The 54,569-nt window shown below is 69.3% G+C and carries 62 protein-coding genes (2 of these 62 cut by a window edge); 41 read left to right on the top strand and 21 right to left on the bottom strand.

The window, feature by feature from the left end:
- Positions 1 to 488: the 5' portion of a hypothetical protein gene (locus ACZ6O0_RS29310; protein ID WP_465768213.1), read on the bottom strand. Its footprint begins 91 nt before the window's first position; only the first 488 of its 579 coding nucleotides appear in the window; its start codon is at positions 486 to 488; its stop codon lies beyond the left edge, outside the window.
- Positions 489 to 630: 142 nt separating this feature from the next.
- Here ACZ6O0_RS29310 and ACZ6O0_RS29305 point away from each other — a divergent pair, with 142 nt between their 5' ends.
- Both ACZ6O0_RS29305 and ACZ6O0_RS29300 read left to right on the top strand, forming a co-directional pair.
- Positions 631 to 999 (top strand): BlaI/MecI/CopY family transcriptional regulator, encoded by a 369-nt coding sequence (locus ACZ6O0_RS29305; protein ID WP_465768212.1) that lies wholly within the window; start codon positions 631 to 633, stop codon positions 997 to 999.
- 4 nt (positions 1,000 to 1,003) lie between these two features.
- Positions 1,004 to 1,423, top strand: a complete 420-nt coding sequence (locus ACZ6O0_RS29300) for a cupin domain-containing protein (protein ID WP_465768211.1) — start codon at positions 1,004 to 1,006, stop codon at positions 1,421 to 1,423.
- A 22-nt stretch (positions 1,424 to 1,445) separates the two neighbouring features.
- Here ACZ6O0_RS29300 and ACZ6O0_RS29295 read toward each other — a convergent pair whose 3' ends face one another.
- The 3 genes from ACZ6O0_RS29295 to ACZ6O0_RS29285 form a co-directional block, all read right to left on the bottom strand.
- Positions 1,446 to 2,141, bottom strand: coding sequence for a hypothetical protein (locus ACZ6O0_RS29295; protein WP_465768210.1), 696 nt, complete (start codon positions 2,139 to 2,141; stop codon positions 1,446 to 1,448).
- A gap of 126 nt (positions 2,142 to 2,267) precedes the next feature.
- Entirely contained in the window at positions 2,268 to 3,098 is an 831-nt protein-coding gene (locus ACZ6O0_RS29290) for an LLM class F420-dependent oxidoreductase (RefSeq protein ID WP_465768209.1), read from the bottom strand.
- A gap of 106 nt (positions 3,099 to 3,204) precedes the next feature.
- The gene (locus ACZ6O0_RS29285; RefSeq protein WP_465768208.1) at positions 3,205 to 3,951 is read right to left on the bottom strand and encodes a phosphotransferase; all 747 of its coding nucleotides are present in this window, start codon (positions 3,949 to 3,951) and stop codon (positions 3,205 to 3,207) included.
- 356 nt (positions 3,952 to 4,307) lie between these two features.
- Between ACZ6O0_RS29285 and ald the strand changes: the two genes are divergently transcribed.
- From ald to ACZ6O0_RS29245, 8 genes are all read left to right on the top strand, one after another.
- Positions 4,308 to 5,423: an alanine dehydrogenase gene (gene ald, locus ACZ6O0_RS29280; RefSeq protein WP_465768207.1), complete on the top strand. Its 1,116-nt coding sequence runs from the start codon at positions 4,308 to 4,310 to the stop codon at positions 5,421 to 5,423.
- Positions 5,420 to 6,352 (top strand): site-specific tyrosine recombinase XerD, encoded by a 933-nt coding sequence (gene xerD / locus ACZ6O0_RS29275; protein WP_465768292.1) that lies wholly within the window; start codon positions 5,420 to 5,422, stop codon positions 6,350 to 6,352. Before ald ends, xerD begins: the two co-directional genes overlap by 4 nt.
- Positions 6,353 to 6,370: 18 nt before the next feature.
- On the top strand, positions 6,371 to 6,526 hold the full coding sequence (locus ACZ6O0_RS29270; RefSeq protein WP_465768206.1) for a hypothetical protein: 156 nt from the start codon (positions 6,371 to 6,373) through the stop codon (positions 6,524 to 6,526).
- 178 nt (positions 6,527 to 6,704) lie between these two features.
- Positions 6,705 to 7,748: a ParA family protein gene (locus ACZ6O0_RS29265; RefSeq protein ID WP_465768205.1), complete on the top strand. Its 1,044-nt coding sequence runs from the start codon at positions 6,705 to 6,707 to the stop codon at positions 7,746 to 7,748.
- On the top strand, positions 7,733 to 8,098 hold the full coding sequence (locus tag ACZ6O0_RS29260) for a hypothetical protein (RefSeq protein WP_465768204.1): 366 nt from the start codon (positions 7,733 to 7,735) through the stop codon (positions 8,096 to 8,098). The genes ACZ6O0_RS29265 and ACZ6O0_RS29260 overlap by 16 nt, the downstream gene beginning before the upstream one ends.
- Before the next feature lie 2 nt (positions 8,099 to 8,100).
- Positions 8,101 to 9,072, top strand: a complete 972-nt coding sequence (locus ACZ6O0_RS29255) for a segregation and condensation protein A (protein WP_465768203.1) — start codon at positions 8,101 to 8,103, stop codon at positions 9,070 to 9,072.
- Positions 9,069 to 10,541, top strand: coding sequence for an SMC-Scp complex subunit ScpB (gene scpB, locus ACZ6O0_RS29250; RefSeq protein ID WP_465768202.1), 1,473 nt, complete (start codon positions 9,069 to 9,071; stop codon positions 10,539 to 10,541). The genes ACZ6O0_RS29255 and scpB overlap by 4 nt, the downstream gene beginning before the upstream one ends.
- Positions 10,531 to 11,265: a pseudouridine synthase gene (locus tag ACZ6O0_RS29245; RefSeq protein ID WP_465768201.1), complete on the top strand. Its 735-nt coding sequence runs from the start codon at positions 10,531 to 10,533 to the stop codon at positions 11,263 to 11,265. The genes scpB and ACZ6O0_RS29245 overlap by 11 nt, the downstream gene beginning before the upstream one ends.
- A gap of 94 nt (positions 11,266 to 11,359) precedes the next feature.
- Here ACZ6O0_RS29245 and ACZ6O0_RS29240 read toward each other — a convergent pair whose 3' ends face one another.
- Entirely contained in the window at positions 11,360 to 13,009 is a 1,650-nt protein-coding gene (locus ACZ6O0_RS29240) for an APC family permease (RefSeq protein WP_465768200.1), read from the bottom strand.
- A gap of 199 nt (positions 13,010 to 13,208) precedes the next feature.
- On the opposite strand from ACZ6O0_RS29240, the gene ACZ6O0_RS29235 reads away from it, so the two are divergent.
- Genes ACZ6O0_RS29235 through ACZ6O0_RS29225 form a run of 3 tightly spaced genes read left to right on the top strand, consistent with a single transcriptional unit; the run spans position 13,209 to position 16,347 of the window.
- Positions 13,209 to 14,303, top strand: coding sequence for a sugar ABC transporter substrate-binding protein (locus ACZ6O0_RS29235; RefSeq protein WP_465768199.1), 1,095 nt, complete (start codon positions 13,209 to 13,211; stop codon positions 14,301 to 14,303).
- Positions 14,300 to 15,076, top strand: a complete 777-nt coding sequence (locus ACZ6O0_RS29230; RefSeq protein ID WP_465768198.1) for an ATP-binding cassette domain-containing protein — start codon at positions 14,300 to 14,302, stop codon at positions 15,074 to 15,076. The genes ACZ6O0_RS29235 and ACZ6O0_RS29230 overlap by 4 nt, the downstream gene beginning before the upstream one ends.
- Positions 15,073 to 16,347: a sugar ABC transporter permease gene (locus ACZ6O0_RS29225; RefSeq protein ID WP_465768197.1), complete on the top strand. Its 1,275-nt coding sequence runs from the start codon at positions 15,073 to 15,075 to the stop codon at positions 16,345 to 16,347. Before ACZ6O0_RS29230 ends, ACZ6O0_RS29225 begins: the two co-directional genes overlap by 4 nt.
- Positions 16,348 to 16,362: 15 nt before the next feature.
- Here the strand turns inward: ACZ6O0_RS29225 and ACZ6O0_RS29220 are convergent, their stop codons facing one another.
- Genes ACZ6O0_RS29220 through ACZ6O0_RS29205 form a run of 4 tightly spaced genes read right to left on the bottom strand, consistent with a single transcriptional unit; the run spans position 16,363 to position 19,818 of the window.
- Positions 16,363 to 16,728, bottom strand: coding sequence for a response regulator transcription factor (locus ACZ6O0_RS29220; RefSeq protein ID WP_465768196.1), 366 nt, complete (start codon positions 16,726 to 16,728; stop codon positions 16,363 to 16,365).
- A gap of 59 nt (positions 16,729 to 16,787) precedes the next feature.
- Positions 16,788 to 18,167, bottom strand: a complete 1,380-nt coding sequence (locus ACZ6O0_RS29215; protein WP_465768195.1) for a sensor histidine kinase — start codon at positions 18,165 to 18,167, stop codon at positions 16,788 to 16,790.
- Entirely contained in the window at positions 18,164 to 18,832 is a 669-nt protein-coding gene (locus ACZ6O0_RS29210; RefSeq protein WP_465768194.1) for a response regulator transcription factor, read from the bottom strand. The genes ACZ6O0_RS29215 and ACZ6O0_RS29210 overlap by 4 nt, the downstream gene beginning before the upstream one ends.
- A 59-nt stretch (positions 18,833 to 18,891) precedes the next feature.
- Positions 18,892 to 19,818, bottom strand: coding sequence for a hypothetical protein (locus ACZ6O0_RS29205; RefSeq protein ID WP_465768193.1), 927 nt, complete (start codon positions 19,816 to 19,818; stop codon positions 18,892 to 18,894).
- Positions 19,819 to 19,968: 150 nt separating this feature from the next.
- Here ACZ6O0_RS29205 and pafA point away from each other — a divergent pair, with 150 nt between their 5' ends.
- The 3 genes from pafA (at position 19,969) to ACZ6O0_RS29190 (ending at position 23,922) form a co-directional block, all read left to right on the top strand.
- Positions 19,969 to 21,330, top strand: coding sequence for a Pup--protein ligase (gene pafA / locus ACZ6O0_RS29200; RefSeq protein ID WP_360368367.1), 1,362 nt, complete (start codon positions 19,969 to 19,971; stop codon positions 21,328 to 21,330).
- Between the two features lie 180 nt (positions 21,331 to 21,510).
- The gene (locus ACZ6O0_RS29195; RefSeq protein WP_465768192.1) at positions 21,511 to 22,806 is read left to right on the top strand and encodes a GNAT family N-acetyltransferase; all 1,296 of its coding nucleotides are present in this window, start codon (positions 21,511 to 21,513) and stop codon (positions 22,804 to 22,806) included.
- A gap of 144 nt (positions 22,807 to 22,950) precedes the next feature.
- Positions 22,951 to 23,922, top strand: coding sequence for an FKBP-type peptidyl-prolyl cis-trans isomerase (locus ACZ6O0_RS29190; protein WP_465768191.1), 972 nt, complete (start codon positions 22,951 to 22,953; stop codon positions 23,920 to 23,922).
- A 79-nt stretch (positions 23,923 to 24,001) separates the two neighbouring features.
- Here the strand turns inward: ACZ6O0_RS29190 and ACZ6O0_RS29185 are convergent, their stop codons facing one another.
- The 3 genes from ACZ6O0_RS29185 to ACZ6O0_RS29175 all read right to left on the bottom strand — a co-directional run bounded on the left by ACZ6O0_RS29185 (position 24,002) and on the right by ACZ6O0_RS29175 (position 26,620).
- On the bottom strand, positions 24,002 to 24,481 hold the full coding sequence (locus ACZ6O0_RS29185) for a hypothetical protein (RefSeq protein ID WP_465768190.1): 480 nt from the start codon (positions 24,479 to 24,481) through the stop codon (positions 24,002 to 24,004).
- A 76-nt stretch (positions 24,482 to 24,557) separates the two neighbouring features.
- Entirely contained in the window at positions 24,558 to 25,550 is a 993-nt protein-coding gene (locus ACZ6O0_RS29180) for a hypothetical protein (protein ID WP_465768189.1), read from the bottom strand.
- Positions 25,547 to 26,620, bottom strand: a complete 1,074-nt coding sequence (locus ACZ6O0_RS29175) for a DUF3866 family protein (protein ID WP_465768188.1) — start codon at positions 26,618 to 26,620, stop codon at positions 25,547 to 25,549. Before ACZ6O0_RS29175 ends, ACZ6O0_RS29180 begins: the two co-directional genes overlap by 4 nt.
- A gap of 87 nt (positions 26,621 to 26,707) precedes the next feature.
- Here ACZ6O0_RS29175 and ACZ6O0_RS29170 point away from each other — a divergent pair, with 87 nt between their 5' ends.
- Both ACZ6O0_RS29170 and ACZ6O0_RS29165 read left to right on the top strand, forming a co-directional pair.
- The gene (locus tag ACZ6O0_RS29170; protein WP_465768187.1) at positions 26,708 to 27,667 is read left to right on the top strand and encodes a helix-turn-helix transcriptional regulator; all 960 of its coding nucleotides are present in this window, start codon (positions 26,708 to 26,710) and stop codon (positions 27,665 to 27,667) included.
- The gene (locus ACZ6O0_RS29165; RefSeq protein WP_465768186.1) at positions 27,664 to 28,635 is read left to right on the top strand and encodes a helix-turn-helix transcriptional regulator; all 972 of its coding nucleotides are present in this window, start codon (positions 27,664 to 27,666) and stop codon (positions 28,633 to 28,635) included. Before ACZ6O0_RS29170 ends, ACZ6O0_RS29165 begins: the two co-directional genes overlap by 4 nt.
- A gap of 29 nt (positions 28,636 to 28,664) precedes the next feature.
- On the opposite strand, the gene ACZ6O0_RS29160 is transcribed toward ACZ6O0_RS29165, so the two are convergent.
- Positions 28,665 to 29,855 (bottom strand): winged helix DNA-binding domain-containing protein, encoded by a 1,191-nt coding sequence (locus ACZ6O0_RS29160; protein ID WP_465768185.1) that lies wholly within the window; start codon positions 29,853 to 29,855, stop codon positions 28,665 to 28,667.
- A 154-nt stretch (positions 29,856 to 30,009) separates the two neighbouring features.
- Here ACZ6O0_RS29160 and ACZ6O0_RS29155 point away from each other — a divergent pair, with 154 nt between their 5' ends.
- The 5 genes from ACZ6O0_RS29155 (at position 30,010) to ACZ6O0_RS29135 (ending at position 33,194) form a co-directional block, all read left to right on the top strand.
- Positions 30,010 to 30,201 carry a hypothetical protein gene (locus ACZ6O0_RS29155; protein ID WP_465768184.1) on the top strand — a complete coding sequence of 64 codons (192 nt, stop codon included), beginning with the start codon at positions 30,010 to 30,012 and terminating at the stop codon, positions 30,199 to 30,201.
- Positions 30,202 to 30,260: 59 nt separating this feature from the next.
- Entirely contained in the window at positions 30,261 to 30,554 is a 294-nt protein-coding gene (locus tag ACZ6O0_RS29150; protein ID WP_465768183.1) for a twin-arginine translocase TatA/TatE family subunit, read from the top strand.
- An 85-nt stretch (positions 30,555 to 30,639) separates the two neighbouring features.
- The gene (gene tatC, locus ACZ6O0_RS29145) at positions 30,640 to 31,395 is read left to right on the top strand and encodes a twin-arginine translocase subunit TatC (RefSeq protein WP_465768182.1); all 756 of its coding nucleotides are present in this window, start codon (positions 30,640 to 30,642) and stop codon (positions 31,393 to 31,395) included.
- Complete coding sequence (locus ACZ6O0_RS29140; protein ID WP_465768181.1) at positions 31,395 to 32,267, top strand: diacylglycerol/lipid kinase family protein; 873 nt, start codon at positions 31,395 to 31,397, stop codon at positions 32,265 to 32,267. The genes tatC and ACZ6O0_RS29140 overlap by 1 nt, the downstream gene beginning before the upstream one ends.
- A gap of 99 nt (positions 32,268 to 32,366) precedes the next feature.
- Positions 32,367 to 33,194 carry a chitosanase gene (locus ACZ6O0_RS29135; protein WP_465768180.1) on the top strand — a complete coding sequence of 276 codons (828 nt, stop codon included), beginning with the start codon at positions 32,367 to 32,369 and terminating at the stop codon, positions 33,192 to 33,194.
- 55 nt (positions 33,195 to 33,249) lie between these two features.
- On the opposite strand, the gene ACZ6O0_RS29130 is transcribed toward ACZ6O0_RS29135, so the two are convergent.
- Positions 33,250 to 33,735: a MarR family winged helix-turn-helix transcriptional regulator gene (locus ACZ6O0_RS29130; RefSeq protein ID WP_465768179.1), complete on the bottom strand. Its 486-nt coding sequence runs from the start codon at positions 33,733 to 33,735 to the stop codon at positions 33,250 to 33,252.
- Positions 33,736 to 33,822: 87 nt separating this feature from the next.
- On the opposite strand from ACZ6O0_RS29130, the gene ACZ6O0_RS29125 reads away from it, so the two are divergent.
- From ACZ6O0_RS29125 to ACZ6O0_RS29115, 3 genes are all read left to right on the top strand, one after another.
- On the top strand, positions 33,823 to 34,713 hold the full coding sequence (locus ACZ6O0_RS29125; protein ID WP_465768178.1) for an alpha/beta hydrolase: 891 nt from the start codon (positions 33,823 to 33,825) through the stop codon (positions 34,711 to 34,713).
- 89 nt (positions 34,714 to 34,802) lie between these two features.
- The gene (locus ACZ6O0_RS29120) at positions 34,803 to 37,622 is read left to right on the top strand and encodes a DEAD/DEAH box helicase (protein ID WP_465768177.1); all 2,820 of its coding nucleotides are present in this window, start codon (positions 34,803 to 34,805) and stop codon (positions 37,620 to 37,622) included.
- Positions 37,623 to 37,694: 72 nt separating this feature from the next.
- The gene (locus ACZ6O0_RS29115; protein ID WP_465768176.1) at positions 37,695 to 38,966 is read left to right on the top strand and encodes a serine hydrolase domain-containing protein; all 1,272 of its coding nucleotides are present in this window, start codon (positions 37,695 to 37,697) and stop codon (positions 38,964 to 38,966) included.
- Here ACZ6O0_RS29115 and ACZ6O0_RS29110 read toward each other — a convergent pair.
- Positions 38,963 to 39,427 carry a MarR family winged helix-turn-helix transcriptional regulator gene (locus tag ACZ6O0_RS29110; protein ID WP_465768175.1) on the bottom strand — a complete coding sequence of 155 codons (465 nt, stop codon included), beginning with the start codon at positions 39,425 to 39,427 and terminating at the stop codon, positions 38,963 to 38,965. The genes ACZ6O0_RS29115 and ACZ6O0_RS29110 overlap by 4 nt on opposite strands.
- A 61-nt stretch (positions 39,428 to 39,488) precedes the next feature.
- Here ACZ6O0_RS29110 and ACZ6O0_RS29105 point away from each other — a divergent pair, with 61 nt between their 5' ends.
- Entirely contained in the window at positions 39,489 to 39,860 is a 372-nt protein-coding gene (locus tag ACZ6O0_RS29105) for a cupin domain-containing protein (RefSeq protein WP_465768174.1), read from the top strand.
- A 1-nt stretch (position 39,861) separates the two neighbouring features.
- On the opposite strand, the gene ACZ6O0_RS29100 is transcribed toward ACZ6O0_RS29105, so the two are convergent.
- Both ACZ6O0_RS29100 and ACZ6O0_RS29095 read right to left on the bottom strand, forming a co-directional pair.
- Positions 39,862 to 41,148 carry a glycoside hydrolase domain-containing protein gene (locus tag ACZ6O0_RS29100; RefSeq protein WP_465768173.1) on the bottom strand — a complete coding sequence of 429 codons (1,287 nt, stop codon included), beginning with the start codon at positions 41,146 to 41,148 and terminating at the stop codon, positions 39,862 to 39,864.
- 29 nt (positions 41,149 to 41,177) lie between these two features.
- Positions 41,178 to 41,702 carry an SbtR family transcriptional regulator gene (locus tag ACZ6O0_RS29095; RefSeq protein ID WP_465768172.1) on the bottom strand — a complete coding sequence of 175 codons (525 nt, stop codon included), beginning with the start codon at positions 41,700 to 41,702 and terminating at the stop codon, positions 41,178 to 41,180.
- An 81-nt stretch (positions 41,703 to 41,783) separates the two neighbouring features.
- Between ACZ6O0_RS29095 and ACZ6O0_RS29090 the strand changes: the two genes are divergently transcribed.
- The 5 genes from ACZ6O0_RS29090 to ACZ6O0_RS29070 all read left to right on the top strand — a co-directional run bounded on the left by ACZ6O0_RS29090 (position 41,784) and on the right by ACZ6O0_RS29070 (position 45,253).
- Positions 41,784 to 42,179 (top strand): nuclear transport factor 2 family protein, encoded by a 396-nt coding sequence (locus tag ACZ6O0_RS29090; RefSeq protein WP_465768171.1) that lies wholly within the window; start codon positions 41,784 to 41,786, stop codon positions 42,177 to 42,179.
- A 26-nt stretch (positions 42,180 to 42,205) separates the two neighbouring features.
- Positions 42,206 to 42,679 (top strand): GyrI-like domain-containing protein, encoded by a 474-nt coding sequence (locus tag ACZ6O0_RS29085; RefSeq protein ID WP_465768170.1) that lies wholly within the window; start codon positions 42,206 to 42,208, stop codon positions 42,677 to 42,679.
- Positions 42,680 to 43,735: an ArsR/SmtB family transcription factor gene (locus ACZ6O0_RS29080; RefSeq protein WP_465768169.1), complete on the top strand. Its 1,056-nt coding sequence runs from the start codon at positions 42,680 to 42,682 to the stop codon at positions 43,733 to 43,735.
- A gap of 670 nt (positions 43,736 to 44,405) precedes the next feature.
- Entirely contained in the window at positions 44,406 to 44,735 is a 330-nt protein-coding gene (locus ACZ6O0_RS29075) for a dihydrofolate reductase family protein (protein WP_465768168.1), read from the top strand.
- Between the two features lie 50 nt (positions 44,736 to 44,785).
- A complete protein-coding gene (locus ACZ6O0_RS29070; RefSeq protein WP_465768167.1) occupies positions 44,786 to 45,253 on the top strand; it encodes a cupin domain-containing protein in 468 nt (155 codons plus the stop codon).
- Positions 45,254 to 45,350: 97 nt separating this feature from the next.
- On the opposite strand, the gene ACZ6O0_RS29065 is transcribed toward ACZ6O0_RS29070, so the two are convergent.
- A complete protein-coding gene (locus ACZ6O0_RS29065) occupies positions 45,351 to 45,737 on the bottom strand; it encodes a VOC family protein (protein WP_465768166.1) in 387 nt (128 codons plus the stop codon).
- Positions 45,738 to 45,842: 105 nt separating this feature from the next.
- A complete protein-coding gene (locus ACZ6O0_RS29060) occupies positions 45,843 to 46,061 on the bottom strand; it encodes a cupredoxin domain-containing protein (protein WP_465768291.1) in 219 nt (72 codons plus the stop codon).
- 360 nt (positions 46,062 to 46,421) lie between these two features.
- On the opposite strand from ACZ6O0_RS29060, the gene ACZ6O0_RS29055 reads away from it, so the two are divergent.
- From ACZ6O0_RS29055 to ACZ6O0_RS29020, 8 genes are all read left to right on the top strand, one after another.
- Complete coding sequence (locus tag ACZ6O0_RS29055; protein ID WP_465768165.1) at positions 46,422 to 46,937, top strand: GntR family transcriptional regulator; 516 nt, start codon at positions 46,422 to 46,424, stop codon at positions 46,935 to 46,937.
- A gap of 12 nt (positions 46,938 to 46,949) precedes the next feature.
- Positions 46,950 to 47,084, top strand: a complete 135-nt coding sequence (locus ACZ6O0_RS29050; RefSeq protein WP_465768164.1) for a hypothetical protein — start codon at positions 46,950 to 46,952, stop codon at positions 47,082 to 47,084.
- Positions 47,085 to 47,113: 29 nt separating this feature from the next.
- Positions 47,114 to 47,599, top strand: coding sequence for a hypothetical protein (locus ACZ6O0_RS29045; RefSeq protein ID WP_465768163.1), 486 nt, complete (start codon positions 47,114 to 47,116; stop codon positions 47,597 to 47,599).
- A gap of 293 nt (positions 47,600 to 47,892) precedes the next feature.
- Positions 47,893 to 48,231 carry a hypothetical protein gene (locus tag ACZ6O0_RS29040; protein ID WP_465768162.1) on the top strand — a complete coding sequence of 113 codons (339 nt, stop codon included), beginning with the start codon at positions 47,893 to 47,895 and terminating at the stop codon, positions 48,229 to 48,231.
- Positions 48,232 to 48,326: 95 nt separating this feature from the next.
- Complete coding sequence (locus ACZ6O0_RS29035) at positions 48,327 to 49,562, top strand: MFS transporter (RefSeq protein WP_465768161.1); 1,236 nt, start codon at positions 48,327 to 48,329, stop codon at positions 49,560 to 49,562.
- A gap of 129 nt (positions 49,563 to 49,691) precedes the next feature.
- Positions 49,692 to 50,681, top strand: a complete 990-nt coding sequence (locus tag ACZ6O0_RS29030) for a pentapeptide repeat-containing protein (protein WP_465768160.1) — start codon at positions 49,692 to 49,694, stop codon at positions 50,679 to 50,681.
- Between the two features lie 284 nt (positions 50,682 to 50,965).
- Positions 50,966 to 51,670, top strand: coding sequence for a hypothetical protein (locus tag ACZ6O0_RS29025; RefSeq protein ID WP_465768159.1), 705 nt, complete (start codon positions 50,966 to 50,968; stop codon positions 51,668 to 51,670).
- 61 nt (positions 51,671 to 51,731) lie between these two features.
- Positions 51,732 to 52,226 carry a DUF1269 domain-containing protein gene (locus tag ACZ6O0_RS29020; RefSeq protein WP_465768158.1) on the top strand — a complete coding sequence of 165 codons (495 nt, stop codon included), beginning with the start codon at positions 51,732 to 51,734 and terminating at the stop codon, positions 52,224 to 52,226.
- 248 nt (positions 52,227 to 52,474) lie between these two features.
- Here ACZ6O0_RS29020 and ACZ6O0_RS29015 read toward each other — a convergent pair whose 3' ends face one another.
- The gene (locus ACZ6O0_RS29015; RefSeq protein WP_465768157.1) at positions 52,475 to 53,584 is read right to left on the bottom strand and encodes an FAD-dependent oxidoreductase; all 1,110 of its coding nucleotides are present in this window, start codon (positions 53,582 to 53,584) and stop codon (positions 52,475 to 52,477) included.
- Between the two features lie 21 nt (positions 53,585 to 53,605).
- Here ACZ6O0_RS29015 and ACZ6O0_RS29010 point away from each other — a divergent pair, with 21 nt between their 5' ends.
- Positions 53,606 to 54,499, top strand: a complete 894-nt coding sequence (locus tag ACZ6O0_RS29010) for a LysR family transcriptional regulator (protein WP_465768156.1) — start codon at positions 53,606 to 53,608, stop codon at positions 54,497 to 54,499.
- Here the strand turns inward: ACZ6O0_RS29010 and ACZ6O0_RS29005 are convergent.
- On the bottom strand, positions 54,496 to 54,569 hold the end of the coding sequence (locus tag ACZ6O0_RS29005; RefSeq protein WP_465768155.1) for an SDR family NAD(P)-dependent oxidoreductase. The gene runs 664 nt beyond the window's last position; 74 of the gene's 738 nt are visible here — the last part of the coding sequence; its start codon lies beyond the right edge, outside the window; the stop codon is at positions 54,496 to 54,498. The genes ACZ6O0_RS29010 and ACZ6O0_RS29005 overlap by 4 nt on opposite strands.

Here is a 54,569-nt window from a genome sequence, read left to right as displayed (position 1 = left end):
CCGGTGTGGGGCAGGTGCGGGTGGGGACGCGTCGGCGCGGCGGCGACGGCTCGCGTGAACCTTTCCCGCACGCGAGCCTCGTCGTCGGAGTCGAGGTGCTCGCCGAGCATCGCGGCGAGCCGCCGCTCGGCGGCGATGGTCCGGGCGAGGTGGTTGTGGACGCCGCCCCAGACCGAGGCCCAGGGAACCTGGACGGTCTGGGCCTGGCCGTACTCCTTCGCCTTCGCCTTCACCAGCGTGTGTTCCAGGCGTCGGATCGCGTGCAGGTGGTCGCGAACCTCGGCCCGTCCGGTCGGCACGTGCTGCGCGACCGACGGCAGCAGGACCCGGGTCGTCGCGGCGGTGTGGCGGCTCGCTTGGGCGAGGAACCGGTCGGTGTTCATCCGCGCGTCACCGGGCTGGGCCGGCGCTCCGCGGTGGACGGCTGTCTGCAGCAGAGTCAGCAAGGCAGCGTGGCGTTCTTCGACTTCGCTCAAGAGGGTTCGCATCGGGGACCACCTCGCGAGTTCGGGGCTGGGAGCTCCGAGTCTCCGGGTCGATTCACAAGCGCACAAGGCTGATCTTCGGCTCACCCGCCGGCTCACCCCTGAGGGTCAGGGACGGTGCTGGACACCCGCGTAGAACTAGGTGGTGGACACCCGGATCGGCTCCTCGCGACGCGGCGCCGGCGAGCTCGAAAGCGCCGTACTCGCCGCGTTGTGGGCCGCCGACGGACCGCTGTCCCCGGTCGAGGTGCAGGCCGCGATGGCCGGCGATCTGGCCTACAACACCGTGCACACGATCCTGGTCCGGCTCGGCCGGAAGCGACTGGTCGCCCGGGTTCCCACCGGCTGCCGCGCTCGGTATCGCGCCACCAAGAACGCGGCCGAGCTGGCGGCGGAGCGGATGCATGCCGCACTGGGCTGGGGATCGGATCGGACCGAGGTGCTCCGCCGCTTCGTCGCGTCGCTGGATGCCGCCGACGCCGCCCTACTGCGAGCCCTACTCACGCGACAATGAGCCCATGGACAAGCCTGAGGTGGCGGAGTTGCTGGGGCTCGAGCCGCATCCCGAAGGTGGGTGGTACCGCGAGACGTGGCGGTCGGGCGTCGAGTTCGAGCCGGAGGGGTACGGCGGGGTCCGGGCCAGCGCGACCGCGATCTACTTCCTGCTCGGACCGGGGGAGGAGTCGCAGTGGCATCGCGTGCGGTCCGCGGAGATCTGGCTGTGGCATTCCGGCGGGCCGCTCGCGTTGCAGTACGGCGAGACGCCGGAACAAGCCGTCGTGGTCACCCTCGGGCCGGACGTGGGCGCGGGGCAGCAACCCCAGGTGGTGATCCCGGCCGGTGCCTGGCAGGCGGCGCGACCGGCCGGGGATCAGGCGGTGCTGGTGTCGTGCGTGGTGTCGCCGGGCTTCGACTTCGCCGACTTCACCATGCTCTGAATCTCCGTGCTCTGAATCTCCGTCAGGTCTGCGGTACGGCGGCGTCGCCGGTGCTCACCTCCGGGAGGTGCTCGCGGACCATGTAGCCGCCGGCGCAGGCGATCCAGACCGCGGACAGCAGCAACGGGATACCGGTCATCAAGAAGCCCCCGGCAACGAAGGAACCGTCGGTGGCGAACACGCCGAACGCGCCGGCGAACGACACCACGGCCGCCGCCAGAGCGAGGTACCCGAGCCAGTTCGGCATCACGTGGGTGCGCAGGACGCCGATGCCGGCCGCGGCCAGCGGCAGCACGGCGGCGAACCCGATCATGGTCGTCATCACCGCGGTCAGCTGGTACAGCATGACGGTGATCGCGGCGCCCCGGCCGTCGATGCTGAAGGCGGTCGCGGCGATCAGGCAGGCGTTCACGAAGATCGCGGCGCCGACCAGCACCGATCCCGCGAGGATCGCCAGGTGGACGTCACTGCGCTCGTCCCGCTCCCGGATCGCCTCGGCGAAGGCCGCCGCGAACCAGATGATCAATCCGGCCGCCGCGCTCCACATCAGCGCGGAGATCAGCATCGAGGTCCGGGTGTCGCTGAGGAAACTCGTGATCGTGCCCTCGGACTCGTCGACCGTCGGGAGATTGCCGGGCAGGAACCTGCCCAGGAGTGCCAGGACGACGAAGGCCAGTCCGGCGAAGCCGCCCCAACGCAACTCGTGTCGCTGTGTCATGGGGAAACACCTCCAGTGCGCGCACCGCGAAAGGGTGCGTCTACTGCTGATATTCCTCCGCAGACAGCGGCCGTCAAGGGGGGCCGTCCGGCGAACAGGCGCGTCGTCGGACGGCGTCCGGAACCCCTACTGGAGAACGGTTGCCAGGGCCTCGTACCCGGGCAGCAGATCGATGCCTTCGCGACCCAGCTGCTGGATCGCGACGTGGTCGGCACCCGCGTCCAGGTGCGCCTTCAGACCCTCGGCGATCTCCACGGCCGAGCCGTGCAGCACCAGCGCGTCGACCAGCCGGTCGCTACCGCCGTCGGCGATGTCGTCGTCGCCGAACCCGAGGCGCTTCAGGTTCGCGACGTAGTTGCTCAGCTGCAGGTACGACGCCAGGTAGTCGCGACCGGTCGACCGGGCGATCTCGGGGTCGGTCTCCAGCACGACCTTCTGCTCCGGTGCGAGCAGCACACCGCCGCCGAGTGTACGGCGTGCTTCGCGGGTGTGCTCGGGGGTCGTCAGGTAGGGCAGCGCGCCGGCGGTGCGGGTGCCGGCCACGTGCAGCACCTTCGGGCCGAGCGCGGCCAGCGCCCGCCGGTCGACCGGGACCTTCGCCTCGTCCAGGTCGTCGAGGTAGCGCACGATCGTCTCGTACGGCGACCGGTACTCGCCGGTGCGCTCCGGGTGACCGATGCCGACGCCGAGCAGGAACCGGCCCGGGTGCTCCTCCTCGAGCCGGTGGTACGACTCGGCCACCGCGGCCGCCGGCGTCTTCCACATGTTCACGATGCTGGTGCCGACGGCAACGGAGTTCGTTGACGCGAGCAACACCTCGGCCTCGCGCAGGTGCGCCTCCGGGGAGGCACCCAGCCACAACGTCCCGTATCCCGCCTGCTCCAGTCCGGCCGCCAGCTCCGGGCCCCAGTGCTGGGGTCCGTGCCAGACGCCGTACCGTCCCGGTTCGACCGCCACGCCGTACTCCTCTCGTCGTCGTTCTCAGGGGTGCAACTGGGAGCGGGCGGGCTCCATTCCAAGCATCCCTGACCGCCGGGAGGGTGCGTCAATGATGGTTGTCACGTCAGAGGTGAGCGGCGATCTCCGGAACCCGGCGTTGCAGGTCCTTCAGACGACGCTCGGTGCGTTCGGGTTCACCGACCGTGCCGAGATTGAGCATGCCGGGATCGCCCGCGACCTGACCGGCACGGATGACGCGCGCCGACCGCTGCGCCCGCACCGGTGCGCCCTCGAGGATCTGCAGCGGCGTGAAGACGTCACCGCCGTACGCCGCTGCCATCAGGCGTAGCCGCGCCGCCTGATAGGCCGGGTCCATCGGGATCGCGAGCGGGACCGTGTTCCACGCGGTGAACGCGATGTCGTCGAGCGGCACGCCGGGGCCGGCCATGTCCCAGTCGATCACGCCGCTGAACCCGTCCGCGGTGCCGATCCAGTTGTAGTACCCGTAGTCGTGCATGCAGATGATCTGATCGGCCGCGAGTTCACCCCTGCTGGTCCGCCACACGACCTCACCCCGCGGACGGTACGACGCGACCAGACGGTGGTACTCCGCGAGCCAGCGCATGGCATCGGCGAGCACGTCGTCCGGGACTTCGGGGCCGTACGACGTACCCGGGAGGTAGTCGAGGATCTCGCGGCCCTGGTCGTCGAATCCGTGCACCCGCGGAATGCCGGTCAGGCCGGCGTCCGCGAGGTAGTTGAGCAGGCCATGAACGGCCGGGGTCCACGGGCCGGTCGCCCGCCGGACCGTGTCGCCGACGCGGACCGCACCGCCGACGTTGCCGCCCGGGAGAGCGATCTCAGCGTCCATGTCAGAACCTTCCCTCAAACGATTGGAATGTGGGTACCGCAAGAGCGGGAATCGTGGCTTTTCAGGGCAGTGCAAGACTGGTGTAAAGACAGACGTGGAGATTGCGTCAAGATTGCGCAAAGCCTGCGGGGCAAGGGATTCCGGTGCAAACGTCACGGGCTGCCACCGCGTCTTATACGAGTGTAACCGAACCGCCGGGCAACAGTTCTGCGAGTCGTACAACGATGAGACCATCCGGTCGAGTGGTATGAACCTCGCGGGCTTACACTCGGCAGCGACCTGGCATCACCCCTCACGCCGGGCCGCGGACACAACGACGTGGGCCGCACACCTGGATCGGGAAAGAAGGGCGAGCTGTGAAGGTCGGAGTTCCGAAGGAAGTCAAGAACCACGAGTACCGGGTGGCGATCACCCCGTCCGGCGTGCACGAATTCGCACGCAACGGGCACGAGGTTCTGATCGAGCAAGGGGCGGGGAGCGGTTCGCTGATCCCCGATGACGAGTTCGTCGCGGCGGGGGCGCGGATCCTTCCGACGGCCGACGACGTCTGGGCAGAAGCCGAGCTGGTGCTCAAGGTGAAGGAGCCGGTGGCCGAGGAGTACCACCGGATGCGCAAGGACCAGGTGCTGTTCACCTACCTGCACCTCGCCGCCAGCCGTGAGTGCACCGACGCACTGATGACAGCGGGCGTCACCGGCATCGCCTACGAGACGGTCCAGCTTCCGGACGGATCGCTGCCGTTGCTGGCGCCGATGAGCGAGGTGGCCGGCCGGCTCGCGCCGCAGTCCGGTGCGTATCACCTGATGGCGGGCGGTGGCGGTCGCGGCGTGCTGCTCGGCGGCGTGTCCGGCGTGCACCCGGCCCGCGTCGTGATCATCGGAGCGGGCGTCTCGGGGATGAACGCGGCCGCGATCGCGCTCGGCATGCAGGCGCAGGTCCAGTTGTTCGACCGCAACATCGCCCGGCTGCGCGAGGCCGACCGGATCTACCAGGGTCATCTGCTGACGATCGCCGCGAACTCGTACGAGATCGAGCGCGCGGTGCTCGAGGCGGACCTGGTCATCGGCGCGGTGCTGGTCCCGGGCGCGAAGGCGCCGAAGCTGGTCAGCAACGACCTGGTGCGGCGGATGAAGCCGGGCAGCGTGCTCGTCGACATCGCCATCGACCAGGGCGGCTGCTTCGAGGACTCGCATCCGACCACACACGCCGACCCGGTGTACACGGTCCACAACTCGCTGTTCTACTGCGTCGCGAACATGCCCGGCGCGGTGCCGAACACCTCGACGTACGCACTCACCAACGTGACGCTGCCGTACGCGATCGAGCTGGCGAACCTGGGCTGGCGCGAGGCGCTGAAGCAGGACCACAGCCTGGCGCTGGGCCTGAACACCTTCGACGGGCACGTCACCTACGGCCCGATCGCCGAGGCGCACGACCTGTCCCAGCTGAAGCTCGACGAGGTCCTGGTCTGAGCATCACCCGGGCGGTCAGCGCGTACCTGGACCACCTGACGGTGGAGCGCGGCCTGGCCGCGAACACCTTGGCGTCGTACCGGCGTGATCTGCGCCGGTACGGCGACTACCTCGCGGCCGCCGGGATCGACGACCTCGGCCGGGTCACGGAGGCCGTGGTCAGTGACTTCCTGATGCGGTTGCGGGAGGGCGACGCCGATCATCCACCGCTGACCGCGTCGAGCGCGGGGCGCACGGTGGTCGCCGTCCGCGGCTTCCACAAGTTCTGTCTGCGGGAGGGACTGACCGCGGTGGACCCGGCCGCCGCGGTGAAACCGCCGGCGCCGCCACAACGGTTGCCGAAGGCACTGTCCGTGGACGAGGTGACCAGGATCCTGGCCGCCGCCGCGGGTGCCGAGGCCGAGCCCGCGGTCCTCGCCACGCGCGACGCCGCCCTTCTCGAGTTCCTGTACGGAACCGGTGCCCGGATCTCCGAGGCCGTCGGGCTGGACGTGGACGACATCGACCTCGAAACGGGTGCGGTCCTCCTCCGCGGCAAGGGCAGCAAGGAGCGGGTGGTCCCGGTCGGGTCCTACGCCCGCGAGGCGTTGTCGGCGTACCAGGTCCGTGGCCGCCCGGACCTGGTGTCCCGCGGCCGGGGCACCCATGCCCTCTTCCTGAACGCCCGCGGCGGGCGGCTCTCCCGCCAGAGCGCCTGGACGGTACTGCGCCGAGCCGCAGAGCGCGCCGGGATCGCGAAAGAGATCTCCCCGCACACCCTCCGCCACTCCTTCGCGACCCACCTCCTCGACGGCGGCGCCGACGTCCGAGTAGTCCAAGAACTCCTCGGCCACGCCTCCGTCACCACCACCCAGGTCTACACCCTCATCACCGTCGACAAACTCCGCGAGGTCTACGCAACCTCCCACCCCCGCGCCCTCTCCACCTGACCGACCTCCAGCTGGGCCTTGCCGAGTACGGTCGTCGCCGTGCTGGCCGGCGTACTCGGGCATCTGGTGCCGGCGTGGTCACTGGCCGTGCTGGCGTGGCTGGTGCCGGCCTGGTTCGCGTCGTACGAGCGGTTCGGATCGCGTGGTGAAACGAGAGCCCCCGGTGTCGGATGAACTAGGACGGTGTGCGATCATCTGGTTACGGTTGGTCACCCGGATGGGGTGATCGGCTGTGTCCGGAGCTTTGTCGACAAACCACCCCACCCCGGTGCGGAGTGGCTGGTTGAGAGTGCTTGAATGCACGCTTACAGTCGCTGGGATCGCCCGTATCGGTTGAAAGGTTTGACGAGTCATGAACGAGTCGACATTCCCGGGCACCGAGCAGTTCCCGTCGCCGAGTCAGCCGATCGCGCCGACGGTCTCCCAGCCGGTTGCCGTGCCGCAGCCGCAGCGGAACCTGACCCCACCCGACAACTATGCGGAGATGCCGAGGCCGACGGCCAAGCTCACCGCGGAGGACATCGCACCTGTGAATGACCCGCACGGTCCGAGGAACAAGATCGGACCGACCGGCCGGCCGCTGCCGGACCTGCCGGAGCCGAAGGCGCCGACCCGGACCGGCCCGGCGCAGGTGATCGCGATGTGCAACCAGAAGGGTGGCGTCGGCAAGACCACGACCACGATCAACCTCGGCGCGGCGATCGCCGAGACCGGCCGCAAGGTGCTGCTGATCGACTTCGATCCGCAGGGCTCGGCCTCGATCGGGCTCGGCGTGCAGCCGCACGACCTGGAGCTGTCGGTCTACAACCTGCTGATGCAGCGCGACATCACCCCCGACGAGGTGATCCGGCCGACCCGGGTGGAGAACCTCGACCTGCTGCCGGCCAACATCGACCTGTCCGCGGCCGAGGTGCAGCTGGTCCAGGAGGTCGCCCGCGAGTACACCCTGCAGCGGGTGCTCGAGCCGATCATCCCGAACTACGACGTGATCCTGATCGACTGCGCCCCGTCGCTCGGTCTGCTCACCGTGAACGCGCTGACCGCGTCGAACGGCATCGTGGTACCGCTGGAGTGTGAGTTCTTCGCGCTCCGCGGACTCGCCATGCTGACCGACACGATCGGCAAGGTGCAGGACCGGCTGAACCCGAAGCTGGAGATCGTCGGGATCCTCGGCACCATGTTCGACGGCCGGACCACGCATGCGCGCGAGGTGCTCGACCGCGTCGTCCAGGCGTTCGACGAACGCGTTTTCCACACCGTCATCCGGCGTACCGTCAAGTTCCCCGAGACCACGGTCGTCGGCGAGCCCATCACGACGTACGCCCCGTCCTCGTCCGCGGCGCACCAGTACCGCGATCTTGCCAAGGAGGTGCTGGCGCGTTGTCCCGCCGGGTGAGCCTGCCAGGTGCCAGTGAACTCTTCGGGGGTGCGGCACCGAAGCAGACCAGACCCGAGAAGCGCACCACCACTGACGGACCGCCGGCCGCCTCCGTGCGGTCCCGCACGGCCGTCGCCGACGACCGGAAGTCGAGTGGTCGGATCCGCCACGACACGAAGATCACCGTGTACGTGACGGAGGAGGAGCTACTCGGCTTGGAACAGACCAGACTCGCGCTCCGGGCCGAGCACGGGTTGATGGCCGACCGCGGCCGGATCGTCCGCGAGGCGATCGACGTGCTGCTGGCCGACTTCGTCGACCACGGGCCGGACTCGGTGCTGGTACGGCGGCTCAAGGCCTCGGAGTGACCGTGTCGGACTCGCTACCCTTGGACCTGTCCTCGGGGGATGCTCCTGCTGTTGCCGAGGGCAAGGGTTTCAGCGTCCACCTGGTCAACTTCGAGGGGCCGTTCGACCTGCTGCTGCAGCTGATCAGCAAGCACAAGCTCGACATCACCGAGATCGCCCTCTCGGTGATCACCGACGACTTCATCGCGCACATCAAGGCGCTCGGGTCGGAGTGGGACCTGGACCAGACGTCGGAGTTCCTGCTGATCGCGGCGACGCTGCTCGACCTGAAGGCGGCGCGGCTGCTGCCCAAGGGCGAGGTCGAGGACGACGAGGACCTGGCGCTGCTGGAGGCGCGGGACCTGTTGTTCGCACGGTTGTTGCAGTACCGGGCGTTCAAGCAGATCGCGGCGCTGATGCAGGAGCGGATGGCGCAGGAGGCGCGGCGGTTCCCGCGGGCGGTCGGGATGGAGCCGCGGTTCGCCGAGCTGCTGCCGGAGGTGCTGCTCGGGATCGACCCGGCCGGGCTCGCCGCGCTGGCCGCCCGCGCGCTGGCGCCGAAGACCGACGTACCCGAAGGTGTGTCGCTGGCCCACCTGCACGCGCCGGCCGTCACGGTCCGCGAGCAGGCGGTCGTGATCGTCGACCGGCTGCGGCGGCAGCGCAGTACGACCTTCCGCGCGCTGGTGTCCGATTCCCCCGACACCGTCACGACGGTCTGCCGCTTCCTCGCCCTCCTGGAACTCTTCCGCGAGGCCGCCGTCACCTTCGACCAGGTGACGCCCCTGGGCGAACTCACCATCCGCTGGACCGGCTCCGACGAGGGCGAGATCGACGTCTCCGACGAGTTCGACGAGGAAACCAAACCCGAGCCCGAAGAGGGCGAGGCCCCCGAGGTCTCCGACGACACCTCCTTCCTCGAACCCGGCACCCCCCACACCGAAGAAGACACCCCCCAGCCGCCCCACAACCCCAACGAGACGGCAATCCAGTGACCGACCCCACCACCCCGGCCCCCGCGGACACACCCCCGGACGCTGCGACCACCGCCGCGTCCGACGCCGCCTCCACCGAAGCCGAGTCCGCGGCCGACAGCACATCCGGCGACTCCGGGGACCACGCCAACGCACCCACGGACGCTGCGACCACCCCAGCCCCGTCCGAAGCCGACCGCTCGGATCTGAACCCCGAGGCCGGTGCGCCTGACCAGGCTGACCCGTCCGCCGAGGCCGCCGACGTGGTGACCACGGCACCTGCTGACGAGCTGGCCGACGCACCGGAGCACGGCGTACTGGGTGAAGACGCGGCGGACGACCTCGCACCGGAGTCCGGCGTACAGGCGAACGACGTACGCGTGACCGACGTACTGGAGGATGAGGACCACCTTCCGCCTGGGCAGACTGAGGTGCCTGTGACGGATGAGGTGGTGATTGACGACGACACCATGCGCCGGGCGCTCGAGGCGATCCTGATGGTGACGGATGAGCCGCTCCCGGTGCTGACGCTGGCGCGCGCGGTCGGACGGCCGACGGGTGATGTGACGGCGGCGCTGGGCACGTTGGCGGAGGAGTACACCGAGCAGGGCCGCGGGTTCGACCTCCGCGAGATCGGCGGCGGCTGGCGCTACTACACCCGCGTCGAAGCAGCGCCGTACGTCGAGCGCTTCGTCCTCGACGGCCAGCAAGCACGCCTCACCCAAGCCGCCCTGGAAACCCTCGCCGTCGTCGCGTACAAGCAGCCGGTCAGCCGCGCCCGCGTCTCTGCCATCCGCGGCGTGAACGTCGACGGCGTCATGCGTACGCTCGTCGCCCGCGGTCTCGTCGAGGAAGCCGGCGCGGACACCGAGTCCCAGGCGACGCTCTACCGCACCACGTCGTACTTCCTGGAACGCATGGGCATGCAGTCCCTCGACGACCTCCCCGAGCTGGCCCCCTACCTCCCCGACATGGACGACATCGAGGACGAACTGGCCGCCCAAACCCTCCCACCCACCCCACCCACCGAAGCCGACTCCGGTACGCCGTCCCCCGCCGAAGCCGCCGCGGACCAGCCAGGTACGCCGCCCGCCGACGAGGCTGACGCGGACGAGCCGGGTACGCCGCCCGCCGACGAAGCCGACGCCGACGAGCTGAGCATTCCGACCACCGGCGCAGGCGAGGTCGACGAAGCTCTCGCGGACGACGCGGATGACGCGGACGACGCGGATGACGCGGATGACGCGGATGACGCGGATGACGCGGATGACGCGGATGACGCGGATGACGCGGATGACCTGGACGCCGGTGAGTCGGCTGACGTGGCCGTCGAGCAGGAGGCTGACGAGGGCGAGCCCGCCGACCCGGAGTCGGCGGACGACGCCGCGGACCTCGGGGAGGACCCGGTGGACGACTCTGGACTGGTGGGGGCGGATGCTGGGGTTGATGGGGAACTGAGCTCCCGGGAGGGGGTGCGGGATGGGGGATGAGACGGGCATTCGGTTGCAGAAGGTTCTGGCTCAGGCCGGCGTGGCCAGTCGGCGGAATGCCGAGTTGCTGATCGAGCAGGGGCGGGTCGAGGTCGACGGGGCCGTGGTGACCGAGTTCGGGGTGCGGGTCGACCCGGAGGTCTCGGTCATCCGGGTGGACGGCGAGCGGATCCCCCCGGTCAGCGCCCACGTCTACCTCGTGCTGAACAAACCCCGCGGCGTGGTGACGACGATGGCCGACCCCCAGGGCCGCCCGTGTATCGCCGACTACGTGCAGGACCGCCCCGAGCGCCTCTTCCACATCGGCCGCCTCGACACCGACACCGAGGGCCTGCTGCTGCTCACCAACCACGGTGAGTTCGCGCACCGGCTCGCGCACCCGTCGTACGAGGTCTCCAAGACGTACGTCGCCGAAGTCGAAGGCAACGTCAAGCCGGGAGTCCTGCGCAGACTGCTCGACGGCGTGGAGCTCGACGACGGCCCCGCGCAGGCGGACACCGTGAAGGTCATCTCCAGCGTCCGCGGCCGGACCCTCATCCAGATCACTCTGCACGAGGGCCGCAACCGCATCGTCCGCCGCATGTTCGACGCGATCGGTCACCCGGTCAAGCGCCTGACCCGCACCGCCATCGGCCCGGTCCGCCGGGGCAACCTCCACACCGGCGAGCTCCGCGTCCTCGACCCCAAGGAACTCGGCCAGCTCCTCGACCTCGTCGACCTGTAAACGGACCCCCGCGACTCACCAACGTCGCTCACGGCAGCGACGCCCACCGCCCCTGATCGGTGTTTGGTGAGTGCGGGAGGTCCGGCCCCAGCTCTCACGCCCGCAGATCGGCCTCTTCCGGTACGACGATCTGGTCGACCATGTGCTGGATCTGGGCGGCGGGCAGTGCGACCGCGATCGCCCAGAAGTAGATCACCAGGCTGAAGACCGCGACGGCGACGATGTCCCACCACAGCGGGAACCACGGGTGCTTCAACGGCCCGAAGTCACTCAGGAAGACGATCAGCCCCATCCCGACCAGGTACACCGGCAGCCACTGCGCCGCCCGCAGGTCGAGCTGCGGTGTGATCGGGTTGAGCTTGAACACCCGGTTGCCGATCAGGATCACGTACCCGATCAGGATCGCGATCCCGAGCTTCCAGTCCGTCGTCCACCCGGACCACAGGATCAGCAGGTTCGCGACGACGAAAGCCAGCGGCGACAGCCAGCTCGCCTGCGGCAGCCGGTACGGGCGTTGTGCATCGGGCAGCCGGCTCCGGAACACGCCCAGCGACAGCGGCGCACCGGCGTACATCAGGACGCTCGCACTGGTGATCAGCCCGACCAGCGATCGCCAGCTCGGGAACGGCAGGAAGCAGACGCACCCGATCACGAAGGCGGCGATCAGCCCGACCCACGGCACCCCACGCCGGTTCGTCCGCTCGAAGACCGACGGCACGTAGCCGTTGCGGCTGAGGCCGTACGACACGCGGGAGCTGCCCGTGATGTAGATCAGGCCCGTGCCACCCGGAGAGATGATGGCGTCGAGGTAGAGGATCCAGGCCAGCCAACCCAGACTGAGCAGCGACGCGAGCTGCGCGAACGGGCCGGTCAGCGCGCCGAAGGCCGCGGTGGCCCAGGTGCCCTTGATCTGGTCCGCGGGCAGCGCCGCGATGAACACGATCTGCAGCAGGATGTAGATGACGGCACCGATCACGATCGAGCCGATCACCGCCCGCGGAATGTCCCGCCGCGGGTTGCTGCTCTCGCCGGCGAGCTGGTCGGCCTGTTCGAATCCGAGCAGCGCGAAGATGATGCCGCTGGTCGAGACCGCCGACAGGATGCCCTTGGCGCCGTACGGGTTGAATCCGTCCGCGGCGGTGAAGTTACTGCCGTGGAACTGGGCGATCGCGAGCACGAAGATGGTCAGCAGCGGGATGCCGACCTTCCACCACGTCGCCGCACTGTTGGTCCGGGCCAGCAGCCGGATGCTGAGGAAGTTGATCGCGGTGATCGCCGCCATCAGCAGGATCGCCACGACGATCCCGGACGCGGTCAGGATGTGCTGCCCGTTCTTGGTCTTGAGCCAGCCGCTCGCGAACGAGTAGTGCTGCCCGTAGGTGATCATCGCCAGCACCTCGATCGGCGCCACCGTTGCCGCCTGCAGCCAGGAGAACCAGCCGAAGGAAGCACCGGCCGCGCCGCCGAAGGCGTAGTGCGGGAACCGGGCCGTACCGCCGGAGACCGGGTACATGCCGCCGAGCTCGGCGTGCACGAGTGCCAGGATCAGGATCGCCGCGCCGCCGATGACCCAGGAGATGATCGCCGCCGGGCCCGCCGTGATCAGGGCGCCTTGCGCGCCGAACAACCAGCCGGAGCCGATGATCGATCCCTCCGACGCCCAGATCAGGCCGACGAAGCCGATGTCCCGCTTGAGGCCCGGCCGGCTCTGCCGGGCGGCGGGTGTTGCCGCAGAAATGGCCATGGGAGCACGATGACCCGCCCCGGACCGGTGCGGCAGTAACGCTGTCTGCAGTCCCGGACCCCCTGCTAGCCGGTACGGCGGGTTGCCGCTGGCGGCCACCGTGGATGGATGCCAGCGGCGACGATTTCCCGTCGCGCAGATCGCATCCTGACGGGAGAACCTGCGGCGAGCCGAAGGACCCATGATGCGAACACCCGCGATGCGAACACCACTGAAGGCCGTGGCGCTGACCACGGCGCTGCTGGCCGGGCTAGTTGCCTGCGGCAATAACAACAATTCGTCGACGGGCGGCAGCAGCGCTCCGCCGGCCAACACCAAGGTCGGCATCCTGCTGCCCGACACGGCCTCCTCGCCGCGCTGGGTCTCCGCCGATCCCAACGAGTTGCGCAAGCAATGCGCGGACAACAAGCTCACCTGCTACATCGACAACGCGAACGCCAGCGCGACCACGCAAGAGGCGCAGGCGCAGGCGTTGATCAACCAAGGCGTCGGCGTCCTCCTGGTGACGAACCTCGACTCGGGGTCCGGCAAGGCGATCGAGTCCCTCGCCAAGCAGCACAACGTGGTGACGATCGACTACGACCGCCTGACCACGGGCGGCACGGCCGAGTACTACGTCTCGTACGACAACGTGAAGGTCGGCGAGGACCAGGGCACCGCCCTGACTCAGTGCCCGCAGGTGCAGGGCAAGACCACGGTCGGGTACGTCGATATCGACGGGGCACCGACCGACAACAACGCCACGTTGTTCGCCCAGGGCTACAACTCGGTGCTGTCGAAGCAACCGGGCTGGACGAAGCTCGCCGAGCAGACCGGCAACTGGGACCCGGCGACCGCGCAGACCGTGTTCACCACGATGCTGGGCCGGCACCCGAATCTCGGCGCGGTGATGGTTGCCAACGACACCATGGCGCAGTCCGTGATCAACGTGCTGAAATCACAGGGCCTGGCCGGCAAGGTCGCGGTGTCCGGGCAGGACGCCACCGCCGGCGGCCTCGACAACGTGATGGCCGGCACCCAGTGCTTCACCATCTACAAGCCCGTCGCGGGTGAGGCCGACGTCGCGATCAAGCTGGCGGGCCAGATCCTGGCCGGTCAGAAGCCGACCGCTCCGGCGATGACCAAGGACCCGACGAACGGTCGCGAGGTCCCGTCGTACCTGGCCGACCCGACCGTGATCACCAAGAAGAACGTCGCTCTGCCGGTCACGGACGGCTATGAGACCGCCACCTCGGTCTGCCCGACGCCCGCGCTCGTGAAAGTCTGCGCGGCCAACGGAATCCACACCCCGTGACGACCCTCGAACTGCGCGGCGTCGGCAAGTCCTTCGGCCCGGTCATGGCGTTGTCGGCCGTGGACTTCGACGCCGCCGCAGGGGAGGTGACCGCCCTGGTCGGCGACAACGGCGCCGGCAAGTCGACGCTGGTCAAGTGCATCGGCGGCATCCACCGCATCGACGCGGGCGAGATCCGCATCGACGGTACGCCGCAGCACCTGCACGAACCGCGGGACGCCGCGCAGCTCGGCATCGAGATCGTCCACCAGGACCTGGCGCTCTGTGACAATCTCGATGTCGTCGGCAACATGTTCCTCGGCCGCGAGAAGATCACCCGGCTGCACACGCTCGACGAGAACGCGATGGAGCAGCTGGCCCAGCAGACCCTGGCCTCGCTGTCGGTCCGGACGGTTCGCTCGGTCCGGCAGCGGGTGGCCAGCCTGTCGGGTGGTCAGCGGCAGACGGTCGCGATCGCCAAGTCGGTGCTGTGGAGCTCGAAGATCGTCATCCTCGACGAGCCGACCGCGGCGCTCGGCGTGGCCCAGACCGAACAGGTCCTCGACCTGGTCCGCCGGCTGGCCGATCGCGGAGTCGCCGTTGTCCTGGTGTCGCACAACATGAACGACGTCCTGAAGGTGGCCGACTCGATCGCGGTCCTCTTCCTGGGCCGGATGGCCGCGCAGGTACGGCGTACCGCCGTGAACCAGACCCAGGTCGTCGAGCTGATCACCACCGGCCGGTCGGGCGATCTCGGGTTGCCCGCGGCCGAGTCGATGGGAGCGACCACATGAACGCCCAGGTCGTCGAGGCCGAGGCACCGGAACGCAAGCCGGTCAAGGGGCCGAGCGCGCTGAGCACCTACGTCCGGGACTATCTGGCCCGCTTGCGAGGTGGTGAGCTCGGGTCGGCTCCGGCCGTGGTGGGCCTGGTGGTCATCACCGCCTTCTTCGCGATCGTGCATCAGGGCTTCCTCAGCGCCTACAACCTGGAGGCTCTCGTCATCCAGGCCGCGCCGATCATCGTGATGGCGATGGGGCTGATCTTCGTTCTGCTGCTGGGCGAGATCGATCTGTCGGCGGGGACCACCGGCGGTCTGTGTTCGGCGATCATGGCGGTGCTGATGCTGCGGCACGGTGCCCCGTGGTGGCTCGGAGTCCTCGCGGGCCTCGCGGCCGGGCTGGTGATCGGGTTTGTGATGGGCTGGCTTCGCGCCCGGGCCGGTATCCCGTCGTTCGTGATCACGCTGGCGACGTTCCTGGCGTTCCAGGGTGCGACGCTGATCCTGGTCGGCGGTCAGGGGTCGGTGATCCTGCCCGGCGGCTCGCCGATCATCGCGTTGGAGAACAGCTTCCTGCCGTTGTGGCTGGGCTGGACGCTGCTCGGGGTGTTCGTCGCCGGCTACGCCGCGATCAAACTGGCCGACGCGCGCGGACGGCGCCGTACCGGGCTTGCCGCCACGCCCGTTGCGGTGATCGCGGCCAAGGTGGTCGTGGTCGCCGTGCTCGGCAGTGCGTTCACCTACGAGATGGGGATCAACCGCAACCTGATCACGAACGCGTTCTTCAGCAACAAGGCGCAGGGCGAACCGTGGGTGGTCGTCCTGCTCGTGCTGCTGTTCGTGGTCTGGCACTTCACCCTCAGCCGCACCCGTTACGGCCGGCGTGTGTACGCCGTCGGCGGCAACGAGGAGGCCTCCCGGCGGGCCGGTGTGGCCGTGTCCCAGATCCGGATCTCCGTGTTCGTGATCTGCTCCGGCATGGCCGCGGTCTCCGGCGTGGTCGCCGCGTCGCTGCTGCAGTCGGTGCAGTCGAACGCCGGCGCCGGCAACACGCTGCTGCTGGCCGTCGGCGCGGCAGTCATCGGTGGTACGTCGTTGTTCGGCGGCCGGGGGCGGATGATCGACGCCGTTCTCGGCGGTCTGGTGGTTGCCGTGATCATCAACGGGATGAGCGACCTGATCCAGGGCGCGAACTCGTCGGGCTACGAGTGGGTCGTCACCGGCGCGGTGCTGCTGCTCGCGGCCGGGTTCGACGCGGTCGTCCGCCGCGGCCGCACCGGGTAGGTACTTCCGGGTCGATCAGTTGCCGCCGGCATCGTTCAGCAACCGCTGGATGGCGCCGGCGGACAGCCCTGACTTGGCCACGAACCCGATCGCCGGGCTCGCCGCGATCAGGTCGGCGTAGTCCTGCTCGGCGTGCGCGGAGATCAGGATCATCGGCGGAGCCGAGCCGGCCGACCGCAGCCGCGCGACCAGGTCGAGACCGCTCTCCCCGCCGAGATCGATGTCGACCAGGACGACGTCGGGCCGCAGCCGCTCGACCAGGTCGGTGGCTTCGGCTGACGTTGTCGCCGTACCGACGACGGCGACACCCTCGCGCACGAGCAGCCCGCGCGCCGCATCCAGGAAGCGCCGGCTGTCGTCGACGATCAGGCACCGCACCATGCGACCAGCATCGCAGTGCCGAGCAGGGGCCGGCATTCCTGCTGCCTGCACAATGGTGCTCACGTCACCGGTAGAGACACAGACAGCGTTGTCCCTTGTCCCACAGGGCTTTCGACCACGAGCGTTCCCCCGAGAGCCTGGATGCGGTCGTCGAGTCCGATCAGTCCGGAGCCCTTGGCCGGGTCCGCGCCGCCGGAGCCGTCGTCGCAGACGGACAACCGCAGCCGGCCGTCCTCGAGGTACGCGTCGACCGACGCGAAGGACGCGTCCGCGTGTTTGGCGGCGTTCGTGAGTGCCTCGGAGACGACGTAGTACGCCGCCGCTTCGATCGGAGCCGGGAGCCGGTCCGTGAAGGCGACCTCCACCTCGACCGGGAGTTTCGACCTCCGCGCGAGCATCCGGACCGCCGGACCGATGCCGCCCTGGGACAGGATCGCCGGATGGATGCCGCGGGCAATCTCTCGCAGCTCGTCCAGTGTGGCCGACAACCCGTCCGCTACCTCGTCGAGTTGCGGCTGCGGATCCGGGCTGTCCGCCTGGATCGCCCGTACGTCCAGAGTCAACGAGACCAGGCGTTGCTGGATGCCGTCGTGCAGGTCCCGCTCGATCCGCCGCCTGGTCTCGTCCGCTGCCCTGACGATGCGCGCCCGGGACGCGGCCAGATCGGCCGTCGCCTCACCCAGTGAGTCGGCCATCGTGTTGAACGTGCGCTCCAGGGTGCGGATCTCGCCGACCCCCGTCTCAGGCACGCGTACGTCGAGGTCGCCGGCGGCCAGGTGGTCCGCCATCTGCGCGGTCACCAGGACCGGCCGGACGATCGCCCGGGTGAGGTAGATGGTGAAGCCGAGGACGAGGACCACAGACCCGACGAGGCCGGCCGCGGCAGCCAGGACGGCCCGGCCGGCGATCGCGTCCGAGTGCGTCTGCTCGGCCGCCGACGCCTGCTGCTCCGCGCTGATCAATTGGTCGAGGACCGACCTGATCGCGACAACCCGGCTGGTGCCCTCGGCAATGACAGCCTCGGTCCGGCCCGAGTTCGGGTCCCGTCGGGCCGCCTCGACCTGCGGCACCGAGTAGTCGCGCAGGTACGAGGTCACATTCTGGCTGACGTCCTCGGCGCGGGTGAGCTGACCCGGGCTGCCCGCCACCAGCTGATCCAGCGCCGCGGTCTCCGCCGGCAACTGCGCCTGGGCCGACTCCCAGGGCTTCAGGAACCTGTCCTGGCCCGTGATGAGGAAGTCGCGCTGTCCGGACGCGAGGTCGGCCACCGACCGCTCCACCTGATGGGCGCTGGTGAGCACCGCGGCCGAGTGCCTGGCCTGCTGCTCCGACCCCCGGAGGTCCTGGATCGAGAAGAGCAGTACGGCGAACCCGGCGCCGACCAGCAGCATCAGCAGCCCGCTGGCGATGGCGACCCGGCGGGCGACCCCGCCGCTCACGCCGACCCGCGGTGGGTGCCGCCCAGATAGGTCAGGACGGCGAGGACGCGGCGGTGGTCGTCGTCGGCCTCGGGCAGGTTGAGCTTGGTGAGGATGCTGCGGACATGCTTCTCGACCGTCCCCTCGGTGACCCACAGCCGGCGGGCGACACCGGCGTTCGAACGGCCTTCCGCGACGAGCGCCAGTACCTCCCGTTCGCGGTCGCTGAGCGCGGCGAGCGGGTCGTGCCGGTGCCGGGTGTCGACGAGCTCCTGCACCACGGCGGGATCGACCACGGACCCGCCGCGGGCGACCCGCCGCAGGCTCTCGAGGAACTCCTCGACGTCCGTCACCCGGCTCTTGAGCAGGTAGCCCACGCCGTGACCGGCGGCCATCAACTGGATCGCGTGCTCGACCTCCACATGCGCCGAGAGCAGCAGCACCGCGGTCTCGGGGTGCTCACGGCGGATCACGTCGGCCGCGTCCAGCCCCTCCGTCGAGTGCACGGGCGGCATCCGGATGTCGACGATGACGAGGTCAGGCGCCTGACTCCGGACCACGGCCAGCAGCTCCGGTCCGTCACCGGCCTGACCGACCACCACGAACCCGGAGCGCTCGAGCAGGCTGGCCAGCCCCTCGCGCAGGAGTACGTCGTCATCCGCGATCGCCACTCGGGTCTGCCCCATGGTTGATACCTCCACCGGCCAGTGTTACACCCGAAAATCAGGAACAAAGACGGCCCTGCTCACTCGCCGTAGAGCTTCGGGGCCTCCGGGGTGTCGCCGTAGAAGCGGAAGTACGTCTTGTCGGAGAAGGCCGCGAACTCGGTGCCGACCTTGCCCAGGCCGTTGATGACCGTGGCGGCCCCGTTGGCGTGGCCGACGGCGTACAGGTAGGCGGTCCGGGTGTCCTTGTCGATGCCCAGCAGCAGAGTGCTCTGGTTGCCGCACCGCTCCGCGATCAGCGTCTCGAAGCCCTGCCAGGTGGCGGTGCGGACCTTCTTCACCGTCGGAGCGCCGGTCAGCGGGATCCGGATCGTGTAGAGCGCTCCACCGCGCGAGGTGGCGAGGAAGGTGTCGTACGTCCGGGTCTGGCTGATCAGCGTCATCGTCCTCACTGCCGAGTACCCCTGGTACGCCGCTTTGCTCCGCCACACGCGCCCGTCCACGGTCCACCGCCAGATGACCCCGCCCCGCAAGGCGTAGGTGTTGGTCCGCGAGTACGTGGCGTCGGAGTACCGCGACTCCTCGAAGTAGATGTACTCAGGAGTCCAGCCGCCGCCGACCTTCCACCTCTTGACCGAGTCCGGATCGAGCTGCCCGGTGGTCTGGTCGACGACGTAGTCGAACCCGTAGAGGTCGTTGACGATGGTCGCGTACCCGCTGCGCTCCAGACCGGACGGCGGATCCAGTCGCTGCCCGACCGCACTGGCGAGCCGGACCTGGTCGACCGGGAACAGCCCCGCCGGTCCGACCGCCGGCTTGGTCGTCGTCACCGGCGAGGTCGCGGTGATCCGCTGGAACTTGTGCTCGCCCGCGGTCGTCACAGCCCCGAGGGTGAGTCCACAGATCGCGCTCGCCCGGCCCGCGCCGGCCTGCGCCGATCCGGGCGTCAGTACGGCCGCCAGCACCGCGGTGCCGAGCAGCGCCGCCGTGGTCCGCATCTTGTTCATCCGGCCTCCAAAACGACGTTGTAGTCATCGGGCACGATGCCGCCGGGGGCGGAAAAGTTAGGCGCGCGTTGACATCAAAGGGGTAACACCGCGAAAGGACGCGCCTGAGACATGGCCCGGTTGTCGGACCGGCGCCGTAGTGTGGGTGATGTGAACCGGCGAATCTTCGGTCTGGAGAACGAGTACGGCGTCACCTGTACGTTTCGCGGTCAGCGCCGACTGACCCCCGACGAGGTGGCGCGGTACCTGTTTCGGCGGGTCGTGTCCTGGGGGCGGAGCAGCAACGTCTTCCTCCGCAACGGGGCCCGGCTCTACCTCGACGTGGGCTCCCACCCGGAGTACGCGACCGGGGAGTGCGACTCGGTCACCGACCTGATCGCGCACGACAAGGCCGGTGAGCGGATCCTCGAGGGTCTGCTGGTCGACGCGCAGAAGCGGCTGCACGACGAGGGCATCTTCGGCGACGTCTACCTGTTCAAGAACAACACCGACTCGGCCGGCAACAGCTACGGCTGCCACGAGAACTACCTGGTCAGCCGGCACGGCGACTTCGCCAAGCTGGCCGACGTGCTGATCCCGTTCCTGGTCACCCGGCAGCTGATCTGCGGCGCCGGCAAGGTGCTGCAGACGCCGCGCGGCGCGGTCTACTCGGTGTCGCAGCGGGCCGAGCACATCTGGGAGGGCGTGTCCAGCGCGACCACCCGGTCCCGGCCGATCATCAACACCCGCGACGAGCCGCACGCGGACGCCGAGCGGTTCCGCCGGCTGCACGTGATCGTCGGCGACTCGAACATGTCCGAGACCACCATGCTGCTCAAGGTGGCCAGCACCGACCTGGTGCTGCGGATGATCGAGGCCGGCATCGTGATGCGCGACCTGACCTTGGACAACCCGATCCGGGCGATCCGCGAGATCAGCCACGACATGACCGGCCGCCGCGAGGTCCGCCTGGCGAACGGCCGCGAGGCCAGCGCCCTCGACATCCAGGGTGAGTATCTGACCAAGGCGCGCGATTTCGTCGACCGCCGCGAGCTGGGCACCCCGGCCGTCGAGCGGGCGCTGTCGCTGTGGGAGCGGACGCTGAAGGCGATCGAGTCCGGCGACCTGTCCGGGATCGAGCGCGAGATCGACTGGGTGATCAAGTACCGGCTGATCGAGCGCTACCGCCAGCAGAACAACCTCGGCCTGGCCAGCCCGCGGGTCGCGCAGCTCGACCTGGCCTACCACGACATCCACCGCCCCCGCGGTCTGTACTACCTGCTCGAGCGCCGGGGTGCCGTCACCCGGGTGGTCGACGACCTGCGCGTCTTCGAGGCCAAGTCGGTCCCGCCGCAGACGACCCGGGCCCGGCTGCGCGGTGAGTTCATCAAGCGCGCGCAGGAGCGCCGCCGCGACTTCACCGTCGACTGGGTCCACCTGAAGCTCAACGACCAGGCCCAGCGGACCGTCCTGTGCAAGGACCCGTTCAAGTCCCACGACGAGCGCGTCGAGAAGCTCATCGCGAGCATGTAAAAGCTTGAGAGCTGTGGTGGGGAGCCACGACGAGTTCGTCGAGAAGCTCATCGCGAGCATGTAGAAGCTTGAGAGCTGTGGTGGGGAGCCACGACGAGTTCGTCGAGAAGCTCATCGCGAGTATGTAGATCCTGGCTAAATGGAGTGCCGGTCTGACTGCCAGTCCGTAGAAACGGGGACATGGCGATCATCGAGGTCAGGCCGGTCACCCGGGCCGAGACCAAGGAGTACCTGCGCGTCCTGCCGTACGTGAACGGCTTCCCCCAGGAGGAGCCCGAACCGTCGGCCTGGTACGCCGGTCGTGCCGCCTGGCCCCCGCAGATCCCGGCGACCGAGGACCAGCTCGACCGGTCCGTCGAGAAGGCGCAGAGCGACTGGTTCCGCCCCCAGGCGGCCTTCGTGGACGGCAAGATCGCCGGCGGTTCGGCGATCGTGTCGGTCGAGGTCACGCTTCCCGGTGGGCGGCAGATGCCGCTCGGCGGAGTCACGGCCACCGCGGTGTTGCCGACGTACCGGCGGCGAGGGTTGTTGCGGAAGATCATGACCGCGATGCTCGACGACTGCCGGCAGCGCGGTGAGTTCCTGGCCGGGCTGAGTGCGAGCGAGGGCACGATCTACGGGCGGTACGGGTTCTCGCCGGCGACGTTCCAGCACCGGTGGGAGGCCCGCCGTACCGACGCTGTGTTCCGTACGGACTTCAGTGACCCCGGATCACTCGAGCTGGTCGACGGAGTGGTCGCGGCGAGCGTGTGGCCGGTGTTGCACGAGCAGGTGCGTGCTGTGCGGGTGGGGGAGATCAGTGCGCTTCCGGGGAAGTGGGACGGGCTCGGCACGGCCGGACTGCCCGCGGACGGTTCCGGACCGGCGCATCACCTGGTGCACCGCAACGCTGACGGCGATGTCGATGGTGCGGCGCTGTTCCGGTTGCCATGGTCGCCGGATCCTAAGCACGCCGGCGTACTGCAGGTGGAAGCGTTTGAAGCGCTCACCCACGATGCCTACCGGGCGCTGTGGGGCTTGCTGCTCGACTTCGACCTCACCAAGCGGGTGGTTGCGGCCCGGCGGCCGGTTGACGAGCCGTTGCGGTGGATGCTGACGAATCCACGGGTGCTGAAGCTCACCCGGACGCGTGACAACCTCTGGCTGCGGATGCTCGACGTACGCGCGGCTTTGGAAGCACGCACGTACGCCGCGAGCGGATCGGTGGTGCTGGATGTGTCGGACGACCTGTGCGACTGGAACACCGGGCGGTGGCGGTTGGACACATCGCCCGACGGAGCGAGCTGTACGCCGTGTGATGGGTCCGCCGACCTCAGTCTGAGCGTGAACGAGCTGGGTTCGCTGTATCTGGGCGGAGTCGGTGCGACTGTACTGGGCCACGCGGGACGGATCACCGAGCACACCGCCGGCGCGTTGTCGCTGATGGATGCGGTGTTCCGGCAGGACCGTGCGCCGCACAACGCTGTCGGGTTCTAGGGCGGGTGACTGTACGTGGTGTGATCCAACGGTGACGCGGCCGGGCGATGGCGCGGTTGGTGACGCAGGCTAGGGTGGGCCGCGTTGTTACTCCCTGAGTCGATCGGCGCGGACCGCGCCGGGATGTATCGAGGTGCTGGTTTCGTGCGCAAGTTGTTGAGTCTGGTCGTGGTCGCGGCCCTGGGGTCGTCCCTGGTGGCCTGCGGTTCCGAGAAGGAGCCCGAGTTCGGGGCGGGCGGGATCAAGGTGACCTCGGACTTCGGCCAGAAGCCGACCGTCACGCACCGCGACGGCGACCCGGACAAGACCCTGGTCACCGAGGTCCTCAAGGAGGGCGACGGGCCGGTGGTCAAGAAGGGCGAGCTGCTCACCGCGAACTACCTCGGGCAGATCTGGCGCGACGGCAAGGTCTTCGACAACTCCTACGACCGCGGCGCGCCGTCGTCGTTCCCGATCGGGGTCGGTGGCGTCATCTCCGGCTGGGACGAGGGCCTGGTCGGCAAGAAGATCGGCAGCCGGGTGATGCTGTCGATCCCGTCCGACAAGGGCTACAAGGAGACCGGGAACGAGCAGGCCGGGATCAAGGGTGACGACACGCTGATCTTCGTCGTCGACCTGGTCGGCGCGGCCGCCAACGACACCCCGCTGGACGCGAACCCGGTGCCCCCGTCGACGCCGACCAAGATCTCCGTCAGTGGTCCGCTGAACGCCGAGCCGAAGGTGACGGTCGCGGCCGGCACCAAGCCGCCGGCGAAGCCGGGCAAGCCGGTCGTCTTCGCGCTCGGCAAGGGCAAGCCGATCGAGAAGGGCAGCCAGCTGATCGGCCGGTACGTCGTCTACGACTACGCCGGGAAGAAGCAGGCCAGCACGTGGGACGGTCAGCCGGCCACCGCGCAGAGCCCCGCGCAGCCCGGCGCCCCGACCGACCAGCTCCAGGTCGGCCCCGGCCCGAGCGGCCAGACCGGCGCCCTCGACGGCCTCGCCGGCGTCCCGGTCGGCAGCCGCGTCCTCGTCGAGCTCCCGCCGTCGAAGGACCAGGCCGGCAAGACGATCAACGCTTTCGCGGTGATCGACATCCTGAACGCCTTCCCCGCCCCGAAGCAGACGGGCCAGTAAGAACACCGGCCTTCGGCCGGGAGGTGGTGGTTGCTTCCCGGCTCCGAAGCAGACGGGCCAGTAAGGCCTTAGCCAGTCATCAAAGGGCCGGTCTCCTACCTGGGGACCGGCCCTTTGCTGTGAACCAGCGGGCCGTCTGGGGGTGCAGGGTCAGGGCGAGGGCGGTCAGCACTGCGGTGAGGTGGATCCAGCGAAGGACGGCGATGGTTGCCCAGGTGACGGACCAGTCGATGGTGGACAGGTCGCCGTTCTGCATCAGCCAGCTGATCGGTTCGGAGACCAGGGAAGCCACGCCGACCGTGCCCAGCAGCCCGGCCAGCAGATAACGCGACCACCGCACACCACGCCGGAAGTAGCGGTCGATCACCACGAACAGAGCGCCGTAGATCACCGCACGTACGGCGATCTGTCCCACCAGTGCCGACATCGAAGCGCCGTCCCCATGCGCCTGGATCACCTGGACCACGGTCTCCGCGACTCCCGCGCCCACGGCGACGAGCCACAGGGAGGTTGCCCAGCGGGCGGTCAGTGGTGCTTCTGCACGAGCAATCGTTGCCATGCTTCCAGCGTCACCGCAGAAGCCCTCGGAAACAGGAGTCCTGCGACCACACTCCAGGTGGAGGTACACCCACCGCTCAGCCGCGCTCCAGCCCCACGGACCGGTCCTGAACCCGTACCGCCGCCTGCCCCGTCGCGACCGGTGCCGACGCACCCGTCACAACCGACTGCGTGCGCCCGACGTGCTCGTAGAACGCCTGCTGGCCCGCGGCGTACGCCATCACGTCGATGTCCTGCGGCAACCGCAGCGCCTCCCCGAACACCCGCGCGTGCGACACCACCAGCAGGGTCCGGATCGTCGCATCGCCACCGCGCTCGTACTCCGGTCCCTGGTACAGGAAGTACTGCGCCTCCACGAAGGCCAGCCGCTTGGAGCGATCGGCGAACAGATCGGTCTGCCCCTCCGCCCGCTCGCCCTCGAGATCGGCGAGGATGCCGAACGCCTCGCGCTGCAACGCGTGCCGGTCGCGCTGCTCGCCCGTCACCGTGGCGTAGAACCCGTCGATCGGCCGCTCGAAGCCGGACGCGGAGGCCGCGAGCCCGCCCCGGATCAGCTGGTTCCCGGCGATGGTCTCGCCACTGGGCACCTTGACCCAGTTCTGCAGTACGTCGCTGTCCGGCGCCTCGGCCGCGAACCGCGCCTCGATGATCGTGGCGAGCCGGGCAGACAGCCGGCTCGCCGGTGTCTCGATGCCGCTGGTGATCACGCCGGTCTCGGTGTTGATCCGGCCACCCTCGCTGCGCATACCGCGACCGAACTTGTCGACCATCGACTGCGTCGCGGCGATCGGCGTCCGGTACTGCTCGAGCTCGGAGTTCGGGCTCCGGCCCTCCGCGTGGTGCGCGAGCTGGAACCGCCACTCCGCGAGGTTCCGGTACAGCTGGACGAAGAGGGCCGACCGCTCGGCCGGAGTCGTCGCGCCGTCCAGCTTCGGCCCGAGCCACTCCAGTGCCTGATTGGCGGCCGCGGCCTGGAACTCGGCGAACCGTCCCTGCTGATCCCACAGCGCCGGGTTGCTCGTCTTCTTGATCAGGTCCGGTGTCGGGAAGCTCGCGGCGGTGATGATCACGGCACATCCACCAGGCCGGCCGCATGTCTGCCCGCGGCGGCCGCGGCCTCGAAGTACGCGCGGTCGCCGTCCAGATCGCGCCCCATCGTCGACAGCTTCACCGGCGCGGCCTGCATGGCCTCGTACAGCCCGTCCACGCCGATCCGCACGACCCGATGCCGTGCCTTGAGCGGCTCGGCGGCGTCGCGGACCGCGTCACCGAAGTCACCCGGCAGATCGGGTACGACGACGTCCGCCGGCTGCAGCGCGACCCGCCCGTACGCGGTCAGGCTGTGGTGCGAGATCCCTCGGTGCCGCGGTCGCGGATCGGCCTCGGAGATCCTCAGCGACGCGACCGCCCGGCCGCCGAGTGTCCCGATCGCGTTGACCGCCTCACCCGACTGCACACCGGAGAAGCCCCACCGAGTCCCGGTGCCCAGATTGCCCGGCCCCTGCGTCAGTACGACGAGCTCTGCCGACAGCACGTGGACGGCGGTCAACAGCCCGGTGTGGACCGTCACCGCCTCACGGTCCCCGCCGTACGCCTGTCCGACGGTCACCGTGCCGCTCAGCCAGCCACTGTCGCGCAGCGAGGCCACAGTGCGTGAGAACGCGAGGGGGAGTGCCCCACCGTCGGTCATGACATACACAACCCGGGTTGTAGGCCGAGCCTCGTAGACCCCGGCCAGTACGGCGGGCAGCGCGGAGTGCAGGTCCGCCACGACCACCGGCGTACGGAACAGGTCGTCCGCATCCCGCAGTACGTCGTGATCCGGGGAGTCCTGCTCGTCCGCACCCATCACCATCGCCTGCAGCGGCGTGTACCGGGCTTTCACCAGATGACCGCGCTCCGGCGGGTCAGCCGGCAGCCGATCCGGTACGGCGACGACCAGCGCGTACCCGCCCGTCCCCAGGCCCCGATCGAGCGCACCGACGTTCAGCAGCACCCGGTCGCCGGCCACCGGCGTACCGACGAGCTCCGGATAGGCCAGAGCACGCACAGCCTGCGATCCGACCGTCACAGTCAGCTCAATCGCACCGGTCCAGGCCCGCCCGACCTCACGCACCACACCGTCCCGCCACCGAATCACACGCCGACATTAGCGGGTCGAACCCGTGTTCGAAGGTATCGGTGCGGGAAGGCGGGTTTTGACGCTCCGAGGCCGTAAGGTGGTCGGGTGTCGGCGCGGAAGAGTGAGCGACTGCTCAACGTGGTCATCTGCCTCCTGGTCGCGCGCACCTACGTGACCAAGGAACGCATCCGCGAGGTCGTCGAGGGGTACGCGGGCCAGACCGACGACGCCTTCGAGAAGATGTTCGAGCGGGACAAGGACGAGCTGCGCGACCTCGGCATCCCGATCGAGATGGGCACGATCGACAAGTTCTTCTCCGACGAGGTCGGCTACCGGATCCGCCGGGACGTGTTCGAGCTGCCCGAGGTGCACCTGGAGCCGGACGAGGCCGCCGTCCTGGGCGTCGCCGCCCGGGTCTGGCAGCACGCCAGCCTGGCCGAGGCGACCACGTCGGCAGTGCTCAAGCTGAAGGCGGCCGGCATCCAGACCGACCAGTCCGCGCTGAGCGCGATCGAGCCGCATGTGGGCGCGTCGGAGCCGGCCTTCGACCCACTCTGGTCGGCTGTGGTGAGCCGGACCGTGGTGCGCTTCCAGCACCTGCGCAGTGGCGCGTCCGAGCCGACCACGCGGACCCTGGAGCCCTGGGGCATCGTGTCCTGGCACGGCCGCTGGTACGTCGTCGGCCGGGACCGCGACCGTCAGGCCACCCGGATGTTCCGCCTGTCGCGGATCGGCGGGGACGTGAAGACGGTAGGCGACCCGGGCGCGTTCGTCGTGCCGGAAGGGACCGATCTGCGCTCGCTGGTGTCCGAGCTGGGCCCGCCCCGGCCGACATCGGAGGCGAAGGTCCGGGCCCGCACCGGGTCCTGTGTGAGCCTGCGCCGCCGGGCCAACGCGATCGAGCCCTACGAAGAGGGCTGGGACCTGTTGCACGTCCCGTACGCCGACTCCGGTGTCCTGGCCGAGGAGATCGCGTCGTACGGCCCGGATGCGGTCGTCGAGGGACCCGGCGACGTGCTGGACGGTGTGCTCTGGCGGCTGCGGACAGTGGCTGGGGTCTCATGAGCAATGCGCGTGACCAGGTGCAGCGGCTCCTCGCGCTGGTGCCGTACCTGCGGGAGAACGACGGTGCCCGGGTCGACGACGTCGCCGCGGAGTTCGGCGTACGGCCGAAGCAGATCATCGCGGACCTGAAGGTGCTGTGGTTCTGCGGTCTGCCCGGGGCGCAGATGGGCGATCTGATCGAGATCGACATCGAGGCGGCCGAGGGCGACGGCGTCATCCACATCAACAACGCCGACTACCTGGCCCGCCCGCTGCGGCTGGCCGCGGACGAGGCGCTCGCCCTGCTGACCGCCTTGCGCACGCTGCGCGAGGTGACCGCCGGGCAGGACCGGGACGCGGTCGACCGGGCCATCGCCAAGCTGGAACGCGCCGCGGGGGAGGCGGCCGCGGCGAGCGAGGGCGCGGCGGCGCACGTCCACGTCGAGCCGGCCGATCCGGAGATCGCAGCGACGGTCAACCGGGCGCTCGCCGGTCAGCGCCGCCTGCACCTCACATACGATGTCCCGTCGCGCGACGAGACCACCGAGCGGGACGTGGACCCGATGCGCCTGGTCGTCTCGGAGGGCCGGACCTATCTCGAGGCCTGGTGCCGGCTGGCCGAGGACGTCCGGCTGTTCCGGCTGGACCGGATCGCCGCCGTCAAGCTCCTCGACCTCCCCAGCGAGCCGCCGCCCGAGGCGACCCCGCGCGACCTCTCGAACGGCATGTTCCAGCCGTCCGAGCGCGACCTGCTCGCGACCGTCCGGCTGGCACCGCCGGCTCGCTGGGTCGCCGAGTACTACCCCAACGAGTCCGTCGAAGAGGGCCCGGAGAACTCCCTCATCGTCAAGCTCCGCGTCGCCGACACCGCGTGGCTGCAGCGCCTCGTCCTCCGCCTCGGCGGCGCCGCCACGGTCCTCGACCCACCCGACCTCACCACCCAGATCGCCGCCACGGCCCGAGAAGCCCTCTCCGCCTACGACGACTAGCCCCCGCCCTCGGGGGCAGTGGGAGTGGGTCAGCTCTGGCTGAGTTGCTTCTCCAAAGGAGAGCGGAAGCGGGGGGTTACGCGGACGCCGGCCAGCCAGGTGGTCCAGCGGTCGGCTTCGGCTTCGATCAGAGCCGTGGTCTCGGCGCCGACGTCCTCCAGGAGCTGGTAGCGGACCTCGCCGGACTCGGGCTGGCCCCAGCCGCCGACGATGCGGCCGTCGGCCCAGATGGTCGGGCCGATGTTGCCGGTGGTGTCGAAGAGCCTGGCTTTGTGGGCGCCCAGATACCAGTCGCGTTCCTTCCAGCCCATCGGTGTCGGGTCGAGCGCGGGCAGGAACGCGACCCACGGGTCGACCGGGACCTCCGGCGCCTCGTCACCCGGCAGGACGTACCCGACCTGCCCGTCCAGGTCGACCGGGACCGCCTCGACCGCGGTGAGTGCCTTCTTCGTCTGACCGCCGGTCCACCCGGCCCACCACTGCAGATCCGCCGCCGTACCCGGACCGAACGACGACAGCCATGCCCGCGCCAGCGTCGTTCGCGCCTCCTCCGCGGTCGGCTTCTGGCTCAGCCCACCGGGCAGCCAGTCCTCTGCCGGCGACCACTGGTGCTGACCGCTCAGCCACGTCCCCAGCGGGCGGCCACGCACGATCCGGCCGTCCGCGGACAACTGGAACAACACCCGGCTCGTCACGTACGGCTGAGCGGCGTACGCCTTGCCCTCGGCCATACTCAGCCGGGTCCGCAGCCGCGGCTCGTCCGCGGACAGCTCCTGCGCCGTCGCCGATCCACGCAGCGCCAGCGCGGTCGCCGTCGACTCCTCGACCGCCCGCAGCCACTTCCCGCACGCCTCCGCGTCAGCCGCCACACCGGCCTCGGTCAGGTGCTTGACGAGCAGCTTCCGCTGTTTGACCGCGATGTCGTCCGTGCACGCCGCCTGCACCACAGGCGCGAACGCAGTCGGTACGACGAACACCGTCCGGCGCATGCCGAGCATCCGGATCAGCGCGCGATCGTCGTACAACGCACGCTCCGTGCCCGCGACATCACTCCCTGGTACGCGCGCCGCCACGCTGAGGTGAACCGTGGCCGGATCCGTGGCGTGCAACGCGACCAGCGCCGTGGCCGCCGCGACCGGATCGGCCGCCTCGCAGCCTGAACCGAGCCGATGCCGCCTCCCGAGCCGCGCCCGCCGCTCGTCCACCCCGATTCGCAACATCCGCAGCCCCTCGCTCACCGAATACCCACTGACCCCTCGCCACGCGGTCGTACTCCGCAGACACACGGTTTTACCATCACGTTCCGACACCGTTGTCCGCAGAGACTCCCCGCGGGGCGTGGGCGATGGACGGTGACCGGCTAGGCTCCTGGGTATGTACTGGTTCCTGCTCTTCCTCGCGGTGCTGGCGGTGTGGCTTCTGGTCCTCGCCCTGCTCGCGAAGCGGCTGTGGGGCCAGGGCAAGGCGCTGACGCGTGAGTTGGTCGCCGCCCAGTCCAAGCTGGACGCCGCCCAGTCCGCGGCCGGGTCTGGACCGACCCAGCGCGACGAGCACGCTCCGGCGTAGTATCGGCCCACGTTCGCACGCTTGAGCCACGAGTAGATGTTTGTGAAAGGGAGATCGACATGGCACTCCTAGGGATGCCCCAGGGCGCAGAGTGGCTCGTCATCCTCGCGATCGTCGTGCTGCTGTTCGGATCGGCCAAGCTGCCGGCCCTGGTCAAGCAGCTCGGCAAGTCGAAGAAGATCTGGGAAGAGGAAGTCGGCCCGAAGAAGAAGGACTCGGAGCTGACCGAGGGCACCACCCAGGCGCCGACGCAGCAGGCTCCGCAGGCCCAGCCGCAGGCGGCCCAGCAGCCGAACCAGGTGAACGGCCAGGCGCCGGGCGACGGTCTGCCGCCGACGCACACGGCCAACTGAGCCGAGCGCCCCGCCTGTGTCAATGGTGAAGTTCGGGCGACGTAAGGACAAGAAAGAACTACGCCCGAAAGACGACGAGGGTCGGATGACCCTGCGCGAGCACATTGTCGAGCTGCGCAACCGGCTGCTCATCAGCGTCCTCGCGATCGTGGTCTGCACGGTGCTGGGCTGGATCTTCTACAACGACGCGTTCAAGTTCCTGACCCAGCCCTTCCACACCAGCGTCGGTGACCTGGCCCGGGAGCAGGGCAAGGAGCCGATCCTGACGTTCCCGGGGGTCGGCGACGCGCTGACGTTCCGGATCAAGATCTCGGCGCTGTTCGGCCTGGTGCTTGCCAGCCCGGTCTGGCTGTACCAGCTGTGGGCGTTCGTCGCACCCGGCCTGCACCGCAACGAGCGCAAGTGGGCCTACATCTTCTCCGGAATCGCGGCGCCACTGTTCGCGACCGGTATGGCGGTGGCGTACTGGACGCTGCCGAAGGGCATCGCGATCCTGATCAGCTTCACGCCGCTCGACATCCAGAACCTGATCGAGCTGCCGACCTACCTGGACTTCGTCATCCGGACGATGCTGGTGTTCGGCGTCGCCTTCCTGATACCGCTGGTCGTCGTGCTGCTGAACATGGTCGGCGTGGTGCCGGCCAAGGCGCTGAGCAAGTTCCGGCCGTACATCATCCTGGTGATCTTCGTGTTCGCCGCGGTCGCGACGCCGTCCGGTGACCCGTTCACGATGTGCCTGCTGGCGATCCCGATGTGCCTGCTGTTCTTCGCCGCCGAGGTCATCTCGCGGTTCAACGACAAGCGCCGAGCGCGCCACACCGAGGAACTCCTGAGCGACTGATGAGTAGGCGTATTGCGCTGGTGGTGAATCCCACCGCCGGCCGGGGCCTTGGGGCCCGGATCGCGCCGTTGGTGCGGGAGCGGCTCGCGGCCGCCGGGCTGACGGTCGACGTGCATGCCACCACGTGCGCCGAGGATGTCGGCAGGATCTCCGCCGAGGTGGTCGCGTCCGGCGCGGACGCGGTCGCGCTGATCGGCGGGGACGGCACGATCCACCTCGGTGCGCAGGTGCTGGCCGAGTCCGGGATGCCGTTCGGCGTGATCCCGGCCGGCACCGGGAACGACTTCGCCCGCGGCATCGGCGTACCGCTGAAGGACCCGGCCGCGGCGGCCGACCTGATCGTGGCCGGCAAGACCCGGACCGTCGATCTCGCGACGGCCGAGGGCAAGTTCATCACCACGGTCGTGGCCGGCGGCTTCGACTCCCTGGTGAACAAGCGCGCCAACGCGATGAGCTGGCCGAAGGGCAACGCCCGCTACACGGTCGCGACGCTGGCCGAGCTGCGCACCTTCAAACCCCTGGAGTACGTCGTCACCGTCGACGGCGAGGTGATCGAGACCAAGGCCATGCTGGTCGCGGTCGGCACCGGGCCGACGTACGGCGGGGGACTGCAGATCTGCGCCGGCGCCGAGATCGACGACGGCCTGCTCGACATCACGATCATCGAGCCGGTGTCGCGGCTGACCCTGCTGCAGCTGTTCCCCAAGCTGTCCAAGGGCACCCACGTCGGCCATCCGCGGGTCCGCGCGCTGCGCGGCCGCTCGGTCCGGATCGAGTCGCCGGGCATCACGGCGTACGCCGACGGCGAGATCCTCGGCCCGCTCCCGGTCGAGGTCGGCATCGCGCCGGGCGCGCTGACCGTCTTCGCCTGAACCGGAGAAACCTTAACGTCCGGGGTATTCTCAGCGCTGCCCTCCGTCTGATAGGAAAGCTTCCTAACAGTTCGCCCTCGGACGCCCCTCGGAGGAGCCATGCAGAACCGCCCCACCCGCCGGACCACGCTGTTACTCGGACTGTCCCTCGCGGCGGCCCCGGCAGCCGGCCTCGCCGCCTCCCGCTACGCACCGCACGCCGATGCCGCGGTCCAGGCGGTCGGTCTCGACGATCCCGCGAAGAAGGAGATCGCGATGAAGATCGTCTGCAGCGCGGAGAACTCGTCGCTGGACTGGAAGGCGCAGTACAAGTACATCGAGGACATCGACGACGGCCGCGGCTACACCGCCGGCATCATCGGCTTCTGCTCGGGCACCGGTGACATGCTCGAGCTGGTCGAGCTGTACGCCGACCGCAAGCCGAACAACGTGCTGCAGAAGTACCTGCCGGCCCTGCGCCGGGTGAACGGCAGCGACTCGCACTCCGGCCTGGACCCGAACTACACCAAGGACTGGAAGACCGCCGCCAAGGACACCGTCTTCCAGCAGTGCCAGAACGACGAGCGCGACCGCGTCTACTTCAACCCGGCGGTCTCGCAGGGCAAGTCCGACGGCATCCGGACCCTCGGCCAGTTCTGCTACTACGACGCGATCGTCATGCACGGACCCGGCAACGACGCCACCAGCTTCGGCGGGATCCGCAGCCGCGCGCTGAAGAAGGCCAAGCCGCCGTCGCAGGGCGGCAACGAGACGACCTACCTCAACGCCTTCCTTGACGCGCGTGTCTGGGCTATGAAGCAAGAGGAGGCGCACGGCGACACCAGCCGGGTCGACACCGCTCAGCGCGTCTTCCTCCGCAACGGCAACTTCGACCTGAACACGCCGCTCGACTGGAAGGTGTACGGCGACCCGTACCACATCGGCTGATCCCGGACTCGCAGCCGGGCTCCCATCGACCACCAGGGAAGGGAGCCCGGCTGTGTCACGCCCGGGGTGACTCAGGCTGTGTGGCCGCCGGGTCGGCGCGGTCGGTGCGGTGGTCCGCCTCGGCGCGCCGGCGCAGCATCGAGAGCATCGTGGCGAGTTGTTCGAGGTTGCCAGCCGGGAGAACCGAGCCGATCCAGGTGGTGAGCTCGGCCTCGACCGTCGGGGTCGCGGCGGCGAGCACGCGCTCGCCCTCCGGCGTCAGTTCCACCAGCGAGGAGCGCCGGTCGTGCGGGTTCGCCGTACGGCGGACGCGGCCGGCGGACTCGAGGCGGTCGACGGCCTTGCTGGTGGCGCCGACCGTGATCGCGATGTCGTGGGCCAGGTCGTAGACCCGCGCGGTCCCGCGCGCCGCGATCACGCGGAGGAACTCGAACTGGCCGAGCGGGAGCTCGTGCTCCGCCTTCAGCCGGGTGTCGAGCACGTTGTAGAGCCGGGTCTCCAGCCGGACCAGGTCCGTGAACAGTGATGTGAGATCAGTCACAGGTAGATCCTGACGATCGCGGAATTGGATTCCTCGGAATGTAGTTGTGGGGAACTATATTCCTTGGAATCTATCAGGAGGCGGACCATGAGTCAGGACCAACGAGCCACGGCGCGCGGCATGATCTCCAAGGGCGATCTGTCCCGGTCGCCGGCCCAGCAGCGCGAGGACTTCGACGCGGTGTTCGGGGCCATCCCGCTCGGTGACGACGTGACGCTCGCGCCGCGCACGCTGGGTGGCGTGCCGGCGCTGGACGTGAAGGTCGCCGGGGCCGACGGGCACGGCGTGATCCTGTACCTGCACGGCGGGGGATACGTGATCGGGTCGGCGCGCACCGGGGCCGACCTCGCCGCTCCGCTGGCCCGTCGGACCGGCCTGCCGGCGGTGTCACTCGACTATCGCCTGGCGCCGGAGGCCGCGTTCCCGGCGGCGGTCGACGACGCGTTGGCGGCGTACAAGGAACTCCTCGAGGAGGGCGGCGAGATCCTTCTCGCGGGCGACTCCGCGGGCGGTGGGCTCGCGATCGCCGTGATGCTGGCGGCGCGCCGGGAGGGCTTGCCGTTGCCGGCCGCGGCCGTCGTTTTCTCACCCTGGGCCGACCTCACGCTCTCTGGAGCCAGCATGGACACCCGCGGTGACTTCGACCCGCTGTTCAGCCGGGCGCACATGGAGGCGTACGTCGACCACTACCTCGCCGGCCACGACCCGAAGGACGAGTTGGCGAGCCCGCTGCTCGCGGACCTGACCGGACTGCCGCCGCTGCTGCTCCAGGTCGGTACGGCGGAGGTCCTGCTGGACGACTCGCTCCGGCTTGCGGCCCGGGCCGCGGAGCACGAGGTCGACGTCAGCCTGGACGTCGTCGCGGGCGCGCCGCACGTCTATCAGTACAACGTCGGCCTGATGGATGAGGCCGACGCGGCGCTCACCCGGGCTGCCCAGTGGCTGACCCAGCGTGGCTTTGGGGGTGGCGTCGCATAGCCTGGGGCAGTGAGCGAGCGGAGCGAGGTCACCATCAAGCACAGCGCATGTCGTGTCTCATCCGCGCCCGGAGCGAAGCGAGGACGTGGATGAGCACCCCGTCCGAGAAGTACGCAGTGTTCCGCTCGGACCAGGAGCATCCCGCTGTGAAGGAGTTCCGGGCGCTCTATGACTTCAAGCTGGACGACTTCCAGCTGCGCGCCTGTGCCGCCCTTGAGGACGGTCACCAGGTGCTGGTCGCCGCGCCCACCGGCTCCGGGAAGACCCTGGTCGGCGAGTTCGCCGTCCACCTGGCCCTGCAGCGCGGGCAGAAGTGCTTCTACACCACCCCGATCAAGGCCCTGAGCAACCAGAAGTACGCCGACCTGGTCAGCCGCTACGGCTCCGACAAGGTCGGCCTGCTCACCGGCGACAACTCGATCAACTCCGAGGCCCCGATCGTCGTCATGACGACCGAGGTCCTGCGGAACATGCTGTACGCGGGTTCCAGCACCCTGCTCGGCCTCTCGTACGTCGTGATGGACGAAGTGCACTACTTGGCCGACCGGGCTCGCGGCGCGGTCTGGGAAGAGGTGCTGATCCACCTGCCGGACTCGGTCTCGGTGGTCTCGTTGTCCGCGACCGTGAGCAACGCCGAGGAGTTCGGCGACTGGCTGGAGACCGTCCGCGGCAACACCGTCGTCGTCCTGGAGGAGAAGCGGCCGGTTCCGCTGTTCCAGCACGTGATGGTGGGCAAGCGGCTGCACGACCTGTTCGCCGGTGAGGCCCCGACCGCCCGGGTCGGGGCCCCGGCGAAGAACAAGTCCGGCAACCCCGCGAAGGCCAACCAGGTCGACCTCAAGGACCTGGTCAACCCGCAGCTGGTCCGGATCGCTCGTGACGACAACCGGATCTTCCGCGACGACTCGCGCAAACCCCGCCGGCGCCGGGATCTCCCGAAGACCCGGCCGGCCCGGACGCACTTCACGCCGTACCGGTCCGACGTGGTCGAGGAGCTGGACGCGGGCGCGCTGCTGCCGGCGATCTACTTCATCTTCTCCCGCAAGGGTTGCGAGGACGCGATGCTGCAGTGCCTGCGGTCGGGGCTGCGGCTGACCAAGCCGTCCGAGCGGGACGAGATCAAGCGGGTCCTGGCCGAGCGGACCGCCGACCTGCCGGACGAGGACCTCGGCGTGCTCGGGTACCACGACTTCTCCGAGGCGCTCAGCCGCGGCATCGCGGCTCACCACGCGGGCATGCTGGCCGCCTTCAAGGAGGTCGTCGAGGAGCTGTTCGCGCGCGGCCTGATCAAGGTCGTCTTCGCCACCGAGACGCTTGCCCTGGGCATCAACATGCCGGCCCGCACCGTCGTGCTGGAGAAGCTCTCGAAGTGGAACGGCGAGGCGCACGTCGACATCACCCCGGGGGAGTACACCCAGCTCACCGGCCGGGCCGGCCGGCGGGGCATCGACATCGAGGGGCACGCGGTCGTGCTGTGGCAGCCCGGGTTCGACCCGCGGGCCGTGGCCGGCCTGGCGAGCACCCGTACGTATCCGCTCCGCTCGTCGTTCTCCCCGTCGTACAACATGGCCGTCAACCTGGTCCGCCAGGTCGGGCGGACCAGGGCCCGCGACATGCTCGAGCTGTCGTTCGCGCAGTTCCAGTCCGACCAGGCCGTCGTCGGCCTGGCCCGGCAGGTGCAGCGCAACACCGAGGCGCTCGAGGGCTACAAGGAGTCCATCGACTGCCACCTCGGCGACTTCCTCGAGTACGCCGACCTGCGCCGGCGGATCGGTGAGCGCGAGGCGTCCGGCTCGAAGCGGCGCAAGCTGGACCGCCGGGTCGAGGCGCAGGAGTCGATCGAGAAGCTGCGCACCGGCGACATCATCCGGATCCCGGCCGGCCGCAGCGCGGGCTGGGCGCTGGTGCTCGACCCGGGGATGCGCTCGGAGCGCGAAGGCCCGCGGCCGACCGTTCTGACCCTGGACCGCCAGGTGCGGAAGCTGTCGATGATCGACTTCCCGACGCCGGTCGAGGCGATCAGCACCCTGCGGATCCCGAAGAAGTTCAACCCGCGCAACCCGCAGCAGCGGCGTGAGCTGGCGCAGGTCCTGCGCAGCCGCACCGACATGCTCGGCGAGGACGGTCCGCCGTCGCGCACCCGGGGCCGCGATGCCGTTCCGCACGCCGACGATCCGGAGCTGCAGGAGATGCGGGCGCAGCTGCGTGCGCACCCGTGCCACGGCTGCTCCGACCGCGAGGACCACGCCCGCTGGGCCGAGCGGTACTTCCGGCTCGACCGGGAGAACCGTGACGTGCAGCGCAAGATCGAGCAGCGGACGAACACGATCGCCCGCCAGTTCGACCGGGTCTGCCAGGTCCTCGACGCGCTGCACTACCTGGACGGCGACAAGACCACCGAGGCCGGCGACCGGCTGGCGCGGATCTACACCGAGCTCGACCTGGTCGCGGCTGAGTGCCTTCGGCAAGGAGTTTTCGACGACCTGACGGTGCCCGAGCTGGCGGCGTGCCTGGCCGCGCTGGTGTACGAGGCGCGGTCGAAGGACGAGCCGACGTCACCACGGTTGCCGCGTGGCGACGTACGGCAGGCGCTGGAGCGGATGGGTGCGATCTGGCGCGACCTGTCGGCGCTGGAGCGGGACATGCGGGTCGACTTCCTGCGGTCGATGGACCTCGGGTTCTGCTGGCCCGCGTTCCGGTGGGCGTCCGGTGCGTCACTGGCCGAGGTGCTCTACGAGTCCGACCTGGCCGCCGGTGATTTCGTTCGTTGGGTGAAGCAACTGATCGACCTGACCGAGCAGGTCGCCGACGCGGCCGGGCCGACGCCGTTGCGCTCCACCGCTCGATCCGTCGTCGACGAAATCCGTCGCGGAGTCATCTCCTACGCGTCCATGGTCGACGAGGTCTGAGAACGAACCTCTCCGGTGAGAGACTCCTCAGGCACTACCCCCTGCCTTGAACACCTGAAGGAGAACACGTCCGTGGAGCTGACGCGCCGGAACCTCGGCAAGCTTGCTGTCGCCACCGGGGCGGTCGCCGCCGCCGGGACCGGAGTGGGCACCGCCCTGAGTCGTTCCGCCGATGCCGCCGCCACCTGGAACACGACCGGGACCGCGGTCTCGGCGCTGGCCGGTTTCGACAACCAGATGAAGACCTTCATGCAGGCGCGCGGCATCACGGCCGGCCAGCTGGCGGTGACCTACAAGGGCCGCCTGGTGCTTGCCCGCGGCTACAGTACGTCCACCGCGCTGACCGTCAACCCGACCTCGCTGTTCCGGGTCGCGAGCCTGACGAAGTCGTTCACGGCCGCCGCGATCGTCAAGCTGGTGCAGGACGGCAAGCTGAGCCTGTCGACGCCGGTCACCAGCATTCTCGACATCACGCCGGCGACCGGCCTGACCCGGGACTCGCGCTGGTCGACGATCACGATGTGGAAGCTGCTGCAGCACCTCGGCGGCTGGGACCGCGACGTCTCCGGTGACCCGCTGGCCAAGGACGCCGTGATCTCCCGGACGCTCGGCGTACCGATGGAGCTGCAGCACGCCGACGTGATCAAGTACATGGCCGGGCAGAAGCTGGACTTCGCGCCGGGCACCAAGGTCGCGTACTCGAACTTCGGGTACCTGCTGGCCGGCCGCGTGATCGAGAAGCTGAGTGGCCTGAGCTACGAGAACTACGTCAAGCAGAAGCTGATGGCCCCGCTGAAGATCACCCGGATGACGCAGGGCTACACCATCGCGAAGCACACCGGCGAGACGTCGTACGAGTCGCAGTACACCGCGCCGACCGTGCTGGACATGTCCGCGAAGACCGTGGCCGCGCCGTACGGCTCGTTCAGCATGCGGCTGCACGACGCGAACGGCGGCTGGATCGCCAGCGCTCCGGACCTGGTCCGGTGGGCGAAGATGTTCGACGCGCCGACGAGCGTGCTGAACAGCACGTCGCTGTCCCACTTCTGGTCGAAGCCTTCGACCGGGGTGAACCCGGACGGCTGGTACTACGGCCTCGGCTGGCAGGTCCGACCGGTCACGTCGGGCGGCACGGGACGCAACACCTGGCACACCGGAAGCCTGCCGGGCACGTTCACCATCGTGGTCCGGACCTACAACGGGATGAGCTGGGCCGCGCTGTTCAACCGCCGCGACGACGCCAGCGGCAAGTCGTACGGCGACATCGACGCGGCCCTGTGGACCGCCGCCAACGGCGTGAAGTCCTGGCCGACGACCGACCAGTTCCCGAAGTACTTCGCTTAGAACATCAGCGCCCGGAAGTGCGGCGTACTGATCTGGGCCTCGCCGGCCATCTCGGTCAGTACGCCGCGCACGGTGTCGATCGCCTCGTCACCGAACCGCCTGCGCAGCCTGCGCTCGTAGGCCTGGTGGAACTTCCGCGCGGCCTGCAGCGCTGCCTCGCCTTTGGCGGTGAGCTGCAGCAGGCGGGCCCGCGCGTCGGTGGGGTCGGGGCGGCGTTCGACGTAGCCCCGGCGCTCCATGTCGTCGACGATCTGGCTCGCGCCCTGCTTGGTGATCTCCAGCCGCTCGGCCAGCCCGCTGATCGTGGTCGGCCCGGCGCCGAGCGTGCGCAGCACGAATCCGTCCGACCGGCCCTGGTCGTCGAATCCCTGCTCGGCGGTCGCCGCGCGCAGTGCGCGGACGAACTCCTGGTCGGCCAGCAGTAACAAGATCCCGAAATCCGGCTTGCCCGATCGCGTCATGCGAGCCATGATAGTCAAGCTGGCTTGGTCAAGTCAGCTTGACTACTTGGATGGGGGAAGCATGCAGGTCATTCGCGCGGCCGAGGCGCCGCGGTTCCAGCTGCACGGCGTCGAGTTCACCGGACTGGCGGCGCCGAGCCGCGGGTCCGCCGGTCTGTGCACCTGGAAGCTCACGGTCGATGCCGGCCACGGCGGCGGCGAGCCGCACACGCTCGACCGGGACGAGGTGTTCATGGTGCTCACCGGCACGGTCCAGGCCACCCCGGACGGCGACAAGCTCGGCCCCGGCGACGCTGTCGTCGTACCGGCCGGCGAGCCGATCTCACTCACCAACCTCGGCGAGGGCGAGGCCGAGCTGTACGTCGCCATCACGGCCGGCTTCACCGGCACGATGGCGGACGGCACCACGATCCAGCCGCCCTGGGCCCAGTGAGTCAGCAGCGCCGGATGGGTGCGGTGTAGGTGGTGTTGCTCGCGGTGGCGACGTAGTAGTCGGTGACCCAGGAGCCGTCACTCAGCCGGTTCCACACCGACGTCGTGCCGACCTTCGATCCGGGGGCCTGGCAGGTGATCCACGCCAGCGAGCCGATCGGCAGCGGGCTCGGGTACGCGGCGTACGCCGTACCCGGGCCGTGCCGCCGGGTCAGGTTGTTGATCGTCGTCTGGAACGGCATGCTGCAGCCGGGGATCGGTGCGCTGTAGCCGGTCTTGTTCGGCGTCCTGACGTAGTAGTCCGTCACGTAGGTTCCGTCGATCAGCTTGTCCCAGACACTGGTGGTGCCGATCTTCGGGCCGAAGGTCTGGCACACGATCCGCACGGCGGCGTTGGCGGGAATCGTCGACCTGACCGGATAGGCAGTCGACGGGCCGCTGTAGGAGTGGATCGTGGTCCGGACCGTGTATGTGTACCAGACGCTCGCGACCGGCGCGTCGAAGCGGTCGTTGTCGATGTTGAGTGTCACTCCGCCGTACGTCTCGTTGTGGTCACCCCGGTACTGCTTGCCGCGCTGTCCGACCGCCCAGAAGGTGTTGGGGACAGTCGGCCAACCGGTCAGCGAGCTGTTGAGATCCCAGCGGGCGATCCACAGCGCATCCGGTCGCGCGTACGACGTCGAGTTGTAAGCGGCGGCCAGGTCCGGTGCGCCCGAGTTCTGGTGGCCGTAGACGCCGGACAGGTATCGCTGCAGGTGCAGTTCCTTCGTCCACGCGGACAGGTAGTGCAGGACGGCCGAACGGCAGATGGTGTTCGTGTTGTCGTAGTGCTCCATGTCGTTGTAGATCGCACTGCCCGGCAGGATGCCCAGCGCCTTGGCCTTGGCGACCGCGTCGGTGGCGTCGCGGATCGCGTCCCGGTTGGAGGAGGCCGTCGACATCTTGTACGTCCGGGTGCTGCAGGGCGCCTGGAGGCCCAGGTAGATCGGGACCAACCGCCAGCCCATCGCAGTGACGGCGGTGACCCAGTTCGCGGTGAGCTGTGGTTGCGCACAGCTCCGGTTGACGCCGCCGATGTAGATGCCGATCGCCTTGTACGGCGAGGCTTTCCAGGCGGTCATCTGCGCGAGCGTCGGCGCCGTACAGGTGTCGAACGCCAGCCCGGTGAAGCGCGTCGCCGTGGTCCCGGCGTTGTAGGTGATCGGTGTCGTCGGCTCGGCCAGCGCCGGTGTCGACGGACCCAGTAGCAACGTGCCAGCAGCAACCACGGCGACTTTGACCTTGAACATGACGGCCACCCCCAGCTCTCAGTAGACGCTCAGTCACCCACCTCGGCAAGACCCCTGAAGATCACTGCCAGCGTGCGCCGCCGCAGATCCGCCGGCCAGCCACCTTGCTGGGCCGCTTGAGCGGCCGCCGTCAGCAAAGCCATCACCTCATCGACGCGGACGGTGGATCGCACCTCGCCGGCGTCCTTCGCCTCCTCGAGCAGCCTCTGCGTCTCGTTGGTCAGTCCTCGCAGTGCGTCGCCCACATCGAGCTCGGGTCCGGCGAGGGCGGCAACCACGGTCCTCGTCCGGACCGCCTCGTCGACGACCGCGCTGATGAACTCGAACAACGTCGACTCGGCGGCGAGCGCGATCAGTCCCTGCAAGGACTCCTTCATGATCGCGACCAGCAACGCGTCCTTGGTCGGGAAGTGCCGGAACACCGTGCCGACCGCGACGCCCGCCCGGACCGCCACCTGCTCGGTCGTGGCCTTCGGCCCGTGCTCGGCGAACGCCTCCGACGCGGCGGCGAGGATCGCGGCCCGGTTCCGCTGCGCGTCCGCGCGGGGTGTCATGCGATCTCCTCTGGAAACCTGAGTGGCCACTCACTATAGTCGGACTGAACCTGAGTGATGACTCATTTTCTGGAGGGTGACATGTCCGAGCTGCATGCGGTGATCGAGCGGATGGGCGCCGGCTGGCTCGGCGACCCCGCCGCGATGGACGACCTGTTGGCCGACGACGTGGTGATGGAGGTGCCGTTCGCGGCCGGCGGGCCGCGGCGGTGGGTCGGGCGGGAGGAGTGGCTCGCGTTCGCCAGGCCTGCCCGGGAGGGCTTCCCGGTGCGGTTCGACTCGTTCACCAAGCTGGCGGTGCACGAGACGCTCGATCCGGAGGTCGCCGTGATCGAGTACGAATTGGGCGGCGAGATCCCTGCCACCGGGCAGCGGGGTGCCGCGCGGTTCATCGGCGTACTGCGGGTGCGTGACGGGCGGATCGCCGGGTGGCGCGAGTACCAGGACACCTCTGCGATCCGGCAGGCGTTAGGTTGAGGGCAACGCCGAGTTGGGAGGATCGCATGCCGGAGATCGTGGAGATCGGGGAGCGCCCGTACGTGGCGCTGCGGAGCAAGGTCGCGATGGACGGGATCGCGGCGTTCGCGGACCGGATGCGCGAGGTGATCGACTGGCTCGCCGCGCACGAGATCGCGCCGAACGACGCGCCCTTCTTCAAGTACGACGTGGTCGACATGGAATCCGGGCTGGTGATGGAGATCGGGTTCCCGGTCGACGACCTGCACCACGGTGAGGGGGAGATCGTCACCGGCGTACTCCCGGCCGGGCGCTACGCGAGCGTGAACTACCACGGCCACCCGGACGGCCTGCTCGACGCGACCCGCGACCTGCTCGACTGGGCCTCCGCCGAGGGGCTGGAGTGGGATGCGAACGGCGACAACTGGACAGCCCGGCTGGAGATCTACAAGTCCGACCCGCGCGAGGTCCCGGACATGGCCGACTGGGACACCGAGCTCCAGTTCAAGCTGAAGGACTAAGTGCCCACTGTTCTCGCGGGGCTGAGCCGGCTCGACCCCGAGCGGATCCGGCACGTCGCCTCACCGCTGATCGAGCTCGGGTGTGCGCTCCACGTCCTGGCCGAGCCCCGGCACCACGATCGGGTCGAGTGGGCTGTCGCGGTGCGGCTTCCCGCCGTACTGCGTGAGGAATTGGCGCAGTGGACGTGGACTGTCCGGGCTGTCCGGTCCCGGTTCTTCGCGACGAGTGGTGCGACCGGTGCGCCTTCGTGGGACGAGGAGCTGCGGGCATTGCGGGCGCGTACGCCGTCCGAGCTGGCTGCTGAGTTGGTGCGGCCGTTACGGGGGCGTCCGTTGAGCAGCCGGACCACTGACTCGGACGCCGTACTGCACTGGGCTCGCAGCCGGGGCCGGGGTGTTGCTTCGTTGGTCGAGGCGTTGCTGACGGACCCAGCGGAGCCGGTACGTCGGTTTCTCGATCTGCTGGACGCTTGCTGGGTCGAGTGGTTCCGGGACGTGTGGGAGGAGTCGCGGGACGCTTTGGCGGCGCGCGGGCGGCAGGACCGGGATTTGGCTGTCCGGGATGGCGTTGGGGCGATGCTGCGGACGCTGGACGGGTCTGTCGCCGTACGCGATCCCGACAGCGTGGTCGTGCAGAAGGTGCAGAGCAAACGGATCGAGCTGGCGTCGCGGTCGCTGTTGCTTGTCCCTAGCAACTACATTGCGCCGCATCTGTTCCTGGGCGATATCCCTGGTGAGCCGCTGACGATCATCTATCCCGCTGGTGGGCGCGGTGCCGCCGTACCCACCGCCCAGCAGGTCCGCGCCCGCCTGGAAGCCCTGGCCGCCCCCGACCGCCTCCAAGTCTGCCGAGCCGTAGCCAGCGAACCCCGCACCGCCGGCGAGATCGCCGCCCTGTGGAGCCTCCACCCCACGCAAGTCACACGCCACCTCAGAGCCCTCACCCGAGCCGGCCTGGTCACCGCCGAACGCCAAGGCCGCTTCGTCGCCTACCGCCTGGACGAGTCCGCCCTCACCACCCTCGGCACGGACCTCCTCACGCTCATCATGCGGTGAGTCCTCCCTCGCGGCCTGCTACGCGCGCTCCTGTCGTCGCGTGCTACGCAGTCCGCCCCGCCCGCCCTTAGGTGTGCGGGCTGCCGCCCGCGTGAGAGCTGAGTGGATCGTGGATCCGGGAGCCGCTGTGCTGCGGGGCGGACCCGCGGGTGTGCGGGCTGCCGCCCGCGTGAAGGCTTGGAGACTGTGCGGCCGGGAGCGGCTGTGGTGGGGGTTGGTGTGGTGGTGTCCCCTCGCGTCCTGCTACGCGCGCTCCTGTCGTCGCGTGCTACGCAGTCCGCCCCGCCCGCCCTTGGGTGTGCGGGCTATCGCCCGCGTGAGAGCTGAGTGGCCCGTGGATCCGGGAGCGGCTGTGCTGCGAGGCGGGTGCCCGCGGGTGTGCGGGCTGCCGCCCGCGTGAAGGCTTGGAGACTGTGGGGCCGGGAGTGGCTGTGGTGTGGGGTTGGTGTGGTGCTGTCCCCTCGCGGCCTGCTACGCGCGCTCCTGTCGTCGCGTGCTGCGCAGTCCGCCCCGCCCGCCCCAGGTGTGCGGGCTGCCGCCCGCGTGAAGGCGGAGGAGCCGTGGATCCGGGAGCCGCTGTGCTGCGGGCGGGCCTGCGGGTGTGCGGGCTGCCGCCCGCGTGAAGGCTTGGAGACTGTGAGGCCGGGAGTGGCTGTCGTGTGGGGTTGGGGTGTCGAGCACGCTCACCGACCCGCGATGGGCGGACACGACCGTACTCACCGGCGACGCCGCGGCCGCGATCCGCGAGCTGAAGGCCAAGCCGGGCGGCGAGTTGCATGTGCACGGCAGCGGGAAGCTGATCCGCTGGCTGCTCGACAACCAGTTGGTCGACGAGATCATCCTGCTCACCTATCCCGTGGTCGTCGGCCAGGGCACGCGGCTGTTCCCTGCCGCCGGGCCGGACACCGCGCTCGAGTTGGTGGATTCTCGGTCCACCCCGCAGGGCATCACGATCCAGATCTACAGGCCCAGCGGGCGCCCGCAGTACGCAACCTCCTGAAGCCCCGGTCCGTCTATCAGACGTCTACGGCCGGCCTGCACGGTTGAGCTATGACGAGCGAGTGGGGCCGCGACGGTTGGGCGGTTGAGCCAGGCGGCGGTCACCGGGTAGACCTGGGTGGGCCGCACGGGCTCGAGGTGCTGGTCTGTGGTGTCGACGTCGAGAATGCGCTGGGCGCCTTCGTCTTCACGCATGACGTGATCAAGGAGAACCCACCGCACGCACACCACGACTTCATGAACATCGCCTACGTGCTCGACGGCGAGTACGACTTCCGGGTCGGCGACGCGACGTTCTCCGGCGGGCGCGGGACGATCGTGGTGGTACCGAAGCGCAGCCAGCACACCTTCACCACACCCACGGGCGGCCGGATGCTGTTCGTCTCCTCGCCCGCGGGCAACGAGGAAATGTTCCTGGAGATGGGCAAACTCGGCCCGACACCATCCCCCGAACAGCTCGCGGACGCGAACGAGCGCTTCCACACCACCGGCCTCCCCGGCGAGCAGGGCCTCCCTTGAAGCACCATGCGAGCGCCCGAGTAACCCAAGGTCCCGACGTGCCGGTGGATCCGTAGTCGTCCGCAGGCCACGTCGGTACGTACGTCGGCCTGGCCGGTCACTCGGCTGCAGGTACCCAGCAGAGGCAGAACGGGTGCCCGGCCGGGTCGGCGTACACCTGAACCCCGCGAGCGGCCCCACGATCCTCGGCGGCCTTCAACAGCCGACCACCGAGCCCGATCACCCGCTCATGTGCGGCGTCGTGCGCCTCGAGGCCCTCGAAGTACAGGTCGAGGTGAATCTGCTGAGGAGACCCATCGGGCCAGTCCGGCGGCACATGATTCGGCGCCGACTGCACACCGAGCGCCCACCCTCCATCCACCCAGATAGCGCGCCACCGATCGCCCCACTTCTCCACGGTGCCGCCCAGGAACTCGGCCCAGAACGTGCTCTCCGCATCGATGTCCGCAGCGTCGAACACGATCATCCGATGTTTGATCTCCATGACCGGCCAGTCTGGCAGCACCCGCATGCGACCGCTCGGCGAGCTTCACGCGACTGCGGGGGCCGGTCGGCAGTGGGTCCCTTGTCTGGCGGGAGCGGCCACCGCCTATTTCACGACGATGGTGGCGGTCATTTCCGGGTGTATGGAGCAGTGGTACGGCACCGTGCCGGCAGTGGTGAAGGTGTGGGTGAAGGTCTGGCCGCTCGCCATCGGCGATGAAGCGAACGAGTTGTCGTCGGCAGTCACGGTGTGTTGCGTCGAGTCGTCGAACTTCCAGGTCACCGTGGCGCCGACTGGGACGGTCACGGTCGTCGGCGTGAACATGAAGTTCTTGATCTCCACCGTCGATCCACCACTGGGAGCCGCCGAACCACTGGACACCGGCGGCGCAGCGGATGCCGTCGGACTCGCTCCGCCACTGTCCGAACCGGAGCCGCAGCCCGTTGCCAGGGCGAGCAACGCCAGCAACGCGACGAGAACCAAGAGCGTGCGGCGAGGACGGAGCGAAGACGCGCACGAGATTTCGGCTCGCTTCATGGGTGCCTCATCCAGCGGGGACGCAGTGCTTGGGACAACCAAGCAGGACGCTACTCCGGAGGTGCCCGGTTGCACAGGCGAGAGGAGGTTCGTCAACACCGCCGAAGGCGGGTTCACGCGAGTTGATCTGTTGGCGAGCAGCGGATCGTGAGTGGTGCTTTGCCTGCTGGGGCGGCGTTGCCGTCGTCGCGGGAGCTCGCGGCGCGGTTGTCGGTGTCGCGGGCGACGGTGGTTGCGGCGTACGAGCGACTGGCCGCACACGGATTGATCTCCTCGCGGACCGGCAGCGGTACGTTCGTCACCGGGCACACCAGCCCCACGCCAGCCGCGTCGATCGCATCCCCGTTGCGGGCGCGGGCGATCTGGGGCGTGGAGCAGCTTGCTGTGCCGGAGCTGACCCCACCGGTTGCCGAGTTCAACTTCGCGCCCGGCGTCCCCGCGCGTACCGAGTTCCCGTTCGCACGCTGGCGAGCGGTGCTCAACGATCAGCTACGCACCCGCACCGAGGTCACCTACGCCGACCCGGCAGGCTCGAGCCGCTTGCGGCAAGCGCTCGCGCGCCATCTGGCCGTGAGTCGCGGTGTCCGGATCGCACCGGAGCAGTTGGCGATCACGACGGGCGCGCAGCAGGCCTTCGACGTCGCCGCGCGCATTCTGCTCTAAGCAGGCGACACGGTGGCTGTCGAGCATCCCGGCTACCTCCCGGCCTACCGCGCGTTCCTCGCGTACGGCGCCCGCGTCGTCGAAGTCCCCGTCGCCAGCGAGGGCCTGATCGTCGACCGGATCCCAGCGGGAACGCGGCTGGTGTAAGTGACGCCGTCACACCAGTCCCGCTCGGCATGCCGCTGTCCGAATCACGCCGTACGGCGCTCCTCACCTGGGCCGCCCAGAACGACGCCGCGATCGTCGAGGACGACTACGACTCGGAGTTCCGCTTTACCGGACGCCCGCTCACGCCCCTGCACGCGACCGACAACGAGGGCCGCGTCCTGTACGTCGCCGGCCACGTACAGGCCGCGCTCGCAGCCTTCATCGAGCAGGGCGACCTCGCTCGCCACATCCGGCGGATGCGACGTTCGTGCGAGCGTCGCCACGACCTGCTGATCAGCTTCCTGCGTGAGCATTTCACCGGCATCCTCGACCCGATCGAATCGAGCGGCGGGATCCACATGGCCGCGCTGCTCACCCCAGGACAACGTCCGGACACGATCCCTCGCGGCGCGTGCTCTCGCGGCGGGCGTGAACCTCGGGACGACCTCGCGCTGGGGGATCGAGCGTCCCGGCCCGAACGGGTTCGTGTTCGGGTACGGCGCCATCCCGGCTGACCGGATCGCGGACGGACTCACCGCGCTGCGCCGCGTTATCTGACCGAGATTGGACTGGCGCAGTACGCAGCGAATCGGTACCACCATCGGGCCGTCGCCGTTCCTAGGCTGCCGCGGACACCCACGACAGGAGGACCGATGAGATCCCTGCGCATCGCCGCGGTGGCCCTCGGCTGTGCCGGTGCCGTCGGCGGCCCGTCCCTGGCCAACGCAGCCCACGCTGCGAGCAGATCGACGCGACCATCTACGACAAGGTCGTCGATGAAGGCTGCCCGCCCCCGACCCAGGTCTGCGTGATCGGCACCGTCCGCGGCAAGCACGGCTTCAACGGGACCGACGTGTTCATCCTCGGCTCCCGCTCGGACCCGCCGCCGACGGCACCCGGCTACCGTCCCGTCAGCGGGACGATCACCTACACGTTCAAGGACGGATCGACGCTCACGGCACTCGAGACGAGCATCGGCAACATCGACACCACCACGGGCTTGGGGCACGCCGGCGGCACCCAGGAGGTCACCGGCGGCATCGGCCGCTACGCGGGGGCGACCGGGTTCACGTACCTCAACCAGCACTTCGAGACCGGCCACTTGGTCACCGAGATCCAGGGCGAGGTCTGCCGGCCGAAGACCTGAGGCCGTTCCTCGCGCGCAAACCGATTTGAGGTGTTGGACTGACGGGATCTGTCAGTCCAACGGCTGGATCGGGCGGGCTGGCGTTGGGTGAGCACGTGACTGCTTCTCTAGCGCCCGCTGTGCGCCGGTTGATTCTGGCGACGTTGGTCAACACTCTCGGGAACGGCGTGTACGCGGCCGTCGGCGCGCTCTACCTGACCAGGGCCGCCGGGCTCTCGGTCGGGCATGTCGGCGTCGGTCTCACGGTCGCCGGACTGATCGGGCTGGTGACCAGCACCCCGCTCGGTGTTGTCGCGGATCGGCTCGGGCCCAACCGCGCGTACGTCGGTTTCCTGATCCTCCAGGCGATCACGATGAGTGCGCTGACGCAGGTCCGTTCGTTCATCCCGTACGTCGTGGTCGCGGGCGTCACCGCGATCGCCGACTCCGGCCAGCGGGGTGCGAAGGGGGCGCTGATCGCCGGGCTGTCGCCGGCCGACCAGCGGGTGCGGACCCGGGCGATCCTCCGAGTGACGACCAACATCGGCATGGGTGCGGGGATGGCGCTGGCCGGGATCGTGCTCGCGGTCGACCGGCGGGAGGTCTATGTCATCGCGCTGCTGGCGAACGCGGCGACGTACCTGGTCACGGCCGGGCTGGTGCGGTTCGGGCTGCCGGCGGTGGAAAAGGTGCCCTCGGCAAATGGTCCGGCCGCGTCGACGGCGTTGAAGGATCGCCCGTTCCTCGTGTTCGTCGCGCTGGACGGCGTACTGAGCATGCACAACGCGATGGCGCAGATCGCGATCCCGCTGTGGGTGGCGACGGCGACGGACGCGCCGCGGTGGCTGATCTCGGTGCTGCTGGTGATCAACTCGGTCGCCGTGATCCTGCTCCAGATCCGCGTCGCGCGAGGGACCGAGAGCCTTCCCGGCGCCGCTCGCGCTGGTCGTCGAGCCGGTCTGTTGCTGGCTGGTGCGTGTGCCGTCCTGGCTCTGACCGACGTGACGTCCGGGGCGATCACGATCGGCCTGCTGATCGCGGCCGCGCTCGTCCACGTCCTCGGCGAGATGCTGCAGTCCGCCGGCGGCTGGGGGATCAGCTTCGAGCTCGCCCCACCCGGCGCCCAAGGCCAGTACCAGGGTGCCTACGCCATGGGACACCAGGTCGGCGACCTCATCGCCCCGCTCATCCTCACCACGATCGCCGTCACCTGGGGCTGGCCCGGATGGTTGCTAACAGCCACCATCTTCCTCACCGCCGGCACCCTCCTCCCCCTCGCCGTCCGCCGCCACCCCTACTGGCCCGAACCGTCCAGCGCCCAGCTGGAACCCGAGCAGGTCCCCGCCGCCTGACGACTACCCCGCGGCAGCTACCCGGGCCGCAGCTCCCAGCCGACCGACAAACTCCCGCCGCCACACATCGACTTCATCTCATCGCCCTCCCACCACGCAGCGAAGCTCTGACGGCCGATACTGAGCAGCATGGTTGAGGAGTCTGACGCCCAGGACGGCGAACGGTCGAAACGTACATCGGGACGACGAGCGATCATCGAGTACGTGACGGCCCTCGGCGTCATCGGGAGTCTGGTGTTCGGCGGGATCAGCCAGTACCTGACGCGCGACCAACTGGCTCAGGCGTCAGACGCTCAGTTCACCTCGCGCTACAGCACCTCGATTCAGCAACTCGGCGACGATTCACTGGATGTTCGGCTCGGCGGGATCTACGGCCTGAGCAGGCTGGGCAAGGATTCGCCGCGGGACGCCGCGATGATCCGCGAGGTTCTGACAGCATTCGTACGTGCGCACGCTCGGCCGGCCGCCAAGCCGGCAGCAACCGGGGCACGGCTGGTTCGCCCGCTAGACATCGCCGCGGCGTTGTCGGTCGTCGTTCAGCTTCCCGATCCGGAAGCGGGCGAGGTAAACCCGATGGGGATCTCCTACGTGGACCTGTCCTTCAACGATCTGCAGTCGGACAGCTTCCAGCACCTGATCGCACGAGGTGCGAAGTTCGTCGGCGCTGATCTGGCCGACGCAACCATGTCGTCCGCTGACCTGTTCGCCGCAGATCTGAGGGGTGCTGACCTGACCGTCGTCGAACTGGAGGACGCGAATCTCAATGCGGCAGATCTGACCGAGGCGTCGATGCAGGCGGCGCTCCTCAATCGGGCAGACCTCGGGCAAGCGACGTTTCAGCGCGCCGATCTTACGAGTGCGGATCTATCCGGCGTCAGGGCGGATACGTCGCCGGGTTCCAGGGCGACCGATTTCGGCGAGGCGAAACTCGTCAAGGCGAAGCTGGTCGGAGCCCACCTGAAGGGGGCAAGTTTCAAGGGCGCGGATCTCACGGACGCGGACCTGAGCGGGGCCGATCTGACCGGCGCCGACCTGACTGGCGCGGTTCTGGCGGGTGCCAAGCTCGACGGCGCGCACCTGGACAACGTGGTGGGTTGCACCGACCCGCGCTGTCCTTGAGCCCAGCTCGGGGAACGACGGGTCGGCAGTGCCTCCAACGGTTGGCGGTCGGAGTGGAGGCGGGTGCGGAGGTGGTGGACGTCTACTTCGGGGAGGTGGAGCTCGATCAGGTCGTAGGTTTCTTCGATGAGATTGCGCAGTACCGCTGCTCCCTCTGGTGCGGGAAGCGTGAACACCGAACGCAGTCGGGCGGCGAGATCCTTCGGCGCGATCGTCAATTCGTCTTCCAGCGCGTCCAGGCGTTTGAACGCCGACGGGTGTCCGCAGTAGCGGCCGTTCAGCGCGTGCAAGAGGGTGAGCACCTGACTCCCGATCCGCATGAACTCGCGGGCGAGCAGGAGCGGATTGTCGCGATCGACGAGCATGCGCCAGCGCCAGAACTGTTCGACCACGCCATCACGCTGGACGATGGCGATCGCGAGCCCGCGCGGATATGTGGCTGCGCGGGCCTGCCAGCGCCGTACGACGTCCGCGCGTACGCCGCTGATCTCGCGGCCCTCGACGATCCCCTTGATGGCGTCGAGCCCGGGGCCGTCGGGGTGGCAGGATCCCAGCACGCGGTCGAGGGTTTCGTCGACCACACTCGTCACTGTGTGGATGACCTCGACCAACAGTCCGTACGGGCGTGTGGCGCCGAGATGAATGTGGTCGTACCAGGGTGGGCTCGACTCCGCATCGGTCACCATCCGGAGGTCGGCCGCGTAGGCCGACCGGGCGACCGTGGCGCGTTCCTCGGCCGTTGGTCGCCGGGACCAGAACACCCCAACCTCCGTATCGGACCAGCGGTCGGCATCACCGCGGGCTGTGGAGCCGCTCAGCATGACAGCGTCGACGGCCGCGGAGTCGGCGTACGCCTCGAGGACGGGTCGTACGGCCGCCCGCCGCCAGATCGCCGCCTGCGTCGGATCCGGTGGGCGATCATCCATCCCCGCAGTAGAGCACAGGCGCCGGGGCATGACCGGCGGAGCGGCGTCACCCGCCGGGGGTGAGGTGATCGGGGTGTCGGGGCGGAAAGCTGGCGAGCACAGGTGCAGGCCAGGGGAGGGCAGCATGGCGACACTCACGGTGTGGAAGTTCGAGACCTGGAACGCGGCCAACGAGGCGATCGGTACGTTGGAAGGGTTGGCCAAGCAGGGCGTGATCACCGTGCATGACGCCGCGTCGGTGACGTGGCCGCCGGACGCCAGGAGGCCGAAGACCCGGCAGTTGCGCCACCTGGCCAAGAGAGGTGCGCTCGGCGGCATGTTCTGGGGAATGCTCTTCGGGATGATCTTCCTGATCCCGTTCGTCGGCGCTGCCGTCGGGGCCGCGTCCGGCGCGGTGGCGGGTTCGCTACGCGACGCCGGGATCGACGACGACTTCATCAAGGCTGCCCGCGACCAGATCACACCCGGCACGTCGGCCCTGTTCCTCCTGTCGAGCGATGCGGTCCTCGACAAGGTCAAGGCGACATTCGAGGCAACCGGCCTGAGCAAGCCGCAACTCATAGAGTCGAACCTGTCAGCCGAACAGGAAGCCACCCTCCGCGAAATGTTCGCCAACTAGCCCGAGCGGACACCACTCACGGACGCGAGTAGGTCGCCGCTGATGGATGGGTGGGGCGGCGGCTGGCTGGTGTTGTCGCGTGAGTTGGACCACGGGTACGGCGCGGTGCGGTCGGCTCGCGTGTTCGGGTGGCGCCAGGCTGCGGTGGCTTTCGGGTAAGCGGGCGACAGCACGCGCGGCTGGGCGGGCGGGGCGGCCGCTGGAGCACGCGACGTAGGAGCGCGCGTTGCGGGTGCGAGGGGAAGAAGTCAGGCGGCGAGGGGTTTGAGGAGGTTGCGGAGGGTGCGGGCGGCGGTGAAGCCGGCTCGGTTGGCGCCTATGGTGCTGGCGGACGGGCCGTAGCCGATGAGGTGGATGCGGGGGTCGACGGCGGTGGCGGTGCCGTTCATGCGGATGCCGCCGGAGCGCTCGCGCAAGTGGAGGGGCGCGAGGTGGGCCAGGTCGGCGCGGAAGCCGGTGGCCCAGAGGATCACGTCGACTTTCAGGTGCCGCCCGTCGGACCACTCGACGCCGTCCGCGGTCATGCGGGTGAACATGGGCAGCCGCGTGTAGACGCCACGCTCGAACGCAGCCTGCTCCTGCGCGCGGAGGTGAAGCCCGGTCACGCTCACCACGCTCCGCGGCGGCAGACCCGCGCGTACGCGCTCCTCGACCTTCGCCACCACCTGCCGGCCGTACTCAGGGTTGAAGTCCTCACCCGTCCGCCACTCCGGCTCCCGCCGCGTCACCCAGGTGGTCGTCGCGACCTCGGAGATCTCCGCCAGCAACTGCACCGCCGACGCCCCACCACCGACCACCAGCACATGCTGACCGGCGAACTCGGCAGCCCCGCGATAGTCAGCCGTGTGCAACTGCCGCCCACCGAACCTCCCCGGATACCAAGGAATGAACGGCCGATCCCACGTCCCGGTCGCATTCACGATGGCGGCCGAGTGGTAGGTCTCACCAGAAGTCCGCACCTCGAAGTCCCCGTCCACCTCCCGCACGCTCTCCACGGCGACAGGTCGCAGCACCGGCAGCGCGAACCGCTCCTCGTAATCCGCGAAGTACGACGGCACGAACGTGTTGGCGCGGTCACCGGACGCACTAGGCGGCACCGGCACCCCCGGCAGGTTCGCGATCCCGTGGACGTCGTGCATCGTCAGCGAGTCCCACCGATGCTGCCACGCCCCACCCGGCGCCGGGTTCCGGTCCAGTACGACGACCTCGTCGTACGGCGTGAACCCGAGCCGCACCAGATGGTACGCAGCCGACAACCCGGCCTGGCCGGCGCCGATCACCACTACTTCGAGCACACCAGTCCCAACATCCGGGCCGCCGAAGCTCTTCCCGGCGGCGATCTCCGGGAACGGGAACACCGGCAAGCTAGCGTGATCGGCATGGATCTCACCGCGGCGTACGGCTTCCGGATGGACTGGATCGTCAGCTTCGTCGCCGTCGCCCGCCACGGCGGCTTCTCCGCGGCCGGCAAGGCGGTCTTCCGCGGTCAGTCCCGGATCAGCGAGCACGTCGCCGACCTGGAGAAGGCCCTCGGCGTCCAGTTGTTCGACCGTACGGTCCACCCGGCCGCCCTGACGCCGGAGGGCCGCGCGCTGCTGCCGCACGCCGAGGAGATCCTGAACCGCCTCGGCGACCTGTCCGCGGCGCGCGGTCACGTCCGGTTCGGCGCCTACCCGAGTGCGGCGGCGTGGTTGTTCCCGCGGGTCGCGCAGCGCGTACCGGCCGAGGTCCGGCTGCACTTGGTCGAGGGGCCGAGCATCGACCTCGAAGGCGCGCTCGGCCGCGGTGAGGTCGACCTCGCGATCCGGCCGGTACATCCGCTGGTGGCCTCGGAGTCGCTGGAGCACGAGATCCTCTGGACCGAGCCGCTGGTCGCCGTGTTCCAGGACGGCCACCCGCTGGCCGCCGCACCGAAGGTCAGCCTGGCCGAGCTCGCCGAGCTCCCGCTGATCTCCATCGGTGAGACCTCGGGCGCGCGCCAGTTCGAATCACACCTCGCCTTCGCGTCCGCCGGGCTCAGCCCCGAGAGCGTCTTCCGCACCAACCAGCCCCAGACGCTGCTCTCGCTGGTCCGTCACGGCCTCGGTACGGGCGTCACCAACGCGCTCGCGGTCACCACCGCCAACCTCACCGGCGTACGCCTGGTCCCGATCAGCGACTCCAAGGTCGAGCGACAGGTCGCCCTGTTCGCCCACCGCGACCGACCGCGGACGCCGGCCCTGGAGCAGGTCATCACCGCGGTCCGCGCCGTACCACCGCCGACCTGGCCCTAGAGCGAGGCTCCGCAGAGCTCGAGACAGCGAGTCAGCAGAGCGTCCTGCAAGGACTGGTCGTAGGCCTGCG

The organism is Kribbella sp. NPDC048837, assembly GCF_055586945.1.
The sequence above is the reverse complement of the archived record's forward strand: the minus strand, read 5'-3'. Positions and strand labels throughout refer to the sequence as shown.

Coding starts and splice junctions, on each gene's coding strand:
- ACZ6O0_RS29300 (WP_465768211.1), top strand. CDS start 1,004: ATGGACAAGCCTGAGGTGGCGGAGTTGCTGGGGCTCGAGCCGCATCCC.
- ACZ6O0_RS29295 (WP_465768210.1), bottom strand. CDS start 2,141: ATGACACAGCGACACGAGTTGCGTTGGGGCGGCTTCGCCGGACTGGCC.
- ACZ6O0_RS29285 (WP_465768208.1), bottom strand. CDS start 3,951: ATGGACGCTGAGATCGCTCTCCCGGGCGGCAACGTCGGCGGTGCGGTC.
- ACZ6O0_RS29265 (WP_465768205.1), top strand. CDS start 6,705: ATGAACGAGTCGACATTCCCGGGCACCGAGCAGTTCCCGTCGCCGAGT.
- ACZ6O0_RS29245 (WP_465768201.1), top strand. CDS start 10,531: ATGGGGGATGAGACGGGCATTCGGTTGCAGAAGGTTCTGGCTCAGGCC.
- ACZ6O0_RS29240 (WP_465768200.1), bottom strand. CDS start 13,009: ATGGCCATTTCTGCGGCAACACCCGCCGCCCGGCAGAGCCGGCCGGGC.
- ACZ6O0_RS29235 (WP_465768199.1), top strand. CDS start 13,209: ATGCGAACACCACTGAAGGCCGTGGCGCTGACCACGGCGCTGCTGGCC.
- ACZ6O0_RS29225 (WP_465768197.1), top strand. CDS start 15,073: ATGAACGCCCAGGTCGTCGAGGCCGAGGCACCGGAACGCAAGCCGGTC.
- ACZ6O0_RS29220 (WP_465768196.1), bottom strand. CDS start 16,728: ATGGTGCGGTGCCTGATCGTCGACGACAGCCGGCGCTTCCTGGATGCG.
- ACZ6O0_RS29210 (WP_465768194.1), bottom strand. CDS start 18,832: ATGGGGCAGACCCGAGTGGCGATCGCGGATGACGACGTACTCCTGCGC.
- ACZ6O0_RS29205 (WP_465768193.1), bottom strand. CDS start 19,818: ATGAACAAGATGCGGACCACGGCGGCGCTGCTCGGCACCGCGGTGCTG.
- ACZ6O0_RS29195 (WP_465768192.1), top strand. CDS start 21,511: ATGGCGATCATCGAGGTCAGGCCGGTCACCCGGGCCGAGACCAAGGAG.
- ACZ6O0_RS29185 (WP_465768190.1), bottom strand. CDS start 24,481: ATGGCAACGATTGCTCGTGCAGAAGCACCACTGACCGCCCGCTGGGCA.
- ACZ6O0_RS29165 (WP_465768186.1), top strand. CDS start 27,664: ATGAGCAATGCGCGTGACCAGGTGCAGCGGCTCCTCGCGCTGGTGCCG.
- ACZ6O0_RS29160 (WP_465768185.1), bottom strand. CDS start 29,855: ATGTTGCGAATCGGGGTGGACGAGCGGCGGGCGCGGCTCGGGAGGCGG.
- ACZ6O0_RS29155 (WP_465768184.1), top strand. CDS start 30,010: ATGTACTGGTTCCTGCTCTTCCTCGCGGTGCTGGCGGTGTGGCTTCTG.
- ACZ6O0_RS29150 (WP_465768183.1), top strand. CDS start 30,261: ATGGCACTCCTAGGGATGCCCCAGGGCGCAGAGTGGCTCGTCATCCTC.
- tatC (WP_465768182.1), top strand. CDS start 30,640: ATGACCCTGCGCGAGCACATTGTCGAGCTGCGCAACCGGCTGCTCATC.
- ACZ6O0_RS29140 (WP_465768181.1), top strand. CDS start 31,395: ATGAGTAGGCGTATTGCGCTGGTGGTGAATCCCACCGCCGGCCGGGGC.
- ACZ6O0_RS29135 (WP_465768180.1), top strand. CDS start 32,367: ATGCAGAACCGCCCCACCCGCCGGACCACGCTGTTACTCGGACTGTCC.
- ACZ6O0_RS29125 (WP_465768178.1), top strand. CDS start 33,823: ATGAGTCAGGACCAACGAGCCACGGCGCGCGGCATGATCTCCAAGGGC.
- ACZ6O0_RS29120 (WP_465768177.1), top strand. CDS start 34,803: ATGAGCACCCCGTCCGAGAAGTACGCAGTGTTCCGCTCGGACCAGGAG.
- ACZ6O0_RS29110 (WP_465768175.1), bottom strand. CDS start 39,427: ATGACGCGATCGGGCAAGCCGGATTTCGGGATCTTGTTACTGCTGGCC.
- ACZ6O0_RS29105 (WP_465768174.1), top strand. CDS start 39,489: ATGCAGGTCATTCGCGCGGCCGAGGCGCCGCGGTTCCAGCTGCACGGC.
- ACZ6O0_RS29100 (WP_465768173.1), bottom strand. CDS start 41,148: ATGTTCAAGGTCAAAGTCGCCGTGGTTGCTGCTGGCACGTTGCTACTG.
- ACZ6O0_RS29095 (WP_465768172.1), bottom strand. CDS start 41,702: ATGACACCCCGCGCGGACGCGCAGCGGAACCGGGCCGCGATCCTCGCC.
- ACZ6O0_RS29090 (WP_465768171.1), top strand. CDS start 41,784: ATGTCCGAGCTGCATGCGGTGATCGAGCGGATGGGCGCCGGCTGGCTC.
- ACZ6O0_RS29085 (WP_465768170.1), top strand. CDS start 42,206: ATGCCGGAGATCGTGGAGATCGGGGAGCGCCCGTACGTGGCGCTGCGG.
- ACZ6O0_RS29070 (WP_465768167.1), top strand. CDS start 44,786: ATGACGAGCGAGTGGGGCCGCGACGGTTGGGCGGTTGAGCCAGGCGGC.
- ACZ6O0_RS29065 (WP_465768166.1), bottom strand. CDS start 45,737: ATGGAGATCAAACATCGGATGATCGTGTTCGACGCTGCGGACATCGAT.
- ACZ6O0_RS29060 (WP_465768291.1), bottom strand. CDS start 46,061: ATGTTCACGCCGACGACCGTGACCGTCCCAGTCGGCGCCACGGTGACC.
- ACZ6O0_RS29045 (WP_465768163.1), top strand. CDS start 47,114: ATGCCGCTGTCCGAATCACGCCGTACGGCGCTCCTCACCTGGGCCGCC.
- ACZ6O0_RS29030 (WP_465768160.1), top strand. CDS start 49,692: ATGGTTGAGGAGTCTGACGCCCAGGACGGCGAACGGTCGAAACGTACA.
- ACZ6O0_RS29020 (WP_465768158.1), top strand. CDS start 51,732: ATGGCGACACTCACGGTGTGGAAGTTCGAGACCTGGAACGCGGCCAAC.
- ACZ6O0_RS29010 (WP_465768156.1), top strand. CDS start 53,606: ATGGATCTCACCGCGGCGTACGGCTTCCGGATGGACTGGATCGTCAGC.